The organism is Pseudomonas sp. NPDC087612 (assembly GCF_044743505.1).
In the GTDB taxonomy this organism is placed as follows: Bacteria; Pseudomonadota; Gammaproteobacteria; order Pseudomonadales; family Pseudomonadaceae; genus Aquipseudomonas.
Genome location: NZ_JBIUWO010000011.1, coordinates 8,167 through 64,057 on the forward strand (window position 1 = coordinate 8,167; position 55,891 = coordinate 64,057).

The 55,891-nt window shown below is 63.6% G+C and carries 52 protein-coding genes, 1 tRNA gene and 1 pseudogene (1 of these 54 cut by a window edge); 34 read left to right on the forward strand and 20 right to left on the reverse strand.

Annotation, left to right across the window (positions count from 1 at the left end; all coding sequences use genetic code 11):
- From ACIOVF_RS21770 to bfr, 4 genes and pseudogenes are all read left to right on the forward strand, one after another.
- Positions 1-545: pseudogene (locus ACIOVF_RS21770) on the forward strand (DNA-directed RNA polymerase subunit alpha C-terminal domain-containing protein); the annotation flags it as partial.
- A gap of 43 nt (positions 546-588) precedes the next feature.
- Positions 589-975 carry a 50S ribosomal protein L17 gene (gene rplQ / locus ACIOVF_RS21775; protein WP_002555463.1) on the forward strand — a complete coding sequence of 129 codons (387 nt, stop codon included), beginning with the start codon at positions 589-591 and terminating at the stop codon, positions 973-975.
- Positions 976-1,148: 173 nt separating this feature from the next.
- Positions 1,149-2,597 carry a catalase gene (locus ACIOVF_RS21780; protein ID WP_401292400.1) on the forward strand — a complete coding sequence of 483 codons (1,449 nt, stop codon included), beginning with the start codon at positions 1,149-1,151 and terminating at the stop codon, positions 2,595-2,597.
- 155 nt (positions 2,598-2,752) lie between these two features.
- Positions 2,753-3,217, forward strand: a complete 465-nt coding sequence (gene bfr, locus ACIOVF_RS21785; RefSeq protein ID WP_045200027.1) for a bacterioferritin — start codon at positions 2,753-2,755, stop codon at positions 3,215-3,217.
- A 60-nt stretch (positions 3,218-3,277) separates the two neighbouring features.
- Here the strand turns inward: bfr and uvrA are convergent, their stop codons facing one another.
- The gene (gene uvrA / locus ACIOVF_RS21790) at positions 3,278-6,112 is read right to left on the reverse strand and encodes an excinuclease ABC subunit UvrA (RefSeq protein ID WP_045200024.1); all 2,835 of its coding nucleotides are present in this window, start codon (positions 6,110-6,112) and stop codon (positions 3,278-3,280) included.
- 129 nt (positions 6,113-6,241) lie between these two features.
- Here uvrA and ACIOVF_RS21795 point away from each other — a divergent pair, with 129 nt between their 5' ends.
- The 9 genes from ACIOVF_RS21795 to ACIOVF_RS21835 all read left to right on the forward strand — a co-directional run bounded on the left by ACIOVF_RS21795 (position 6,242) and on the right by ACIOVF_RS21835 (position 17,458).
- Positions 6,242-7,636: an MFS transporter gene (locus ACIOVF_RS21795; RefSeq protein WP_045200021.1), complete on the forward strand. Its 1,395-nt coding sequence runs from the start codon at positions 6,242-6,244 to the stop codon at positions 7,634-7,636.
- A gap of 9 nt (positions 7,637-7,645) precedes the next feature.
- Positions 7,646-8,158, forward strand: a complete 513-nt coding sequence (locus ACIOVF_RS21800) for a single-stranded DNA-binding protein (RefSeq protein WP_045200019.1) — start codon at positions 7,646-7,648, stop codon at positions 8,156-8,158.
- 207 nt (positions 8,159-8,365) lie between these two features.
- Positions 8,366-11,431, forward strand: a complete 3,066-nt coding sequence (fdnG, locus tag ACIOVF_RS21805) for a formate dehydrogenase-N subunit alpha (protein WP_401292407.1) — start codon at positions 8,366-8,368, stop codon at positions 11,429-11,431.
- Entirely contained in the window at positions 11,431-12,381 is a 951-nt protein-coding gene (gene fdxH, locus ACIOVF_RS21810) for a formate dehydrogenase subunit beta (protein ID WP_401292410.1), read from the forward strand. The genes fdnG and fdxH overlap by 1 nt, the downstream gene beginning before the upstream one ends.
- On the forward strand, positions 12,378-13,031 hold the full coding sequence (locus tag ACIOVF_RS21815; RefSeq protein WP_045200010.1) for a formate dehydrogenase subunit gamma: 654 nt from the start codon (positions 12,378-12,380) through the stop codon (positions 13,029-13,031). Before fdxH ends, ACIOVF_RS21815 begins: the two co-directional genes overlap by 4 nt.
- A gap of 4 nt (positions 13,032-13,035) precedes the next feature.
- Entirely contained in the window at positions 13,036-13,959 is a 924-nt protein-coding gene (gene fdhE / locus ACIOVF_RS21820) for a formate dehydrogenase accessory protein FdhE (RefSeq protein WP_195885141.1), read from the forward strand.
- A gap of 62 nt (positions 13,960-14,021) precedes the next feature.
- The gene (gene selA, locus ACIOVF_RS21825) at positions 14,022-15,437 is read left to right on the forward strand and encodes an L-seryl-tRNA(Sec) selenium transferase (RefSeq protein ID WP_401292414.1); all 1,416 of its coding nucleotides are present in this window, start codon (positions 14,022-14,024) and stop codon (positions 15,435-15,437) included.
- Entirely contained in the window at positions 15,434-17,353 is a 1,920-nt protein-coding gene (gene selB / locus ACIOVF_RS21830; RefSeq protein WP_401292417.1) for a selenocysteine-specific translation elongation factor, read from the forward strand. Before selA ends, selB begins: the two co-directional genes overlap by 4 nt.
- A gap of 9 nt (positions 17,354-17,362) precedes the next feature.
- A tRNA-Sec gene (locus ACIOVF_RS21835) sits at positions 17,363-17,458 on the forward strand.
- Between the two features lie 3 nt (positions 17,459-17,461).
- Here ACIOVF_RS21835 and ACIOVF_RS21840 read toward each other — a convergent pair.
- Positions 17,462-18,454 (reverse strand): asparaginase, encoded by a 993-nt coding sequence (locus ACIOVF_RS21840; protein WP_401292421.1) that lies wholly within the window; start codon positions 18,452-18,454, stop codon positions 17,462-17,464.
- A gap of 1 nt (position 18,455) precedes the next feature.
- Positions 18,456-19,898 (reverse strand): sodium:alanine symporter family protein, encoded by a 1,443-nt coding sequence (locus ACIOVF_RS21845; RefSeq protein WP_045200000.1) that lies wholly within the window; start codon positions 19,896-19,898, stop codon positions 18,456-18,458.
- A 175-nt stretch (positions 19,899-20,073) separates the two neighbouring features.
- Between ACIOVF_RS21845 and ACIOVF_RS21850 the strand changes: the two genes are divergently transcribed.
- Positions 20,074-20,892 (forward strand): helix-turn-helix domain-containing protein, encoded by an 819-nt coding sequence (locus ACIOVF_RS21850; protein WP_401292424.1) that lies wholly within the window; start codon positions 20,074-20,076, stop codon positions 20,890-20,892.
- Between the two features lie 5 nt (positions 20,893-20,897).
- Here ACIOVF_RS21850 and ACIOVF_RS21855 read toward each other — a convergent pair whose 3' ends face one another.
- From ACIOVF_RS21855 to ACIOVF_RS21865, 3 genes are read right to left on the reverse strand one after another with little or no spacing between them, the layout of a single operon-like run.
- Positions 20,898-21,737, reverse strand: coding sequence for an alpha/beta hydrolase (locus ACIOVF_RS21855; RefSeq protein WP_045199997.1), 840 nt, complete (start codon positions 21,735-21,737; stop codon positions 20,898-20,900).
- Positions 21,738-21,746: 9 nt separating this feature from the next.
- Complete coding sequence (locus ACIOVF_RS21860; RefSeq protein WP_045199995.1) at positions 21,747-22,541, reverse strand: TSUP family transporter; 795 nt, start codon at positions 22,539-22,541, stop codon at positions 21,747-21,749.
- 16 nt (positions 22,542-22,557) lie between these two features.
- Entirely contained in the window at positions 22,558-23,601 is a 1,044-nt protein-coding gene (locus ACIOVF_RS21865; protein ID WP_045199993.1) for a TauD/TfdA family dioxygenase, read from the reverse strand.
- Positions 23,602-23,896: 295 nt separating this feature from the next.
- On the opposite strand from ACIOVF_RS21865, the gene ACIOVF_RS21870 reads away from it, so the two are divergent.
- Complete coding sequence (locus ACIOVF_RS21870; protein ID WP_045199991.1) at positions 23,897-24,781, forward strand: sugar nucleotide-binding protein; 885 nt, start codon at positions 23,897-23,899, stop codon at positions 24,779-24,781.
- Positions 24,774-25,703 carry an NAD-dependent epimerase/dehydratase family protein gene (locus ACIOVF_RS21875; protein WP_045199989.1) on the forward strand — a complete coding sequence of 310 codons (930 nt, stop codon included), beginning with the start codon at positions 24,774-24,776 and terminating at the stop codon, positions 25,701-25,703. The genes ACIOVF_RS21870 and ACIOVF_RS21875 overlap by 8 nt, the downstream gene beginning before the upstream one ends.
- A gap of 77 nt (positions 25,704-25,780) precedes the next feature.
- Here the strand turns inward: ACIOVF_RS21875 and ACIOVF_RS21880 are convergent, their stop codons facing one another.
- The 5 genes from ACIOVF_RS21880 to ACIOVF_RS21900 form a co-directional block, all read right to left on the reverse strand.
- Complete coding sequence (locus ACIOVF_RS21880) at positions 25,781-26,464, reverse strand: OmpW family protein (RefSeq protein ID WP_038998518.1); 684 nt, start codon at positions 26,462-26,464, stop codon at positions 25,781-25,783.
- Between the two features lie 110 nt (positions 26,465-26,574).
- Positions 26,575-27,090 (reverse strand): DUF3299 domain-containing protein, encoded by a 516-nt coding sequence (locus ACIOVF_RS21885; RefSeq protein ID WP_401292431.1) that lies wholly within the window; start codon positions 27,088-27,090, stop codon positions 26,575-26,577.
- Between the two features lie 8 nt (positions 27,091-27,098).
- Positions 27,099-28,364, reverse strand: coding sequence for an ABC transporter permease (locus ACIOVF_RS21890; RefSeq protein WP_213603136.1), 1,266 nt, complete (start codon positions 28,362-28,364; stop codon positions 27,099-27,101).
- Entirely contained in the window at positions 28,364-29,083 is a 720-nt protein-coding gene (locus ACIOVF_RS21895) for an ABC transporter ATP-binding protein (protein WP_045199985.1), read from the reverse strand. Before ACIOVF_RS21895 ends, ACIOVF_RS21890 begins: the two co-directional genes overlap by 1 nt.
- A gap of 46 nt (positions 29,084-29,129) precedes the next feature.
- On the reverse strand, positions 29,130-29,708 hold the full coding sequence (locus ACIOVF_RS21900) for a DUF2796 domain-containing protein (protein WP_045199983.1): 579 nt from the start codon (positions 29,706-29,708) through the stop codon (positions 29,130-29,132).
- Positions 29,709-29,840: 132 nt separating this feature from the next.
- Between ACIOVF_RS21900 and ACIOVF_RS21905 the strand changes: the two genes are divergently transcribed.
- A complete protein-coding gene (locus ACIOVF_RS21905; RefSeq protein ID WP_045199981.1) occupies positions 29,841-30,185 on the forward strand; it encodes a hypothetical protein in 345 nt (114 codons plus the stop codon).
- 66 nt (positions 30,186-30,251) lie between these two features.
- Here ACIOVF_RS21905 and trxA read toward each other — a convergent pair whose 3' ends face one another.
- From trxA to ACIOVF_RS21920, 3 genes are read right to left on the reverse strand one after another with little or no spacing between them, the layout of a single operon-like run.
- Entirely contained in the window at positions 30,252-31,124 is an 873-nt protein-coding gene (gene trxA / locus ACIOVF_RS21910) for a thioredoxin (protein WP_045199979.1), read from the reverse strand.
- Between the two features lie 31 nt (positions 31,125-31,155).
- Positions 31,156-31,815 carry a methyltransferase gene (locus tag ACIOVF_RS21915; RefSeq protein ID WP_045199977.1) on the reverse strand — a complete coding sequence of 220 codons (660 nt, stop codon included), beginning with the start codon at positions 31,813-31,815 and terminating at the stop codon, positions 31,156-31,158.
- Positions 31,815-32,261 (reverse strand): YbaY family lipoprotein, encoded by a 447-nt coding sequence (locus ACIOVF_RS21920; RefSeq protein WP_045199975.1) that lies wholly within the window; start codon positions 32,259-32,261, stop codon positions 31,815-31,817. The genes ACIOVF_RS21915 and ACIOVF_RS21920 overlap by 1 nt, the downstream gene beginning before the upstream one ends.
- 107 nt (positions 32,262-32,368) lie before the next feature.
- On the opposite strand from ACIOVF_RS21920, the gene nrdR reads away from it, so the two are divergent.
- The 12 genes from nrdR to ACIOVF_RS21980 all read left to right on the forward strand — a co-directional run bounded on the left by nrdR (position 32,369) and on the right by ACIOVF_RS21980 (position 41,057).
- On the forward strand, positions 32,369-32,833 hold the full coding sequence (gene nrdR / locus ACIOVF_RS21925; protein ID WP_010222838.1) for a transcriptional regulator NrdR: 465 nt from the start codon (positions 32,369-32,371) through the stop codon (positions 32,831-32,833).
- A 2-nt stretch (positions 32,834-32,835) separates the two neighbouring features.
- On the forward strand, positions 32,836-33,966 hold the full coding sequence (gene ribD, locus ACIOVF_RS21930; protein ID WP_045199973.1) for a bifunctional diaminohydroxyphosphoribosylaminopyrimidine deaminase/5-amino-6-(5-phosphoribosylamino)uracil reductase RibD: 1,131 nt from the start codon (positions 32,836-32,838) through the stop codon (positions 33,964-33,966).
- Positions 33,967-34,011: 45 nt separating this feature from the next.
- Positions 34,012-34,677 carry a riboflavin synthase gene (locus ACIOVF_RS21935; protein ID WP_010222840.1) on the forward strand — a complete coding sequence of 222 codons (666 nt, stop codon included), beginning with the start codon at positions 34,012-34,014 and terminating at the stop codon, positions 34,675-34,677.
- An 18-nt stretch (positions 34,678-34,695) separates the two neighbouring features.
- Positions 34,696-35,790 carry a bifunctional 3,4-dihydroxy-2-butanone-4-phosphate synthase/GTP cyclohydrolase II gene (gene ribBA / locus ACIOVF_RS21940; protein ID WP_038998529.1) on the forward strand — a complete coding sequence of 365 codons (1,095 nt, stop codon included), beginning with the start codon at positions 34,696-34,698 and terminating at the stop codon, positions 35,788-35,790.
- Between the two features lie 89 nt (positions 35,791-35,879).
- Positions 35,880-36,356 carry a 6,7-dimethyl-8-ribityllumazine synthase gene (gene ribE, locus ACIOVF_RS21945; protein ID WP_010222842.1) on the forward strand — a complete coding sequence of 159 codons (477 nt, stop codon included), beginning with the start codon at positions 35,880-35,882 and terminating at the stop codon, positions 36,354-36,356.
- Complete coding sequence (gene nusB, locus ACIOVF_RS21950) at positions 36,353-36,853, forward strand: transcription antitermination factor NusB (protein ID WP_093379052.1); 501 nt, start codon at positions 36,353-36,355, stop codon at positions 36,851-36,853. The genes ribE and nusB overlap by 4 nt, the downstream gene beginning before the upstream one ends.
- A gap of 18 nt (positions 36,854-36,871) precedes the next feature.
- Positions 36,872-37,837 carry a thiamine-phosphate kinase gene (gene thiL / locus ACIOVF_RS21955; protein ID WP_045199968.1) on the forward strand — a complete coding sequence of 322 codons (966 nt, stop codon included), beginning with the start codon at positions 36,872-36,874 and terminating at the stop codon, positions 37,835-37,837.
- Positions 37,834-38,337, forward strand: coding sequence for a phosphatidylglycerophosphatase A (locus tag ACIOVF_RS21960; RefSeq protein ID WP_045199966.1), 504 nt, complete (start codon positions 37,834-37,836; stop codon positions 38,335-38,337). Before thiL ends, ACIOVF_RS21960 begins: the two co-directional genes overlap by 4 nt.
- Before the next feature lie 11 nt (positions 38,338-38,348).
- Positions 38,349-39,101: an ABC transporter substrate-binding protein gene (locus ACIOVF_RS21965; protein ID WP_045199964.1), complete on the forward strand. Its 753-nt coding sequence runs from the start codon at positions 38,349-38,351 to the stop codon at positions 39,099-39,101.
- 113 nt (positions 39,102-39,214) lie between these two features.
- Positions 39,215-39,832: a GTP cyclohydrolase II gene (ribA, locus tag ACIOVF_RS21970; RefSeq protein WP_010222848.1), complete on the forward strand. Its 618-nt coding sequence runs from the start codon at positions 39,215-39,217 to the stop codon at positions 39,830-39,832.
- On the forward strand, positions 39,829-40,248 hold the full coding sequence (locus ACIOVF_RS21975) for a hypothetical protein (RefSeq protein WP_045199962.1): 420 nt from the start codon (positions 39,829-39,831) through the stop codon (positions 40,246-40,248). The genes ribA and ACIOVF_RS21975 overlap by 4 nt, the downstream gene beginning before the upstream one ends.
- Positions 40,248-41,057 (forward strand): cobalamin-binding protein, encoded by an 810-nt coding sequence (locus ACIOVF_RS21980; RefSeq protein ID WP_401292444.1) that lies wholly within the window; start codon positions 40,248-40,250, stop codon positions 41,055-41,057. Before ACIOVF_RS21975 ends, ACIOVF_RS21980 begins: the two co-directional genes overlap by 1 nt.
- Here the strand turns inward: ACIOVF_RS21980 and ACIOVF_RS21985 are convergent.
- The 4 genes from ACIOVF_RS21985 to ACIOVF_RS22000 all read right to left on the reverse strand — a co-directional run bounded on the left by ACIOVF_RS21985 (position 41,035) and on the right by ACIOVF_RS22000 (position 46,155).
- Positions 41,035-42,912, reverse strand: coding sequence for a TonB-dependent receptor domain-containing protein (locus tag ACIOVF_RS21985; protein ID WP_401292447.1), 1,878 nt, complete (start codon positions 42,910-42,912; stop codon positions 41,035-41,037). The genes ACIOVF_RS21980 and ACIOVF_RS21985 overlap by 23 nt on opposite strands.
- Positions 42,913-42,989: 77 nt before the next feature.
- On the reverse strand, positions 42,990-44,888 hold the full coding sequence (gene dxs, locus ACIOVF_RS21990) for a 1-deoxy-D-xylulose-5-phosphate synthase (RefSeq protein WP_045199956.1): 1,899 nt from the start codon (positions 44,886-44,888) through the stop codon (positions 42,990-42,992).
- Positions 44,889-45,028: 140 nt separating this feature from the next.
- On the reverse strand, positions 45,029-45,916 hold the full coding sequence (ispA, locus tag ACIOVF_RS21995) for a (2E,6E)-farnesyl diphosphate synthase (RefSeq protein WP_045199955.1): 888 nt from the start codon (positions 45,914-45,916) through the stop codon (positions 45,029-45,031).
- A complete protein-coding gene (locus ACIOVF_RS22000) occupies positions 45,913-46,155 on the reverse strand; it encodes an exodeoxyribonuclease VII small subunit (protein ID WP_045199952.1) in 243 nt (80 codons plus the stop codon). The genes ispA and ACIOVF_RS22000 overlap by 4 nt, the downstream gene beginning before the upstream one ends.
- Before the next feature lie 243 nt (positions 46,156-46,398).
- Here ACIOVF_RS22000 and ACIOVF_RS22005 point away from each other — a divergent pair, with 243 nt between their 5' ends.
- The 3 genes from ACIOVF_RS22005 to ACIOVF_RS22015 are packed head-to-tail and all read left to right on the forward strand — an operon-like array spanning position 46,399 to position 50,127.
- Positions 46,399-47,802 carry an MBOAT family protein gene (locus ACIOVF_RS22005; RefSeq protein WP_045199950.1) on the forward strand — a complete coding sequence of 468 codons (1,404 nt, stop codon included), beginning with the start codon at positions 46,399-46,401 and terminating at the stop codon, positions 47,800-47,802.
- Positions 47,789-48,922: a DUF459 domain-containing protein gene (locus ACIOVF_RS22010; protein ID WP_401292451.1), complete on the forward strand. Its 1,134-nt coding sequence runs from the start codon at positions 47,789-47,791 to the stop codon at positions 48,920-48,922. Before ACIOVF_RS22005 ends, ACIOVF_RS22010 begins: the two co-directional genes overlap by 14 nt.
- Positions 48,922-50,127 carry an SGNH/GDSL hydrolase family protein gene (locus ACIOVF_RS22015; RefSeq protein ID WP_093379073.1) on the forward strand — a complete coding sequence of 402 codons (1,206 nt, stop codon included), beginning with the start codon at positions 48,922-48,924 and terminating at the stop codon, positions 50,125-50,127. Before ACIOVF_RS22010 ends, ACIOVF_RS22015 begins: the two co-directional genes overlap by 1 nt.
- A gap of 244 nt (positions 50,128-50,371) precedes the next feature.
- On the opposite strand, the gene ACIOVF_RS22020 is transcribed toward ACIOVF_RS22015, so the two are convergent.
- Positions 50,372-51,460 carry an alpha/beta hydrolase gene (locus ACIOVF_RS22020; RefSeq protein WP_093379076.1) on the reverse strand — a complete coding sequence of 363 codons (1,089 nt, stop codon included), beginning with the start codon at positions 51,458-51,460 and terminating at the stop codon, positions 50,372-50,374.
- Between the two features lie 70 nt (positions 51,461-51,530).
- Positions 51,531-53,123, reverse strand: a complete 1,593-nt coding sequence (gene rtcR / locus ACIOVF_RS22025; protein WP_258595046.1) for an RNA repair transcriptional activator RtcR — start codon at positions 53,121-53,123, stop codon at positions 51,531-51,533.
- Between the two features lie 596 nt (positions 53,124-53,719).
- Here rtcR and ACIOVF_RS22030 point away from each other — a divergent pair.
- Both ACIOVF_RS22030 and ACIOVF_RS22035 read left to right on the forward strand, forming a co-directional pair.
- Positions 53,720-54,865: a slipin family protein gene (locus tag ACIOVF_RS22030; RefSeq protein WP_401292456.1), complete on the forward strand. Its 1,146-nt coding sequence runs from the start codon at positions 53,720-53,722 to the stop codon at positions 54,863-54,865.
- 54 nt (positions 54,866-54,919) lie between these two features.
- Positions 54,920-55,891: the 5' portion of an RtcB family protein gene (locus ACIOVF_RS22035; protein WP_045199939.1), read on the forward strand. The gene runs 234 nt beyond the window's last position; only the first 972 of its 1,206 coding nucleotides appear in the window; it begins with the start codon at positions 54,920-54,922; its stop codon lies beyond the right edge, outside the window.

The window sequence follows — 55,891 nt, forward strand, 5'->3', positions numbered from 1 at the left end:
AATCATAATCCATACAAAAAGATTAACACTAAATCCACATCATACGTCTCATCAACCTCTAAACTTCGTTCAGCCCGGTTCGCCGTATCGCATACGTGGTGGAAAACGCCCGTGTCGAGCAGCGTACCAACCTGGACAAGCTGGTAATTGATCTGGAAACCAACGGTACCCTGGATCCTGAAGAGGCCATCCGTCGTGCCGCAACCATCCTGCAACAGCAGCTGGCTGCGTTCGTCGACCTCAAAGGTGACAGTGAACCAGTGGTAGTCGAACAGGAAGACGAGATCGATCCGATCCTGCTTCGTCCGGTTGACGATCTGGAATTGACCGTGCGTTCGGCCAACTGCCTTAAGGCGGAGAACATTTACTACATCGGCGACCTGATTCAGCGCACCGAAGTAGAACTGTTGAAGACTCCGAACCTGGGCAAGAAATCCTTGACCGAAATCAAGGACGTTCTGGCCTCCCGTGGTCTCTCCCTCGGCATGCGCCTCGACAACTGGCCGCCTGCAAGTCTTAAGAAGGACGACAAGGCGACTGCCTGATCGTCGTAATCACCGAACGTAGTGTTTGGTAAGGAATGAACCCATGCGTCATCGTAAAAGTGGACGTCACCTGAGCCGTACTAGCTCTCACCGTAAGGCCATGTTCCAAAACATGGCGGTGTCGCTGTTCGAGCACGAGCTGATCAAAACTACTCTGCCAAAAGCCAAGGAACTGCGCCGCGTTGCCGAGCCGCTGATCACCCTGGCCAAGGAAGACAGCGTTGCTAACCGTCGTCTGGCTTTCGACCGTACCCGTTCGAAAGAAATCGTCGGCAAGCTGTTCAACGATCTGGGCAAGCGCTATGCCACCCGTCAGGGCGGCTACCTGCGTATCCTCAAGTGCGGCTTCCGCGCTGGCGATAACGCACCTATGGCGTACGTCGAGCTGGTTGATCGTCCTGTTGGTGGCTCGGTTGAAGCTGCTGAGTAAGGCGAACAGTCTGTAACAAGAAACCGGGCCTAGTGCCCGGTTTTTTGTGTCTGTATGTATTGTAATAATCTATTGATCTGAGTCAGGCAATGAATTTGTTGTTGTCATAGTTGTGGTCGATACTCCTCCCAAGCCGATTAGCCGGCCGTTCAAGACCGATAGGGAGAGAGAGCATGAGCCAGAACAAAATACTGACCACCGCCAGCGGCGCCCCGGTAGCCGACAACCAGAATTCGCGTTCGGCAGGCCCACGCGGCCCGCTGTTGCTGGATGACTTCCATCTCATCGAGAAGCTCGCGCATTTCAACCGCGAGAACATCCCTGAACGCCGCGTACACGCCAAAGGCTCGGGTGCCTATGGCACCTTCACCGTTACCCGTGATATCACCCAGTACAGCTGCGCCAAGCTTTTCAGCAATGTTGGCAAGCAGACCGAGACCTTCCTGCGTTTCTCCACCGTCGGTGGCGAGCGGGGGTCGGCGGATACCGAGCGCGACCCGCGTGGTTTTGCCCTGAAGTTCTACACCGAGGAAGGCAACTGGGACATCGTTGGCAACAACACCCCGGTGTTCTTCATCCGTGACCCGCTGAAATTCCCCGACTTTATCCACACCCAGAAGCGCCTGCCGCAAAGCAACCTGAAGAGCGCGCAGATGATGTGGGACTTCTGGTCGCACTCGCCTGAAGCGCTGCACCAGGTCACCATCCTGTTCTCCGACCGCGGCATTCCGGACGGCTACCGGCACATGCATGGTTTTGGCAGCCATACCTACAGCCTGATCAACGCTCAGGGGCAGCGCACTTGGGTCAAATGGCACTTCAAGACCAAACAGGGCATCAAGAACCTGGCTCCTGCCGAGGCTGCTCGCCTTGCCGGTACCGATCCGGATTACGCCCAACGCGACCTGTTCGAAGCGATCGAGCGCGGTGACTTCCCGAAATGGGCCGTGTGCATCCAGGTCATGAGCGAAGAAGAAGCGGCCAGCCGCGACGAGAACCCGTTCGACGTGACCAAGACCTGGTCGCAGAAGGACTACCCGCTCATCGAGATCGGCGAACTGGAACTCAACCGCAACCCGCTGAACTACTTTGCCGAAGTCGAGCAAGCCGCGTTTGGCCCGAGCAACATGGTGCCGGGTGTCGGCCTGTCGCCAGACCGCATGCTGCAGGGACGCGTGTTCGCTTACGCAGACGCCCATCGCTACCGCGTCGGTACCAACCACCAGCAACTGCCGGTAAACGCCCCACGCAGCCCGGTAAACAGCTACCAGCGTGATGGTTCTATGGCGTTTGGCAGCAACGGTGGTGCGGCGCCTAACTATGAGCCGAACAGCTACGCCAATGCGCCCAAGCAAGCGCTGCAGTACGCTGAGCCGCCACTGGCGCTCAACGGTGTCGCCGATCGTTACGATCACCGCGAAGACACCGACTACTACAGCCATGCCGGTGCGCTGTTCCGCCTGATGAACCCGGAGCAGAAGGCGCTGCTGATCAGCAACATCGCCGGCGCCATGGGCGGAGTTTCTGAAGAGGTGGTCCAGCGTCAGTTGCAGCACTTCTTCAAGGCCGATCCGGCCTATGGCGAAGGGATTGCCAAGGCTTTGGGCATAAATCTCGCCTAAGTCGAAGTGATAAGAAGAACCGCCCTCATTTGGGCGGTTTTTCAATGAATATCACTACCGTTTACCCGCTTTTTTGCACTTTTTTGCCCAATTCTCAGTGACCTTCCGGTCATCCTGGTTCAAACTATGACTTTCACACAGGGAGAGGCAGGGCGATGCAAGGTCACCCGGACGTAATCGATTATCTCAACACGTTGCTGACGGGCGAACTGGCGGCACGTGACCAATATTTCATCCACTCGCGGATGTACGAGGACTGGGGCTTGAGCAAGCTCTACGAGCGTATCAACCACGAAATGGAAGAAGAGGCGCAACACGCCGATGCCCTGATGCGTCGTATCCTCATGCTCGAAGGCACCCCGCGCATGCGTCCTGATGACCTGGACGTCGGCACCACCGTGCCGGACATGATCGCCGCCGACCTGCGCCTGGAGTACAAGGTGCGCGCTGCACTGTGCAAAGGCATCGAGCTGTGCGAACTGCACAAGGATTACATCAGCCGCGACATCCTGCGCCTGCAGCTGGCCGATACCGAAGAAGATCACACCTACTGGCTGGAAAAACAGCAGGGCCTGATCAAGTCGATCGGTCTGGAGAACTACCTGCAATCGCAGATGTAATTTTCCGGAACAAAAAAAGCCCCGCCAGTGCGGGGCTTTTTTATTTGCGAGCGGGCCGAATCAGGCGCGGTCACGTTCCAGCAGCGGCTTGAGGTAGTAGCCGGTATACGACTGCTTCATCTCGGCCACTTGTTCCGGTGTACCGAAGCCGATGATCTGTCCGCCTTTGGAACCGCCCTCGGGGCCGAGGTCGACGATCCAGTCGGCAGTCTTGATCACGTCCAGGTTGTGCTCGATCACCACTACGGTGTTGCCGTGATCGCGCAGGCGGTGCAGCACATCGAGCAACTGCTGGATATCGGCAAAGTGCAGGCCGGTAGTCGGTTCGTCGAGGATGTACAGGGTTTTGCCGGTATCGCGCTTGGACAGCTCGCGTGACAGCTTGACCCGCTGCGCCTCGCCACCGGAGAGCGTGGTCGCCGACTGCCCGAGCTTGATGTAGGACAGACCGACATCCATCAGTGTCTGCAGCTTGCGCGCCAGCGCCGGTACCGCGTCGAAGAACTCGCGGGCTTCCTCGATGGTCATTTCCAGGACCTCGTGGATGTTCTTGCCCTTGTACTTGATCTCCAGGGTTTCGCGGTTGTAGCGCTTGCTCTTGCACACATCGCACGGCACGTAGATGTCCGGCAAGAAGTGCATCTCGACCTTGATCAGGCCGTCGCCCTGGCACGCTTCGCAGCGCCCGCCCTTGACGTTGAACGAGAAACGACCCGGGCCGTAGCCGCGCGAGCGCGACTCCGGCACGCCGGAGAACAGCTCGCGAATTGGTGTGAACAGCCCGGTGTAGGTCGCCGGGTTCGAGCGCGGGGTGCGGCCGATCGGGCTCTGGTCGATGTCGACCACCTTGTCCAGGTGCTGCAGGCCATCGCAGCTGTCGTGCGGCGCCGCTTCCAGGGTGCTGGCACCGTTGAGGGCGGTGGCGCTGAGCGGGAACAAGGTGTTGTTGATCAGGGTCGATTTGCCGGAGCCGGACACGCCAGTCACGCACGTCAGCAGGCCGATCGGAATTTCCAGGTCGACGTTCTGCAGGTTGTTGCCGCGCGCGCCCTTGAGCTTGATCGAGAGCTTCTTGTTACGCGGCGTACGCTTGGCCGGTACGGCAATCTTCACTCGGCCAGACAAGTACTTGCCGGTCAGCGAGTCCGGATGGGCCATGACCTCGGCCGGGGTGCCTTCGGCGACGATCTGGCCGCCATGCACGCCGGCGCCCGGGCCAATGTCGACGACGTAGTCGGCCAGGCGAATGGCGTCCTCGTCATGCTCGACCACGATCACCGTGTTGCCGATGTCGCGCAGGTGATTGAGGGTGCCGAGCAAGCGGTCGTTGTCGCGCTGGTGCAGGCCGATGGACGGCTCGTCGAGGATGTACATGACCCCGACCAGGCCGGCGCCGATCTGGCTGGCCAGGCGGATGCGCTGGGCTTCACCGCCGGAGAGGGTATCGGCGCTGCGATCGAGGGTCAGGTAGTCGAGACCGACGTTGACCAGAAACTGCAGGCGCTCGCAGATTTCCTTGAGGATCTTGTCGGCAATTTCGCCCCGGCGACCGGTCAGCTTGAGGCCACCGAAGTAACCGCTGGCATCGCCGATCGGCAGGCAAGTGACTGCCGGCAGGGTCTTCTCGCCGACCCACACGTGCCGCGCTTCACGGCGCAGGCGCGTGCCACGGCAATCCGGGCAGGGCTGGGTGCTGAGGAACTTGGCCAGCTCTTCGCGCACGGTCGCCGACTCGGTCTCGCGGTAGCGGCGTTCCAGGTTCGGCACGATGCCTTCGAACGGGTGCGAGCGCTTGACGATGTCGCCGCGGTCGTTGAGGTATTTGAAATCAACGTTCTGCTTGCCGCTGCCGTGGAGGATGACTTTCTGCTGCTCGGCCGGTAGTTCGCCGAAGGGGATCTCGAGGCTGAAGTCATAATGCGCGGCCAGCGAGCCGAGCATCTGGAAGTAATAGACGTTGCGCCGGTCCCAGCCGCGAATCGCACCTTCAGCCAGGGTCAGCTCGCTATTGACCAGGCGCTTGATGTCGAAGAACTGCTTGACCCCCAGGCCGTCGCAGGTCGGGCAGGCGCCGGCCGGGTTGTTGAAGGAGAACAGCTTGGGCTCCAGCTCGCTGATCGCATGGCCGCAGATCGGGCAGGCGAAGCGGGCGGAGAAGATCATTTCTTCGAACGGTTGGTCGTCCATCGAAGCGACCAGGGCGATGCCGTCGGCCAGTTTCAGCGCGGTTTCGAACGACTCGGCCAGGCGCTGCTGCAGGTCATCACGCACCTTGAAGCGGTCGACGACTACTTCGATGGTGTGTTTTTTCTGCTTGTCGAGCTTGGGCAGTTCATCGAGCTCGAACAGCTTGCCGTTGACCCGCGCGCGGACGAAGCCCTGGGCGCGCAGCTCTTCGAATACCGCCAGGTGTTCACCCTTGCGCTCGCGAATCACCGGCGCCAGCAGCATCAGCTTGCTGCCTTCGGGCTGGGCCAGGACCAGGTCGACCATCTGGCTGACGGTCTGCGCTTCCAGCGGGATGTCGTGGTCCGGGCAGCGCGGGGTACCGACGCGGGCGTAGAGCAGGCGCAGGTAGTCGTAGATTTCGGTGATGGTGCCGACGGTCGAACGCGGGTTGTGCGAGGTCGACTTTTGCTCGATGGAGATCGCTGGCGACAGGCCTTCGATGGTATCGACGTCGGGCTTTTCCATCATCGACAGGAACTGCCGGGCGTACGCCGACAGGGATTCGACATAACGGCGCTGGCCTTCGGCGTACAGGGTATCGAAGGCCAGGGACGACTTGCCGGAACCGGACAGGCCGGTGATGACGATCAACTTGTCCCGGGGCAGGGTCAGGTCGATGTTCTTCAGGTTGTGGGTACGTGCCCCACGAATCAGGATCTTGTCCACTGCGGCCTCGCTCGGCGGGCATAAACGGTTGAGTATACGGCTCCATGCCATTACGCGGCAAAGCGTCGCGTATATGCCGTTATGCGATGGGACTGGTAGAATCGCCGCCGGTTCACACGAGGTTTATCCATGCACGATCCCCACAGCGAACGCATGAGTGGCAGCGAGACCCGCGCCGCAGGCGGCCTGGCCCTGGTGTTCGCCTTCCGTATGCTGGGCATGTTCATGGTCCTGCCGGTACTGGCGACCTATGGCATGGACCTGGCCGGTGCCACCCCGGCACTGATCGGCCTGGCCATTGGTGCCTACGGCCTGACCCAGGCTTTCCTGCAGATCCCGTTCGGGGTGATTTCCGATCGCATCGGCCGTCGCCCGGTGATTTACCTGGGCCTGGTGATCTTTGCCCTGGGCAGCGTGCTGGCGGCCCAGGCCGACTCGATCTGGGGGGTGATTGCCGGACGCATCCTGCAAGGCGCCGGGGCGATTTCTGCCGCGGTCATGGCCTTGCTCTCGGACCTGACCCGCGAACAGCACCGCACCAAGGCCATGGCCATGATCGGCATGAGCATCGGCCTGTCGTTTGCCGTGGCCATGGTCGTCGGCCCGCTGGTCACCCGTGCCTTTGGCCTCTCGGGGTTGTTCCTGGCCACCGCGGCCATGGCCGTAGTCGGTATTGCGATCATTGCCTTTGTCGTGCCGCCGTCCCACGGCGCGTTGCAGCATCGTGAGTCCGGGGTCGCCAAGCAGGCGCTGATGCCGACCCTGCGCCACCCGGACCTGCTGCGCCTGGACGTGGGCATCTTCGTCTTGCATGCCATTCTGATGGCCAGTTTCATCGCTTTGCCGCTGGCTTTCGTCGAGCGTGGCGGTTTGCCCAAGGAAGAGCACTGGTGGGTGTACCTGACCGCCTTGCTGATTTCATTTTTTGCAATGATCCCGTTCATCATCTACGGCGAAAAAAAGCGCAAGATGAAACGTGTCCTGCTGGGCGCGGTCAGTGTGTTGATGCTCACCGAGCTATTCTTCTGGCTGTCAGCAGACAACTTGCACGAACTGGTGATCGGCACCGTGATATTCTTCACCGCCTTCAACCTGCTGGAGGCATCCTTGCCTTCACTGGTAAGCAAGGTGTCGCCCGCCGGCGGCAAGGGCACGGCCATGGGGGTATATTCCACCAGCCAGTTCCTTGGTGCCGCGTTGGGAGGAATTCTCGGTGGCTGGTTGTTCCAGCACGGTGGCCTGAGCACGGTGTTCCTTGGCTGCGCAGCGTTGTGTGCCCTGTGGTGGGTCGTGGCGCTGAGCATGCGTGAACCGCCGTACGTGACCAGCCTGCGCATGCCGTTATCGGCCGAGGCGGTACGGGAAGCGGGGCTGACCGAGCGGCTGATGGCCGTCCCGGGTGTGACCGACGCAGTGGTGGTGGCCGATGAAGCCGCCATCTATATCAAACTTGATACACAAATTTTGGATCGCACGACCCTGGAACGCCTGGTAAACCCGGCTTCCTCCGCGTGCGAAGCCTAGGAGAACGTTATGGCCCGTGGGGTTAACAAAGTCATTCTGGTCGGTACCTGCGGCCAGGATCCCGAAGTCCGCTACCTGCCCAACGGTAACGCCGTGACCAACCTGAGCCTGGCTACCAGCGAGCAGTGGACCGACAAGCAGACCGGCCAGAAGGTCGAGCGCACCGAATGGCACCGCGTATCGATGTTCGGCAAAGTTGCCGAAATCGCCGGTGAATACCTGCGCAAAGGCTCGCAAGTCTACATCGAAGGCAAGCTGCAGACCCGCGAGTGGGAAAAGGACGGCATCAAGCGTTACACCACCGAAATCGTCGTCGACATGCAGGGCACCATGCAACTGCTCGGTGGCCGCCCGCAGAACCAGGACGGCGCCCCGCAAGGCGGCAACAACTACAACCAGGCGCCACGCCAACAGGCTCCGCGTCCACAGCAGTCCGCGCCGCAACAGCGCCCGGCGCCTCAGCAGGCCGCACCGCAGCCGGCTCCGGACTTCGACAGCTTCGATGACGATATTCCGTTCTGATTCGCCACGCTGACCGCAATACCCTCAAAACGCCCGGTGCATCGCATCGGGCGTTTTGCTTTTTGTCGACCGACAATCCGTTTTCATCCCGCTCCCGGGAATCTTGACTAGAGTGACTGTTGGCAGCCATCAATCTGCCGCCACCGTGATCGTTTCAAGAGACGCCGGCAACGTCCCGCGCGTCCACCACCTGATCAGGAGTGCACGATGGATCTCAACCGTCGGCAGTTCTTCAAGGTCGCAGCAGTTGGCCTTGGAGGCTCGAGCCTGGCAGCGTTGGGCATGGCCCCGACACCTGCCTTCGCCGAGCAGGTGCGCCACTTCAAGCTGGCGCACACTAAGGAAACGCGCAACACCTGCCCCTATTGCTCGGTCGGCTGTGGCCTGATCCTGTACAGCCAGGGGGACGGCGGCAAGAACGTTGCGCAGAACATCATCCATATCGAAGGCGACGCCGACCATCCGGTGAACCGCGGTACGCTGTGCCCGAAAGGCGCCGGCCTGCTCGACTTTATCCACAGCCCCAGCCGCCTGCAGTACCCGCAAGTGCGCAAGCCCGGCAGCAGCGAGTGGACGCGGGTGTCCTGGGATGAGGCGCTGGACCGTATCGCCGATCTGGTCAAGACCGACCGCGACGCCAACTTCATCGAGAAGAACGCCCAGGGGCAGACGGTCAACCGTTGGCTGACCACGGGTTTTTTGGCGGCATCGGCGGCGTCCAGCGAAGCCGGTTACCTGACCCACAAGGTCATTCGCAGCCTGGGCATGCTGGGGTTCGATAACCAAGCGCGTGTCTGACATGGCCCGACGGTGGCAAGTCTTGCCCCGACGTACGGCCGTGGTGCCATGACCAACCACTGGACCGATATCGCCAACGCGAATCTGATCCTGGTGATGGGCGGCAACGCAGCAGAAGCGCACCCGTGCGGCTTCAAATGGGTGACCGAAGCCAAGGCCCATAACAAGGCCCGGCTGATCGTGGTCGACCCGCGGTTTACCCGTACCGCGTCGGTGGCCGATTACTACGCGCCGATTCGCACCGGTAGCGATATCGCCTTCATGGGGGGCCTGATCAATTACCTGCTGAGTAACGACAAGATCCAGCACGAGTACGTGCGCAACTACACCGACGTGTCGTTTATCGTCAAAGCCGGCTTTGGCTTCGAGGATGGCCTGTTCAGTGGCTATGACGCGGCCAAGCGCAGCTACACCGACAAGTCCGGCTGGGGTTACGAGCTGGGTGAGGACGGCTTTGCCAAGGTCGACCCGACCCTGCAGGACCCGCGCTGCGTCTACCAGCTGATGAAGCTGCACTACAGCCGCTACACCGCGGAACTGGCGAGCATGACCTGCGGCATGCCGCAAGACCGCATGCTGAAGATCTGGGAAGAGATCGCCACCTGCTCGCAACCGGGCAAGACCATGACGATTCTCTATGCCCTGGGCTGGACCCAGCACTCGATCGGTGCGCAGATCATCCGCAGTGCGGCGATGGTGCAACTGCTGCTGGGTAACGTCGGCATGCCCGGTGGCGGCGTTAATGCCCTGCGCGGGCACTCCAACATCCAGGGCCTGACCGACCTCGGCCTGCTGTCCAACTCGCTGCCGGGCTACCTGACCCTGCCGGGCGATGCCGAGCAGGATTACGACGCCTACATCGCCAAGCGGGCGCTCAAGCCGCTGCGGCCGGGGCAGCTGTCGTACTGGCAGAACTACGGCAAGTTCCACGTCAGCCTGATGAAGGCCTGGTATGGCGCCAATGCCAGCGCCGAGAACCATTGGGGCTACGACTGGCTGCCGAAGCTGGATATTCCCGGTTACGACGTGCTGAAGATGTTCGACCTGATGGGCCAGGGCAAGGTCAACGGCTACATGTGCCAGGGCTTCAACCCGATTGCCGCGTTGCCGGACAAAAACCGCGTGACTGCGGCCCTGAGCAAGCTCAAGTGGCTGGTGGTGATGGACCCGCTGGCCACCGAGACCTCGGAGTTCTGGCGCAACGTCGGGCCCTATAACGACGTGCAGAGCGAGGCTATCCAGACCGAAGTCATCCGCCTGCCCACCACCTGCTTTGCCGAAGAGGACGGCTCGCTGGTCAACAGCAGCCGCTGGTTGCAATGGCACTGGAAGGGCGCCGACGGCCCGGGGGAAACCCGCACCGACGTGCGCATCATGAGCGAGCTGTTCCTGCGCCTGCGCAAACGCTACCAGGCCGAAGGCGGCGCCTTTGCCGAGCCGCTGCTGAACCTCAGCTGGCCGTACAAGGTGGCCGATGAACCTTCGCCCGAAGAACTGGCCAGGGAACTCAACGGCAACGCCGTCAGCGACCTCACTGATGCCAATGGCGCCACCCTCAAGGCCGGCCAGCAGTTGTCCGGTTTTGCCCAGCTCAAGGATGACGGCAGTACTGCTTCTGGCTGCTGGATCTTCTGCGGCAGCTGGACCGAGCAGGGCAACCAGATGGCCCGGCGCGACAACAGCGACCCGTTCGGCATGAAGCAGAACCTCGGCTGGGCCTGGGCCTGGCCGGCCAACCGGCGGATCCTCTACAACCGCGCCTCGGCTGACCCGCAAGGCAAGCCGTGGGACCCGAACAAGCGCCTGGTGTGGTGGAACGGCAAAGCCTGGGGCGGCACCGATACCCCGGACTACAAGGCCGACGTGCCGCCAGAGGCCGGCATGAACCCGTTCATCATGAACCCTGAAGGGGTGGCACGCTTCTTTGCCGTCGACAAGATGAACGAAGGCCCGTTCCCCGAGCACTACGAGCCTTTCGAAACGCCGATCGGCATCAACCCGCTGCACCCGAACAACAAGCAGGCGACCAGCAACCCGGCCGGGCGCATCTTCGATTCGGTGTGGGACACCCTTGGCCAGGCCAAGGATTTCCCTTACGCGGCGACCAGTTACCGGCTGACCGAGCATTTCCACTTCTGGAGCAAGCACTGCAAGCTCAACGCCATTGCCCAGCCCGAGCAGTTTGTCGAGATCGGCGAAGTGCTGGCGCAAGAGAAGGGCATCGTCGCCGGCGACCGTGTGCGGGTCACTTGCAAGCGCGGGCATATCGAGGCGGTAGCGGTGGTCACCAAGCGCATCCGGCCGTTGCAGGTCAACAACCAGACCGTGCACCAGATCGGCATCCCGCTGCACTGGGGCTTCACCGGTAGTACCCGCCACGGCTACCTGACCAACACCCTGGTGCCGTTCCTCGGTGATGGTAATACGCAGACGCCGGAATCCAAGTCGTTCCTGGTCAACGTGGAGAAAATCTGATGGCTAGCCAAGACATCATCGCCCGTTCGGCCACCACCACGCCGCCCTCGTCGATCCGCCAGCTGGAGGAGGTGGCCAAGCTGATCGACACCACTAAGTGCATCGGTTGCAAGGCCTGCCAGGTGGCCTGTTCGGAGTGGAACGAGCTGCGAGACGAGGTCGGTCACAACCATGGCACCTACGACAACCCCCAGGACCTGAGCGCCGAAACCTGGACGCTGATGCGCTTTACCGAGCACGAAACCGGCGACGGCAACCTGGAGTGGCTGATCCGCAAGGACGGTTGCATGCACTGCGCCGATCCCGGTTGCCTGAAGGCCTGTCCGAGCCCGGGGGCAATCATCAAGCATGCCAACGGCATCGTCGATTTCAACCAGGACCACTGCATTGGCTGCGGCTACTGCATCACCGGCTGCCCGTTCAACATCCCGCGAATCTCGCAGAAGGACCACAAGGCCTACAAGTGCACCCTGTGTTCCGACCGGGTGTCGGTGGGGCTGGAGCCGGCCTGTGTGAAAACCTGTCCGACCGGCGCCATTGTCTTCGGCAGCAAGCAGGACATGAAGGAGCACGCCGCCGAGCGCATCGTCGACCTCAAGTCGCGGGGTTTCGACAACGCCGGCCTGTACGATCCCGATGGTGTCGGCGGTACCCACGTGATGTACGTGCTGCACCATGCCGATACCCCGCGTTTGTACGCGGGCCTGCCGGACCAGCCGATCATCAGCCCGCTGGTAGGCCTGTGGAAAGGCGTGACCAAGCCGCTGGCGCTGCTGGCCATGGGCGCGGCGGTGCTCGCCGGGTTCTTCCACTATGTGCGCGTCGGCCCGCAGCGGGTCGAAGAGGACGAGCACCCGAGCCCTGCGGCTACCAGTGTGCAGGTGGTCGACCCGGCGGTGCATGTCTATGACCCGAACCGGCCGGGCGGGCAAGGGGAGCAACGACCATGAACGACAAACCTATCCTGCGCTACAACGCCAACGAACGGACCAATCACTGGCTGGTGGCGATCCTGTTCATCATGGCCGGGTTGTCGGGGCTGGCACTGTTTCACCCGGCACTGTTCTGGCTCAGCCATCTGTTCGGCGGCGGGCCGTGGACACGGATTTTGCATCCGTTCATGGGCGTGTTGATGTTCGTGTTTTTTGTTGGCCTGGTGCTGCGTTTCTGGCGGGCGAACTACTTCATCGCCAACGACCGCCTATGGCTCAAGCGTATCGACCGGGTGATGCGCAACGAAGAGGAGGGCGTACCGCCAATCGGCAAGTACAACCCCGGGCAGAAGCTGCTGTTCTGGACCTTGCTGCTGTGCATGCTGGTGCTGTTGATCAGCGGCGTGGTGATCTGGCGGGCCTACTTCAGCAGTTATTTCGGTATCGGTTCGATTCGCCTGGCGACCCTGGCGCACGCCCTGGCGGCGTTCGTGCTGGTGCTGAGCATCATCGTCCATATTTACGCCGGGATCTGGATCAAGGGTTCGGTCAGCGCCATGCTGCATGGCTGGGTCAGCCGCGCCTGGGCGAAAAAACACCATGAGCTGTGGTATCGGGAAGTGACCGGCGACAAACAGCCGCCACCGCCGATCAATAAAAAAGGATGAGCGCTTGAGTACTCTTCTGGAACCCGGGCAGATCGAAGCGGCGGCCAGCACGCCGCCGTTTCTCTACCTGCCGCCGAAGAACCTGTTCGCCCTGCGTGCGCAGCGCCTGGAGCAACTGGCCGAGGGCAACCCGCTGGCGGATTACCTGCGTCTGCTGGCCGGCCTCTGCCATGTGCAACAGAGCCTGCTCGACCAGCCGCCTGCCGCAGCTCCTAGCGACAGCGAACGCCAGCGCCTGTGTGTCGAGCATGGCTTGCCGCCGCTGGCTGCCGACAGCCTGGTGCGCGACGGACACTGGCTGGCTTATCTACAGGCGTTGTTGCAGCGCTATCCGGCTTCGAGTGGCGCCGTGGCCGATGCCGTGTCTGTGCTGCAATGCGCCGCCGATGAGCAGCGCAAGCTGTGGGCCATCGCCTTGCTCACAGGTTCATACAGCCTGGTGCCGGCGGCGCTGGTGCCGTTCCTGGGCGCGGCGTTGCAGGCGGCCTGGAGCCATTGGCTGCTGAGCCTGCAGGGGGTCGAACTGAAAGCGGCGGACAGCCTCTGCCAATGCCCGGCCTGTGGCTCGCCGGCCATGGCCGGGGTCATCCGCCATCGCGGCAAGTACAACGGCCTACGTTACCTGGTGTGTTCGCTGTGTGCCTGCGAATGGCATGTGGTGCGGGTCAAATGCGTGTATTGCGAACAGAGCAAGGGCCTCAAGTACTTCAGCTTCGAGGATGACCGTTACGCCAGCGCCAAGGCGCCGCTGCAGGCCGAATGCTGTCCGGGCTGCAACACCTACCTCAAGCATATCTACCTGGAAAACGACGCCGATGCCGAAGCACTGTCGGCCGACCTTGCCAGCCTGGCGCTGGACCTGCGCCTGGATCAGGAAGGCTTCCAGCGCCTGGCGCCGAACCTTTTGCTGGCGCCGGGAGGGGAGTGAGATCGGGTCTACACTGAGGTTTTGCCCATGGCCAGCGCCCACTGAAGTTGAGAACCGTCTGAATGCCGTCCAACCTCGCCAAGCTCCCGATCCGCCTGCCCTCCATCGACACTCTGTTGCGTCACCCCGCCAGCCAGCCGCTGACCGAGCGCTATGGCCGCGACGCGCTGTTGGCGACCTTGCGCCAGTTGCTCGACGACCTGCGCGAGGACGCCCGGCTTGGTCTGCTGGACGCCGCCGAACTGGCCGCGCCGGTGCTGCTCGGCCGCGCTGGCGAGCGCCTGGTGGTTCGCCACCGCAGCCAGGTGCGGCGGGTCTTCAACCTCACCGGCACGGTGCTGCACACCAACCTGGGCCGGGCCTTGCTGCCCGAGGAAGCCATCGACGCCGTGCAACTGGCGGCCCGCTATCCGCTCAACCTCGAGTTCGACCTGGCCAGCGGCAAGCGCGGTGATCGCGATGACCTGATTGAAGGCTTGATCCGCGAGCTCACCGGCGCCGAAGCCGTCACCGTGGTCAACAACAACGCCGCGGCCGTGCTGCTGGCGCTCAACAGCCTCGGTGCGCGCAAAGAGGGGATCATCTCGCGCGGTGAGTTGATCGAGATTGGTGGCGCTTTTCGCATTCCCGACATCATGGCCCGCGCCGGGGTCAAGCTGCATGAGGTGGGCACCACCAATCGCACCCATGCCCGCGATTACGAGGCGGCCATCGGCCCGCGCAGCGGCCTGTTGATGCGCGTGCATTGCAGCAATTACAGCATTCAGGGCTTCACCACCCAGGTGCCGACCGCAGAACTGGCGCGCTTGGCTCATCGCCATGATTTGCCCCTGCTCGAAGACCTCGGCAGCGGCAGCCTGCTCGACTTGAGCCGCTGGGGCCTGCCGGCCGAGCCCACTGTGCGCCAGGCCCTGGCCGATAGCGCCGATCTTGTCACCTTCAGCGGCGACAAGCTGTTGGGCGGGCCACAGGCTGGCATCATTGTCGGGCGCAAGGACTTGATCGCGCGGATCAAAAAGAACCCGCTCAAGCGCGCCTTGCGGGTCGACAAGCTCACCCTCGCAGCGCTTGAGGCGGTGCTGGGCTTGTACCGTAATCCTGATCAACTGGCCGAGCGCCTGCCCAGCCTGCGCCTGCTGACCCGGCCGCAGGCCGAGATCCACCAGCAGGCCGAGCGCTTGCAGCCAGCGTTGGCGCAACAGCTGGGCGAGCAGTGGACGGTCAGCGCAGAGCTTGCATTGGGCATGATCGGCAGTGGCAGCCAGCCGGTGGCGCGCTTGCCCAGTGCGGCCTTGTGTGTGCGCCCGCAGGTGTCCAAGCGCCTGCGCGGTCGCGCCTTGCATGGCCTGGAACGCGCGCTGCGGGCCTTGCCGATTCCAGTGCTCGGGCGCATCGATGACGATGCGCTGTGGCTGGACCTGCGCCAGCTCGATGACGAAACCGCGTGGCTGGCGCAACTGGCGCAGGTGCAGGCGTGATTATCGGTACCGCCGGGCATATCGACCACGGCAAGACCGCTTTGCTCGAGGCCCTGACCGGCCAAGCGGGCGACCAGCGCCGGGAAGAGCGCGAGCGCGGCATGACCATCGACCTCGGCTATCGTTATGCCGCCCTCAGCCCTGGCGCAGCTCTAACCGGCTTTATCGACGTGCCCGGTCACGAGCGGTTTATCCACAACATGCTCGCTGGCGCCCAGGGCATCGACCTGGTGCTGCTGGTCGTGGCCGCCGATGACGGGGTGATGCCGCAGACCCGCGAGCACCTGGCGATCGTCGAGCTGCTGGGTATTCCCCAGGCCTTGGTGGTAATCAGCAAGTGCGACCGGGTCGAGCCGCAGCGGCTGCAGGAAGTGCAAGCCCAGGTCAGCGTGCTGCTGGCTGCCGGGCCGTACGCGGGGGCGGCGCAGTTCGTGGTTTCCAGCGTTACCGGCGAGGGCATCGAGGCGCTGCGTCAGGCCTTGCTGGCGGCTCAGGCTGAGGTTAGCCAGCGCAGCAGCCAGGGCGGTTTTCGCCTGGCCATCGACCGTGCGTTCGCGGTTGCCGGTGCCGGCATCGTGGTCACCGGCACGGCGCTGGACGGGCGTGTGCAACTGGGCGACAGCCTGCTGCTCGGCAAAGCCGGCAAGCCGGTGCGGGTGCGTGGCCTGCATGCGCAGAACCAGGCCGCCGTCGAGGCCCAAGCCGGGCAGCGGGTGGCCTTGAACATCAGTGCCGAACGCCTGGCCCTTGAGCAGATTCACCGTGGTGACTGGCTGCTTGCCGAGTGGCTGCATGCGCCGACCCAGCGCGTGGACATCGAGCTGCAACTGCTGGCCAGCGAACTGCGCGCCTTCGAGCACTTCAGCCCGGTGCATGTGCACCTGGGCACCCAGGATGTCACCGCCCGGGTAGCGTTGTTGCAGGGCGAGCATGTGCTACCGGGCAAGCGCATGTTCGCCCAACTGCTCACCAATGCACCGGTACAGGCGGTGCACGGTGATCGCCTGGTGCTGCGTGACCAGCGTGCGCAACGTACCCTCGGTGGCGGCCGGGTGCTCGATCCCTTTGCACCTGCGCGCCAGCGCCGCAGCGAGGCGCGCATTGCCCAGTTGCAGGCCCTGGCTGGCGCCGACAGCCTTGAGCAGGCCTTGCCGGCGCTGCTGGCCAGTGATGACCTGGGCCTCGACCCGCAACGCCTGGAGCGCCAGTTCAATCGCCTGCGCAGCCGCTGGCAACTGCCGGCCAATGTCCAGGTAATCGCCACTCGCCAAGGCCCGCTGCTGTTCACCGATGAGCATTGGCAAACATTGCAAACGGCGTTGCTGGAGGGGCTGGCGCGGTTTCATGAACAGGAGCCGGACCAGCTCGGTCCTGATCGTGATCGCTTGCGTCGCTTTGTTGGCCTGACCCTTGAGCGCCCGGCCTTCATCAGCCTGGTGGATGAACTACTCGCCAGCGGCAAGTTGGTCAGCAGCGGGCCCTGGCTGCACCTGCCCGAGCACCAGATACGCTTGAGCGATGCTGACTCGCAGCTGTGGAGCCAGGTGCAGCCATTGCTGGTCGAGGGGCTGTTCGACCCGCCCTGGGTACGCGACCTGGCCAGGTCACTACAAGTCGATGAAGCCGAGGTGCGCCTGTTGCTGCGCAAGCTTGGGCGTTTGGGCCAGGTGCACCAGGTGGTGCGCGATCTGTTCTATCCTGAGGCTACGATCCGGCAAATGGCGGCTATGCTCTTGCAGCTGGCCAGCGACGATCCGGTGGTGCAGGTGGCGGCGTTTCGCGATGTGCTGGGGATCGGGCGCAAGCGCAGTGTGCAGGTACTCGAGTACTTCGACCGTATCGGCCTGACCCGGCGTGTCGGTGACCGACGCCAGGTTCGCGCCGACAATGCCCTGGCCCAGGCGCCGGGGCAGTAACCCGTTCAAGGAAGGCAATCGCGCCCGGTGGCGCGGCCGGGCTTCAAACCCGGTTGGGGACGGCAGCCGTTCCCGGGCAGGTTCGACTCCTGCTGCCTTCCGCCATTTCTACTGGGCGCGCTCGCCGCACAGGTCCTGGGCGAACCAGTGTTCCGCCGCTTGCACATCGAGCCCGGCACCGAGCAAAGCGAACATCTTGCCCAGCGCCGCTTCGCGGGTCATGCCGCCGGCGCTGATCAGGCCGGTATCGCGCAGGCGGCTGCCGGCCGCATAGGTGTCGAAGTGCACCGCGCCTTCCGGACACTGGCTGATGGCCGCAATCAACACCCCGCCTTGGCGGGCGTCGTGCAGCGCATCGAGCAGGTCCTGATCGTCCGATGGCCCGGTGCCGCTGCCGTAGCACTCCAGCAGCAAGCCCTGCACGCCGCTAGAGAGCAGGCCGCGCAGATGGCCTACCTGCAGCCCGGGGAACACCGGCAGCACCATCAGGTTTACCGGTTGGCGTGGCTGGCGGTAATCCAGGCAGGCCGGGAGCGACTCGGCGCGTTGTCCATCGCGCTCACGCGGCAGCGCGGCGAAGGCATCGAAGGCTTCGCTGCGCAGCTTCGACGTGCGCGCGCCGTGCAGCAGCTGGCCGTGGAAATACAGCTGCACGCCATTGTCGATACCGGATGCCATCACCCGCAGGGCGCCGCAAAGGTTGTCCCAGGCGTCGCTGTCGGCGGTGCCGGCCGGCAACATCGAGCCGGTCAGCAGTACCGGTACTGGCAGGCCGAGCAGCAAAAACGACAGCGCCGCTGCGGTGTAGGCCAGGGTGTCGGTGCCGTGCAGCAGCAGGATACCGTCGTGGCCATCGCGCTCCACCGCTTCGACAATCGCCTCGCGCATGGCCAGCCAGTTGCTTTGCTGCATGTTGGCGCTGTCGATCAATGGCCGCAGTTCGCGCAGCCGCCAGCTCAACAGCGGTGCATCGGCCATTTGCTCCAGGTGCTCGCGCATACGCGCTTCAAAGCCGCCGGCAGGCGCCAGACCCTGCGGGGTTTGCAGCATGCCGATGGTGCCGCCGGTGTACAGCACCAGAAGGTTGTTGACGGCGCGCATGTCAGCTCTGCGTCTGTGCGTTGGCGACGTTGACGTCGGTCCGGGTCTCGACCTGCGGATTCACTGGCCAGGCGGCCGGGTCCAGGTCCAGGTCGGAAAACTTCGACGCGTCGAACACTGGCTGGGCGATACCGGCGCGGCGCTGTTCGTCGTAGTCGCGCATCACCCGCAGGCCGACCTTGAACAGCAGCGCCAGGGCCACCAGGTTGACGAACGCCAGGCAGGTCATGGTGATGTCGGCGAAAGCGAACACGGTCGACAGGTTCTGCACCGAACCCCAGAGAATCAGCAGCAGTACCAGGCCGCGGTAGCCCAGCAGCACCAGGCGGTTGCGGGTGAAGAACTGCAGGCTGGTTTCGCCCAGGTAGTAGTTGTAGAGGATGCAGGTGAAGACGAACAGCGACAGCGCGACGCTGACGAAAATCCGTCCCCAGTCACCGACTACCGCAGCCAGGGAGTTCTGGGTCAGGGCAATGCCGTCACCTTCAAAGCCTGGGGTGTAGAAGCCCGACAGCAGGATCAGCAGTGCGGTGCAGGTGCAGATCACGAAGGTGTCGAGGAACACGCTGAACGCCTGGACCACACCTTGGGCGGCCGGGTGTTTCACCGCGGCCACGGCGGCGACGTTCGGTGCACTGCCAAGGCCGGCTTCGTTGGCGAACACGCCACGTTTGACGCCCATGACGATAGCGCTGCCGAGCAGGCCGGCAAAGGCCGGATCAAGGCCGAAAGCGCTCTTGACGATGGTTTCGAGCATGGCCGGCACGTGTTCGATCTGGGTGAAAATCACGTACAGGGTCACGCCGATGTAGGCCAGGGTCTTGACCGGGACCAGCAGGTCGGACACCGAGGCGATACGCTTGATACCGCCGATGAACACCAGGCCGAGCAGGGCGGCGAGGGCGATACCGGTGTATTTCGGCTCGAAGCCGAAGGCGTTCTGCAGCGAGTGGGTCACGGTGTAGGACTGCAGGCCATTGAAGGTAAAGCCGTAGGTCACCAGCAGCAGAATCGCGAACACCATCGCCATCCAGCGCAGTTTCAGGCCGTGCTGGATGTAGTAGGCCGGGCCGCCACGGTACAGGCCGTCGCCGTCGCTACGCTTGTAGACCTGGGCCAGGGTGCACTCGAAAAAGCTGCTGGACATGCCCACCAGCGCGGTCACCCACATCCAGAACACCGCGCCCGGGCCGCCGAGGGTCACGGCGATGCCGACACCGGCGATGTTACCGGCACCGACGCGGCCGGCCAGGCTCAGCATCAGCGCCTGGAACGAGCTCAGCTGGCCTGCCTGGCCGCGCAGGGATTCCTTGAAGACGCTGAACATGTGGCCGAAATGGCGGAACTGGACGAAACGGGAGCGCAGGGTGAAGTAGCTGCCGAGTCCGACGATAAGCACGATGAGGAGTTTCCCCGAGAGGAAATCGTTGAGCGCTTCGAGCATGAAATGACCTCGATTCTTATTCTTCGCATGAAAGACGACAGGTCGGCGTCGATGCGCCGTATCCGTGGGGCGCATGGTTGGTCATGACAAGACTGGTTACAATTTCGCGGGTTGCTCTCAGTTGATGCGACTTGATGCTAAACTGGCGCCTGTCGCATCACCTGGAACAGCTCACATGAGCGAACATCTCGGCGCCAATCTCAAGCTCGCCTGCAGCCACTACCGCTCTATCTCGGAAGTTTGCCGGCAGCTGTCGATCAACCGCGCACAGTTCAACAAGTACCTGAGCGGGCAAAGCCAGCCGACGGCGTACAACCTCAAGCGCATCGGCGATTTCTTCGGTGTCGAGGATTACGAACTGGGTTTGCCGCCGGAGCAGTTCGCGCGCCTGATTGGTGCGCGCAGTACCGCCAACCAGGCGCTCAGCCACAACGATCCGCTGGCCGAGCTGCTGCGGCCGTTGCGCGAACACGCCGGCAACCTGTCGCGCTATTGCGGTTACTACTTCGAATACTCCAACTGCATCTCGGTACCCGGCTCCATCCTGCTGTCGCTGGTGCACCTGCGCGAAGAGCGCGGCAGTTTTCTGTTCGAGCGCCAGGAGCGTCAGGAGCGCTCCAGCAGTACCGATGTGCAGGCCGAAGACTGGGTGCGCTGCCGTTACCTGGGCGCGGCGTTCCAGTTGCAGGACCGCCTGTTTCTGCTCGATTACGAATCGCTGACGGTCAACGAGATGAGCCAGACCATCCTCATTCCCAGCTTCAAGAGCCGCATCACCCGCCTCAACGGTCTCAAGACCGGGGTTTCCAGCGGTGACCGGCGTACCCCGGCCTGCACCCGGGTGGTGTGGGAGTTCCTCGGCACCGAGATCAACCGCATCAGCGCCTACCGCCAGGTCAAGCTGTACCGCCCGGACGATCCACGGATCGACGACGACGTGCGTGAACGCCTGAGCGCCGGGCCGATCCGCAACGGCCTGTTCGAGATTGAATAACCCGCTTAGCCGAGAATGAACTCGGCCACCACCTGCGCCACCTGATTGGCCACCGCCGGCTTGTCGCGCAGGTGTGCGGCAATGCCGTGATCGCAGTCGGTCAGCAGCAGGCATTCCAGGTGCGGTGCCGGCACGGCGCGCAGCAGGGCCTGGGTGACTTCTTCAGGGATCGGGCTATAGCGCTGGGCGCCGGCCAGCCACAAGGTGCCCGCCGAGGTGCCTTCGGCTTGCCCGTAGGCTTTGGAGTTGAGCCCGTCGAATTCGCCGATCACCAGCAGTACCCGGCCCGCAAACGTGCGCAGAAACTCGTAGCTGTCGCAGTCGAGAAAGCCGTAGGGCTGGCGGATCGCTGCGCTGAAGGCCGGGCCGAACGGCGCCTGGTGGGCGGCGTCCGGGTAAACCGCCGGGCAGATCAGCACCAGTTTGTCGATGGCGGGCGTTTGCGCTGCCAGTTTCAGCGCGATGGCGCCACCCAGGCTGTGGCCGAGCAGGGTCTGGCAGCGCTCGGCGATATGCCGGTGAAAGCGCTGCGCTTCTTCCAGGTTGGTGGTCAGCGACGGCTGCGGCGCGCCGGGCTCGGCGGCCAGGCTGTGGCCGGAGAGGTTGCCGGTCAGTGAGCCGATCCCCTGCTGCTGCAGGCGATACAGCAGCGGGTTGAGGCGGGTGAAGTCCGAGCGCGCGCCACCGATCACGAACATCGGCGCAGCGCGCTCCTGGTCAGGTATAAGCAGCCGCGCCTGTTGCTGGAAACCGTCGAAGGTTTCGCTGATGAAGCGCTCGGTAGCCGGCGCGGGTTCGTCGTACTGCCAGGTGGAGCGTTGAGTCGAAATTGCTTCCAGGTGCATGGACACCGCCTATAAAAACTGATGTTGCAGCCATTCGCCAAGGGGGTTGCCGGCGCTGAGCAGCAGCTTGAGGGCCATGATGCAGCACACGCAGACCAGCAGCGGCTTGATCAGTTTAGGACCGAAATGCACCGCGCAGCGAGCCCCCAGTTGCGCGCCGACGAAGGCCGCGCAAGCCATCGCCAGGGCCAGCGGCCAGACGATCGCGCCGCTCAGGGAAAACACCGACAGCGCCCCGAGGTTGCAGGCGGCGTTGAGCAGTTTGCTGTTGCACACCGCGCGCAGCATCGGCTGGCCGAGCAGAACCACGCACGCCACCATGTAGAACGAGCCAACGCCGGGGCCGAACACCCCGTCGTAGAAGCCGATCACCGGCGCCACTGCCAGGCAGAAAAGGCTGATCGAGATCCTCGCTTTGCGCTGCTGCTCGTCCGGCTTGGGGCTGAAGGCAAAGTAGGCGGCCACCAGGATCAGCAGCACCGGTACGCAGGCCTGGAGGAAACTCTTGGGCACCAGGCTCACCGACAGCGCCCCGAGGGCGCCACCGGCAAAAGCCATGGCCGCCATGGGCAGGCCGCGCTTCCAGTCGATCATGCCCTTGCGGGCAAAGGCAAAGGTGGCCGAGACCGTCGCCGAGGCGGCCTGGAACTTGTTGGTGGCGATCGCTGCCAGCGGGTCGATGCCGGCAACGAACAGCACCGGCAGGGTGATCAGCCCGCCGCCGCCGGCGATGGCATCGAAAAATCCGGCCATCAGCGCTACCGACGCCAGGGTCAGCAGCAGGGTGATATCAATTTCCATCATCGGGGGGTTCCCTTGTTCAGCCACGTACCAGCAGCGGGTCATCGTTGAGGACTATCGGGCGCGCGAATCGCGAGTAGCCGAACAGGCGCACCAGCAGGCGCCGGTTGTCCTGGAGAATGTCGCGCCCATGCAGGGCGCGGCAGTTATTGATCAGCAAGGCGCTATCGGGTTGGAGCACGAACGGCAAGGGCTGGGCGTCCCGGACCAGCGCCTGGAAGGCGTCGAAGGCACGGGCTGCGGCGTCGCTGGCGTGATCGTTCAACGAGAAACGATACGAGTTGTAGCGCAGGCTGAAACCGCCGTCGGGATCGAACTGCAGCATCGACGTGGCCTGGCCGGCCTCGCCTTGACCGGCGACAAAGCACTCGCTGCGGGTGAAGTCGAAGGAGGCCGAGGTCAACGCCAGCGCATGCAGGCTGCCCAGTTGCTCGATGATGGCGCGCAGCGGGATGATCCGGGTCGGTTCGCCCGCCGGGTTCCAGCGCGCGGAAAGGATCAGCGCTGACGGCGCAGGTGAGCGGCCCTCGCTGGCGGCAACCGAACAGTTGTAGGGCGCTTCGGTATGCGGGCCCAGGCGCAACCCGGCGTGAGAGCTGAGTTCGACTTCGGTGTGCTGGTGTTCGTCGGGGCGGGGCACGCTGCCGCCGCCTTTGAAGTTGCCGACCAGCCGCATGATCTGGCCTTCGTTGTCGATATCGAAGGCAAAGGCCCGGTAGTTCACCAGCTCCAGCAGCAACTGGTTGCGCGAGGCCAGGTACAGGCAGCGCTCGCTCTGAGCCAGGGTGGCCAGCTCAGGCAGATGCTCGGACAGCGGATCGCTGCCGGGGCAGGCCATCTGCGAGCACATCAGGGCGGACAACTGGCCATCGGCAAAGCGTTGCAACACGGCCTTCTGGCTGGCGTCGAGGGTAGGGTGCAGGCGTTGTGCCCACTGGCGCGCCTGGTTGGCGACTCCGCGGGCCTGAGGGCCGCCGAGTTCGGCGAGGTGCTGGCTGGCAGCTGCCAGCGTACGGGCCTGGTCCTGGTCGAAACTCAGGTACGCGACTTCCGAATCCTGCATGGGAAACATTCCTTTGTTATTGGTTTTATCTGGCAATCCGTGCCGACCAGGGTGCAGAAAGTGCTGCTGCGCCCCGGCGAACGAATAAGCTAACTATTCTCCTGGTTAATCCATTCAGGCGAGTCAGCTCATTCCGGGCGCAGTATAGGCAGTTTCCGGATTTGTGTAAGCACAGGAAAAACCTTGCCCTCAGCGCCGCGCCGGGCGGGACGGGCGCCCCTGTGTTGGACTTCCCCTGCCGGAAACCGCAAAATGAAGGCTTTCTTCCAATAATCTGATCGGACCTGCTGACTCTATGCGAATGCGCCTGATGCTGTTGGGTGGTGGAAGTGCCCTCGGGCAAGCGCTGATTCGACTCGGGGCCGAGGAAGATATCGGCTTTCTGGCACCGCGCCCGCCGGACAGCGGCTGGGATCCGGCGAGCCTGACCCAGTTGCTCGACGACACCCGCCCTGATGCGCTGATCAACCTGGCTTACTACTTCGACTGGTTCCAGGCCGAAGCGGTCAGCGAGCAGCGCCTGGCCCAGCAGGAGCGCGCCGTCGAGCGCCTGGCCGAGCTGTGTCAGCACCACAACATCATTCTTGTCCAGCCGTCCAGCTACCGGGTCTTCGATGGCTCGCGGGCGACCGCCTACAGCGAAAAGGACGAGCCAGTGCCGCTGGGCCTGCGTGGCCAGGCCCTGTGGCGCATCGAGCAGAGCGTGCGCGCCACCTGCCCGCAGCATGTGTTGCTGCGCTTTGGCTGGGTGCTTGACGAGAGTATCGATGGCGTCCTCGGCCGCTTCCTGACCCGCGCCGAGCAACCGCAGGAACTGCTGCTGGCCGATGACCGGCGCGGCAACCCGACGCCGGTGGACGACGCTGCGCGGGTAATCCTCTCGGTGCTCAAGCAGCTCGATTGCGCCGCGCCCCTGTGGGGCACCTATCACTATGCCGGGAACGAGGCGACCACGCCGCTGGCGCTGGGGCAGGCTATCCTCACGGAAGCGGCCCAGTTGCATAAGCTGGCGGTACAGGCCCCGACCGCGCAGGCCCACGCCGCGCGCCCGGACGCCAGCGAAGAACCGCAGCATGCGGTGCTGGCCTGCAAGAAAATCCTCCACACCTTCGGCATCAAGCCCCGCGCCTGGCGCGCCGGTTTGCCGCCCTTACTGGATCGCTTCTATCGTCATGGCTGATGCCCCTATTCTGATCACCGGTGGCGCCGGCTTCATCGGTTCCCACCTCAGCGATGCGTTGCTGGAAAAAGGCTATAGCGTGCGTATCCTCGACGACCTGTCGACGGGCAAGCGCAGCAACCTGCAGATCGACAACCCCCGGCTGCAACTGGTCGAAGGTGATGTCGCCGACGCCGAACTGGTCAAGCGCGCCGCGGCCGGTTGCCAGGCGGTGGTGCACCTGGCCGCGGTCGCCTCGGTACAGGCCTCGGTGGACGACCCGGTGAAAACCCACCAGAGCAACTTCATCGGCACCCTCAACGTGTGCGAGGCCATGCGCCTGAACGGCATCAAGCGCGTGCTGTTTGCCTCCAGCGCGGCGGTGTACGGCAACAATGGCGAAGGCCAGTCGATTGTCGAAGACACGCCCAAGGCGCCGTTGACGCCTTACGCGGTGGATAAACTGGCCAGCGAGCAGTACCTGGACTTCTACCGCCGCCAGCATGGCCTGGAGCCGGTGGTGTTCCGCTTTTTCAATATCTTCGGCCCGCGCCAGGATCCTTCCTCGCCGTATTCCGGGGTTATCAGCATCTTCTGCGAGCGCGCCCTGAACGGCACGCCGATCACCCTGTTTGGCGACGGTGAGCAGACCCGCGATTTTCTCTATGTTGGCGATCTGGTCACGGTAATGGTCCAGGCGCTGGAGTTGGCACAGGTCGAGGAGGGCGCGGTGAACATCGGCCTGAACCAGGCCACTTCGCTGAACCAGTTGCTGGCGGCATTGAAGTCGGTGGTTGGCGATTTGCCGGCGATCAGCCATGGGCCGGCGCGCTCGGGCGATATCCGCCATTCGCGGGCGAACAACCAGCGCTTGCTGGCACGTTTTGATTTCCCTGAGCCGACGCCGCTGGTAGTGGGGCTGGCGCGACTTTTAGGACGCTGAAAAGCAGCGCGGGGCAAGCCCGCTCCTACATCACGCTGTAGGAGCGGGCTTGCCCCGCGATGTGCGTTTGAAGACGCTTAGAACTTGTAACCCACGCCAACCATGTAGACCCATGGATCGACATCGACGTCGACCTTGGTCTTGCCAACGCCCAGGGCGCTCGGGCCGTCGATGGTGGCCTTGGTGTCGATGTCGACGTACCAGACCGCGGCGTTGATCAGGAAGTTGTCGTTGATCATGTAGTCCATGCCCAACTGACCGGCCAGGCCGACCGAGTCTTTCAACTTCATGTTGCTGAAGCCTTGAGCCTTGCGGTTGCTGCTCAGGTCTTCGTCAAAGAACATGGTGTAGTTCAGACCGATACCGGCGTAAGGCTGGAACTTCGACGAAGCTTCCATCGGGTAGTACTGCAGCGACAGGGTCGGTGGCAGTTGCTTGATGTCGCCCAGCTTGCCATCCAGGCCAGCGCCCAGGCCCTTGACGCCCACGGTGTGCTGGAACGGAGTGGCGGCCAGCAGCTCGAGGCCGATGTGGTCGGTCAGCATGTAGGCAAACGCCAGGCCCAGCTGGGTGTCGCTGTCCAGAGTAGCCTTGGTGCCGGACATCTTGGTGCCGTCGAGCTTGATGTCGCCGCTGTTCTCGTTGGGAGCGGTAGTGATCGCACCGGCACGCAGGATGAAGTCGCCAGCCTGGTGGGCGTGGGCAACAGGGGCTGCAAGCGCCAGAGCAACGAGCGAGGCGCCAAGCAAGGACTTGTTCATGGAAGCTCCCAAAGGACGTTTAGAATTTAATGAGTCCAATGGTAAGGAGCTGACGGACGGCGACTTTTGACGCAGCTCAATGAAATCGTCAAAGGCTGACAAGCGGCCTTTCATTCTAGCTCGTATGCGTAGATTTTCTCGGCTTCCATCTGATATCCGGCATCGGCCAGCTCGCTGCTGGAGGCTTTGACCTGCATCTGGCCTTCAATCCAGTACGGTTGGTAGAGGTCTTCGACCTTGACGCCGATCTCGCTGAAGATGTGAACGATCTGGTTCGACGGCGGTGGCGGTACATGAATGCAGGCGCCGTAGTAAGGCACCAGCAGGAACTCGGTGGTGCGGCCTTCTTCGCTGACCTCCAGCGGCACGATATACCCCGGCAGTTTGACCTGCTGGCCATCCAGGGCCTTGACCACCGGGGCATTGGGTGCGGTTTGCCGCGCAGCGGGTGCCGATTCGGCAGCCAGGGCGTCGCTCAGTTGCGAAAGGTCGTGCAGCGGCGCCAGTTGTGGCTGGATCACCGGCGTCCCGGCCGGGATCAGTTGCTGCCACTCCAGGGTGCGCGGTTCAGCGGCCCACAGGGGCGAGGCAATCAACAGCAGCAACAGCAGCAAGGCGCGGTTCATCGAGTTACTCACAGGTGAATGGACAGGCCGTCGGCCAGTGACTGTCGATAGGCGCGCCAGGCCGGCACGCTGCCCATCAGCAAGGCGGCGCCAAGGATGATGCCCAGCAGGGTCCATTCATGGGCGCTGGGCCAGGCCAGCGGTAGCAACAGGCCGTAGTTGGCCTGCACGTAACCCTGGGCCAGGGCGATGCCGGCGTACAACAAAGCCACCCCGGCGATGATGCCGGCCACCGCCAGGGCCAGTGCTTCGAGCACCAGCAGCCCGGCAATGTGCCAGGGACGCGCGCCGACCGAGCGCAGGATGGCCATTTCCCGGCGCCGTTCGTTGAGGCTGGTGAGGATCGCCGTGAGCATGCCAATCAGGCCGGTCAGCACCACGAACAGCGAGACCACGAACAGCGCCTGCTCGGCCGTGCCCATCAGGCTCCAGAGCTCTTGCAGGGCCACGCCCGGAAGGATCGCCAGCAGCGGCTCGTTGCGGTACTCGTTGATCTCCCGTTGCAGGCTGAAGGTGGCCACCTTGTTGTTCAGGCCGAGCATGAAGGCGGTGATGGCGGCGGGCTTGAGGTCCATGTTGCGCGCCTGATCGGCGCTGATACGCCCGGCGCCGCGGGCCGGCATACCGTTGTGCCAGTCGATGTGGATGGCTTCCATACCGCCCAGGCTGATGTGCAGGGTGCGGTCGACCGGGGTGCCGGTGCGTTGCAGCACGCCGACCACGGTGAACGGTTTGTCATCGTGTTTGACCAGGCTGATGGCCGCCACGCCATGGGCCAGCACCAGCTTGTCGCCCAGCTTGTAGTGCAGGGCATCGGCCACCTCGGCACCAAGCACCACCTCGAACGGGTCGCTGGCAAAGGCGCGGCCCTCGGCCAGTTGCAGGTTCTGCTTGCGGCCGTACTGGTAGTGCTCGAAATAGCGCGCGTCGGTGCCCATCACCCGGTAGCCGCGATGGGAATCGCCCAGGGAGATGGGAATGGCCCATTTCACCCGTTTGTCGCTGGCGTAGTGTTCGAAGCTCTCCCAGCGGATGTTGTTGGTGGCGTTGCCGATGCGAAACACCGAGTACAGCAGCAGGTTCACCGAGCCCGAGCGGGCGCCGACGATCAGGTCGGTGCCGCTGATGGTGCTGGCAAAGCTGGCGCGGGCTTCGGTGCGCACCCGCTCGACCGCCAGCAGCAGGCACACCGACAGGGCGATGGCGAAGGCGGTCAAAAATGCAGTAAAGCGGCGGTTGGCCAGGCTGGCCAGGGCAAGGCGGAGCAGGTACATCAGGCCTCCAGGTCGTTGGCCGGGCGGGCCGCGCGGTTGAGTTCGGCAAGGGACAGCTGGCGGTCGAACAACGGTGCCAGGCTCTGGTCGTGGCTGACGAACAGCAGGCTCGAGCCGGCCGCACGGCATTCGGCGAACAACAGGCGGATGAAGGCTTCGCGGGTGTCGGCGTCGAGGGCTGATGTTGGCTCGTCGGCGATTACCAGCTCCGGCTGGCCGATCAAGGCCCGGGCGGCGGCAACGCGCTGTTGCTGGCCGATCGACAGGCTGCCCGCGCGGCGGGCAAGCAACGCCGGGTCTTTCAGGCCCAGGTGGGCGAGCAGGCTGGCGGCGGCCTGGTCGATGCTGCCATGGCGCTCGGCGGCGCGTTGTGCGCGGCTGCGCGAGAAGCGGCAGGGCAGTTCGACGTTCTCCCGTACCGAGAGAAACGGCAGCAGGTTGAACTGCTGGAAGATGTAGCCGGTGTGATCGACGCGAAAACGGTCGCGGGCGGCCAGCTTCAGTTCGCTCAAGTCCTGGCCGAGCAGGCGGATGCTGCCGCGATCGGGCTTTTGCACACCGCCCAAAAGGCCCAGCAGGGTGGTCTTGCCGCTGCCGCTGGGGCCTTTGAGAAACAACGATTCGCCGGCTTCCAGGCGCAGGGTGGGAATCTCCAGCAGGGGGGCTTGGCCCGGCCAGGCGAAGCCCAGGTCGGTCAGTTCAATCAGTGCCTGGCTCATAAATGAACGCCCGGGTTACCCCGGGCGTTTCGCTGCAAAAGGGCTATCAGAAGTTGATCGTGGCCTTGGCCGGGGTCGCTTCGACACCTTGCTGGCCGTTGGGCCCGATCAGTTGCAGGGTAATTTTCTGGGTGGCGGGGAAGGCCTTGAACAACGGAGTCAGGTCGAGGCTCTTGAGTTCAGCGGGCTTGTCGCAGGTCAGCCGGTAATGGGCATGGACCTCACTGTGCTCATGGCCTTCGTGCTCGTCGCCGTCATCATCGACTGCCGGCTTGTCGCCGAACAGCGGGCTTTCCAGCTCCTGGTCACTTTCGCTGCAGTTGGCCGCCTTGGCCAGGCCGAACAGCGCCAATGGTTTTTCCAATTGTGAACGCACGGCAGCAACCTTGGCTTTGTCGGCGGCGCTGGTGGCCGGGTGTTCGAAGCCGACCAGGTTCATCGCCGGGCTGTCCAGTTCCAGTTCCAGGGACTTGTCGTCGAGCACCACATTCAAGCGCGCGACGCCGTGTTCATGGGCGCCGAGGCTGCCATGGGCGTGGTCATGATCGTGGTCGTGGCCTTCATGGGCGTGGGCGACGGCCAGGGGCAACAAGGCAAACGGCAAGGCGAGCAACAGACGACGCATGGGCTGACTCCGCGGAGGCACTGGAATGATTTGGTAATGTTATAACAACTTGTTCGGCGTGCGCCAGTGTGCTTGGCGATGAAGCGTTGGCGTGGGAGCATGGGCCCATTGACTGCGCACAAGGACACCCCCATGCGAATTCGCGGACACATCGGCGACTGGCCGGTAGACCTGACCCTGGAACTGGACCCGGCGGAATGGGCGCAACTGGGCGGCCAGCTGGCCGCTGTGACGCCAGCGCCTGCAGCAGCGGCGAGTGCGGTTGCGGCGGTGCGACCGGATGATGCGCTCTGGCAGGCGGCGCGCGAGGTACTGCGCAAGGCCGGGCAGCTCAACGGGCCGGAGTTGCTTGAACACTTGGAAGGGCTGGCGGGCAATACCGCGGCGGGCAAGCGACTGCTGGTGCGCCTGCGCCACAGTGCCGAGGTGAAGGTGCAAAGCGGGGCGGATGCGCCGGTTTATCACTGGGTGGGGTAATGAGGGTGTCGCGGGGCAAGCCCGCTCCTACAGGATCAGTAGGAGCGGGCTTGCCCCGCGATCAATTCAATACAAGGCAGCAAACAACTTGCGACGGTAGCTGCCAACCAGCGGGTGGTCGTTGCCCAGCAGGTCAAACACCTGCAGCAAGGTCTTGTGTGCCACCCCGCCGTCATAGCCGCGATTGCGCTTGAACAGCTTGAGCAAGCCTTCCAGCGCCGCTTCGTACTGCTGACGCGACAACTGCTGGATGCACAGCTGGTACGCGGCCTCGTCATCTTCAGCATTCTGCGCCAGGCGCGCTTTAAGGTCGGCGACTTCCGGCAGGCTGGCGGCCAGGCCGAGAAAGGTCAGCTGCGCCTTGGCACCGGCCAGGGCAGCCTTGTGCTCGTCGCTCTTGACCGCGTCGAGCACGGTCTGGGCTTCACCCAGTTCGCCGCGCTCAGCCAGGCAGCGGGCGTAGAGGATCAGCGCGCCGGCATTGCTGTTGTCTTCGCTGAGCAGCGCCTTGAGGGTGCTTTCGGCTTCGCTGAAACGGCCTTCGGCAAACAGCGCCTGGGCTTGCTCCAGCGGGTCGGCGGCAGCCGGGGGCGGCAGTTGTACATGGGGTTCGAGCAGGGCGCGAATCGCCGACTCGGGTTGGGCACCGGCAAAGCCGTCGACCGGCTGGCCATCCTTGAACAGCACTACGGTGGGCAGGCTGCGGATGCCGAAGCGGGCGACGATGTCCTGCTCGATATCGCAGTTGACCTTGGCCAGCAGCAGTTCGCCCTGGTAGCTCTCGGTGATCTGCGCCAGCAGCGGCATCAGTGCCTTGCACGGCGCGCACCACTCGGCCCAGAAGTCGACCAGTACCGGTTTATGGAAAGAGTTCTGGATCACCAACTGATCGAAGTCGGCGCCAGTGGCATCGAAAATGTACGGGGTAGCAGGGTTCATCGCGACTCTCGAAAATCCGTGAATGGCATCACTATAAAGGCTGGCGGCTGGCGTGGTACAGGCTGACCCGGCGGAATTCGTGGGGCTCGGCCAGGTCCGGCAGGGTCAGGGCATCGAGCACGCCCAGCGACCGGTACAGCGGGTGGCGGAAATCCCGTACCCGCGAATCGGCGACCAGGGCCTGCTGGCCACGGCTGAGAAACTCGTCCAGCAACGGTAGGTTGGCGCGGTCGTAGAGCACGTCGGCGACCAGGATCAGGTCGAAACGGTCGGCCTCCTGGAAAAAATCGCTGGAATAACTCAGTTCCACCTCATTGAGCTCGGCATTCGCCCGGCAGGCCTGCAGCGCCAGCGGGTCAAGGTCGCAAGCCACCACTTCCAGCGCGCCGGCCTTGGCTGCCGCGATACCGGCAATCCCGGAGCCTGCGCCAAAGTCCAGCACGCGCTTGCCTTCGACCCAATGCCGATGCTCATCCAGGTAGCGGGCCATGGCCAGGCCGCTGGCCCAGCAGAAGCTCCAGTACGGCGGCTCGTGAAGGATGCGCCGGGTTTCTTCGGAGCTGAAGGCGCGGTCCATGTTCTGCGCATCGATCAGCCACAACTTGAGCGCGCACTCGGGCAGGTCGCTGACCACCAGTTGCGCATCCCCAAGCAACTCGCTCAAGGCCTGTTGCAGTGGAGCGGGCGCCATCATGGCGCCTTTTCGAAGCGCAGCGGGCCGGTGGCCTGGGTTTGCGCCTGGGCGATGCGCAGGGGCGGCAGGTGCAGGATCAGCTGGCCGGACTTGCTCGCGCGACCGCGCAGCTCGACCCGCGCCCCGGCGGGAAAGGCCTCGGGGTTGAAGCGCAGGCGAAACGGCAGGTCCAGGCCATTGCCGCTGAACGTGCTGCTGGCCAGCAAGCCTTGCGGGCGGCCGCGCTCATCGATCACCAGCAGGGCCAGTTCGACTTCGGCGCCGGCCGGAATGTTCTGCAAGGTGCCGCTCAATTCGCGCTGATAGGCCGGCAGTGGCCCGAGCTCCCTGGCCGGTTTGCTGGCTACCGGGGCTTTGGGGGCCGGTACAGGCTGGGGTTTATCGCTGCTGCACGCGCTCAGCACGGCAGCAAAACTGAGCACGACAAGCGCTCTTGATGGCATGGGGAATTCCTTCGCGGCATATTTCCTCACTGGATGGTAACCCCTTTGGCTTGTCTTGCCAGTGGGATGCGCTACCATGGCCCTCCCTTTTTTTGTTGCCTGCCACCATGCACTGTCCCTTCTGCGGTGCCAACGACACCAAGGTCATCGACTCGCGACTGGTTGCCGAGGGCGAGCAAGTGCGCCGTCGGCGCGAATGCGTAGCCTGCGGTGAGCGCTTCACCACCTTCGAAACCGCCGAACTGGTTCTGCCCCGGCTGATCAAGCAGGACGGCAGCCGCCAGCCTTTCGACGAAGAAAAACTGCGTGCCGGTATGCAGCGCGCCCTGGAAAAACGCCCGGTCAGCGTCGAGCGCCTGGAAGCGGCGCTGGCGCATATCAAGCACAAGCTGCGGGCTACCGGTGAGCGCGAGATCAAGTCGCTGGTGGTCGGCGAGCTGGTGATGGCCGAGCTGCAAAAGCTCGATGAAGTCGCCTATATCCGCTTCGCCTCGGTGTACCGGCGTTTCCAGGACCTCAACGAGTTCCGTGAAGAAATCGACCGCCTGGCCCGTGTGCCGGCTAAAGAGTGAGCATGTCCAGCGAACGCGCGGTGCTTGATGCGCACTACATGGCCCGGGCCATCGAGCTGGCCCGCAAGGGCTTGTACTCCACCCACCCGAACCCGCGCGTGGGTTGCGTGATCGTCCGCGACGGCCAGGTGGTCGGCGAAGGCTGGCACGTGCGCGCCGGCGAGCCGCATGCCGAGGTGCATGCCTTGCGCCAGGCCGGCGAGCTGGCCCGCGGCGCTTGCGCCTACGTCACCCTTGAGCCGTGCAGCCACCATGGGCGCACGCCGCCGTGTGCCGAGGCGCTGCTCAAGGCTGGTGTGGCGCGGGTGGTCGCGGCCATGCAGGACCCCAATCCGCAAGTCGCCGGCAACGGCCTCAAGCGCCTGGCCGATGCGGGTATCGAGGTTGCCAGCGGTGTGTTGGAGGCCGAGGCCCGCGCCCTGAACCCGGGCTTTCTCAAGCGTATGGAACACGGCCTGCCGTTCGTCCGGGCCAAGCTGGCGATGAGCCTGGACGGCCGCACGGCCATGGCCAGCGGCGAGAGCCAGTGGATTACCGGCCCGGCGGCGCGCTCGGCAGTGCAGCGTTTGCGCGCCCGCTCCAGCGTGGTGCTGACCAGCGCCGAAAGCGTATTGGCCGACAACGCGCGGATGACCGTGCGCGCCGAAGAACTGGGCCTGGACCCGGCAACCACCGCGCTGGCCCTGGCGCGTCCGCCTTTGCGGGTGTTGATCGATGGTCGCTTGCGTGTGCCGCTCGATGCGCCGTTCTTTACCGCCGGCCCGGCCCTGGTGGTCACCGCCGCTGAAGCCGACGCACGTTATGCCCAGGCCGGTCTTGAGCTGCTGAGCCTGCCCGGCAATGCTGGCCGCGTCGACCTGCCGGCGCTGATGCTTGAGCTGGCCGCGCGTGGCGTCAACGAAGTGCTGGTCGAAGCCGGTGCCGGCCTGGTCGGCGCCTTTGCCCGGCAGGGACTGATCGACGAGTACCAGATTTTTGTCGCCGGACGCATCCTTGGCTCCAGTGCCCGGCCGTTGCTCGACTGGCCCCTGGATAAAATGAGCCAGGCGCCCCATTTGCAGATCACCGAAATGCGCGCAGTAGGCGATGACTGGCGAGTCACTGCAGTACCCAAGCCTGCGCCCGGCGTATAATTTGCGGCTAGCGCCATGCGCAGCCCTGTTCTCGAGGAGGACTTCATGTTCACCGGCATCATCGAATCGATTGGCAGCATCCGTTCCCTGACCCCAAAAGGCGGTGACGTGCGGGTGTATGTCGAAACCGGCAAGCTCGACCTGGGCGACGTCAAGCTGGGCGACAGCATCGCCGTCAACGGCGTGTGCCTGACCGCGGTCGAGCTGCCTGGCGATGGCTTCTGGGCCGACGTCAGCCGCGAAACCCTCGACTGCACCGCCTTCAACGAGCTCAAAAGCGGCAGCCGGGTCAACCTCGAAAAAGCCCTGACGCCGACCACCCGCCTGGGCGGTCACCTGGTCAGCGGCCATGTCGACGGCGTCGGCGAAGTGGTCTCGCGCAGCGATAACGCCCGCGCCATCCAGTTCCGCATCCGTGCACCCAAGGAGCTTGCCAAGTACATTGCCCACAAGGGCTCGATCACCGTCGACGGCACCAGCCTGACGGTGAACGTCGTCGATGGCGCCGAGTTCGAGCTGACCATCGTCCCGCACACCCTGGCCGAAACCATCATGGCCGACTACCGTCCAGGTCGTCGGGTGAACCTTGAGGTCGACCTGCTGGCACGTTACCTGGAGCGTCTGCTGCTGGGTGACAAGGCCGCCGAGCCAAGCAAAGGCAGCGGCATCACCGAAAGTTTCCTGGCCGCCAACGGCTACCTGAAATCCTGATTTGAAAGGGGGTGCCGAGTGGCGCTCAACAGCATCGAAGAACTGGTCGAAGACATCCGCCAAGGCAAAATGGTCATCCTCATGGATGACGAAGACCGCGAGAACGAAGGCGACCTGATCATGGCCGCCGAGTGCTGCAAGGCCGAGCACATCAACTTCATGGCCAAGCACGCCCGCGGCCTGATCTGCATGCCGATGTCGCGCGAGCGCTGCGAAACGCTCAAGCTGCCGCTGATGGCGCCACGCAATGGCTCGGGTTTCGGCACCAAGTTCACCGTGTCGATCGAAGCCGCCACCGGCGTCACCACCGGCATTTCCGCCGCCGACCGCGCGCGCACCGTGCAGGCTGCCGCCGCCCGTGATGCCAAGGCCGAAGACATTGTCAGCCCCGGTCACATTTTCCCGCTGATGGCCCAGCCTGGCGGTACCCTGGCCCGTGCCGGCCACACCGAAGCTGCCTGCGACCTGGCGCGCATGGCCGGTTTCGAGCCGAGCGGGGTGATTTGCGAGGTGATGAACGACGACGGCACCATGTCGCGTCGCGCCGAACTCGAGACTTTTGCCGCCGAACACAACATCAAGATCGGCACCATTGCCGACCTGATCCACTACCGGATGATCCACGAACGTACCGTTCAGCGGGTTTCCGAGCAGCCGCTGGACAGCGAGCTGGGCCATTTCAACCTGGTCACCTACCGTGATTCGGTCGAAGGCGATGTGCACATGGCGCTGACCCTGGGCAACATTTGCGCCGAAGAACCGACCCTGGTGCGGGTGCACAACATGGACCCGCTGCGCGACCTGCTGATGGTCAAGCAACCGGGCCGTTGGAGCCTGCGCGCGGCCATGAGCGCCGTTGCAGACGCCGGCAGCGGCGTGGTGCTGCTGCTCGGCCACCCGCTCGATGGCGACGTGCTGCTGGCGCACATTCGCGAAAGCGCCGACGCTGGCGCCCAGGCGAAAACCCCGACCACCTACAGCACCGTCGGTGCCGGTTCGCAGATCCTGCGCGACCTGGGCGTGCGCAAAATGCGCCTGATGAGTTCGCCAATGAAGTTCAATGCGATATCCGGATTCGATCTGGAAGTTGTAGAATACGTGCCCTCCGAATAAAGCAGGCGGTTTTTCGCGCTGCCATTCGTGTCCCAAACACCCACAGGCCGCCCGTTTGCGGCCTGGCTCTTTAAGATGAGAACTCCGCAATGACCCTGAAGACCATCGAAGGTACCTTCATTGCCCCCAAAGGTCGCTATGCTTTGGTGGTTGGCCGCTTCAACAGCTTCGTCGTCGAAAGCCTGGTGAGCGGTGCCGTTGATGCCCTGGTTCGCCACGGTGTGAACGAAAGCGACATCACCATCATCCGTGCCCCGGGTGCCTTCGAAATCCCGCTGGTGGCACAGAAAGTCGCCCAGCAAAGCGAATATGCCGCGATCATCGCCCTGGGCGCCGTGATCCGTGGCGGTACCCCGCACTTCGAATACGTTGCGGGCGAATGCACCAAGGGCCTGGCCCAGGTGTCCATGGAGTTCGGCGTGCCGGTCTCCTTCGGTGTCCTGACCGTCGATTCGATCGAACAGGCCATTGAGCGTTCCGGCACCAAGGCCGGCAACAAGGGCGCCGAAGCTGCCCTGTCCGCTCTGGAAATGGTCAGCCTGCTGGCGCAGTTGGAGGCCAAGTGATTAGCGACGAAAGCGATCGTTTCAACCCGCGCGATCCAAAACCTGCGGATGCTGGCAAGCCATCGAAAAGCGCCAAGCGTCGCGAAGCCCGTCAGCTCGCGACCCAGGCCCTGTACCAATGGCATATGGCCAAGCAGTCGCTGAACGAGATCGAAGCGCAGTTCCGGGTCGATAACGATTTCACCGATGTCGACGGTGCCTACTTCCGCGAAATCCTTCATGGGGTTCCGGCGAAGAAAGTCGAAATCGACGAAGCACTCAAGCCGTGCCTTGACCTGACTATTGAAGAGCTCGATCCGGTTGAACTGGCGGTGCTGCGCCTGTCCACCTGGGAGTTCATGATGCGCGTTGATGTTCCGTACCGCGTTGTGATCAACGAAGGTATCGAACTGGCCAAGGTGTTCGGTTCGACCGACGGCCACAAGTTCGTCAACGGCGTGCTCGACAAGCTGGCACCACGCCTGCGTGAAGCCGAAGTCAAGGCGTTCAAGCGCTGATTCCGGCGCTCTGTGCCAATGGGTGAGTTCGAGCTGATCCGTCATTACTTCGCCGCCGCGTCCTGTGCGCAAGGCGGCGAAGGTGTGGCCCTGGGCATTGGCGATGATTGCGCCTTGCTCAGCGTGCCAGCCGGCGAACAGCTGGCGATCTCCACCGATACGCTGGTGGCCGGGGTGCATTTCCCGGCTGTCTGCGACCCTTTTCTGCTCGGTCAGCGTTCGCTGGCCGTCGCTGCCAGTGACCTGGCTGCCATGGGCGCCACGCCCATCGGCTTTACCCTTGCCCTGACCCTGCCCGAGGTTCGCGCCGACTGGCTGCAGGCTTATGCCCGCGGTTTGAACCAGATGGCCGAAAGCTGCCAGCTGAGCCTGATCGGCGGCGACACCACACGTGGCCCGCTGAGCCTGACCATGACCGTGTTCGGCCGCGTACCCGGCGGCCAGGCCCTGACCCGCAGCGGTGCCCGCGCCGGCGACCTGCTGTGCGTCGGCGGCGAACTGGGCAATGCCGCCGGCGCCTTGCCGCTGGTGCTCGGCGAGCGCGTGGCCGAGGCGGCCCAGGCCGAACCGCTGCTGGCCCATTACTGGTCGCCGCAACCGCAACTGGCGCTGGGCCAGGTGCTGCGCGGCAAGGCAACCTCGGCGCTGGATATCTCCGACGGCCTGCTCGCCGATTGCGGACATATCGCCAAGGCGTCGCAGGTGGCATTGCAGGTCGAGCTGGAGCGGCTACCGTTGTCGGCGGCGCTGCTGGCCTTTTTCGGTCGCGCAGGCGCGCAACAGGCGGCATTGGCCGGCGGCGACGATTACGTCCTGGCCTTCACCTTGCCCGAAGCTGAGCTTGCACCGTTGCTGGCGGCCGGCTGGCCGGTCCATGTGGTCGGGCGGGTGAGTGCCGGCAGCGGCGTGCGCCTGCTTGATGGCAGTGGCCAGGACATCACCCCACACACCCGGGGCTATCAACATTTTAAGGAGACACCGTGACCGATCACCCCAAACAGGTGCCTGCGGAGTTCGTTCCGCCGTCGGTCTGGCGCAATCCCTGGCATTTCCTGGCATTCGGCTTTGGCTCCGGAACCCTGCCCAAGGCGCCGGGAACCTGGGGCTCGCTGGTGGCTCTACCGTTTATCCCGTTGTGGCAGATGCTGCCCGATTGGGGCTACTGGCTGATGCTCGGGTTGACCATGCTGTTCGGCTTCTGGCTGTGCGGCAAGGTCGCGGATGACCTCAAGGTCCACGACCATGAGGGCATCGTCTGGGACGAAATGGTCGGCATGTGGATAACCCTGTGGCTAGTGCCGGAGGGCTGGATGTGGCTGCTGGCGGGCTTTTTGATGTTCCGTTTCTTCGACATCCTCAAGCCCTGGCCGATCCGCTGGATTGATCGTCATGTGCATGGCGGGGTCGGGATCATGCTCGACGATGTTTTGGCCGGGGTGTTTGCCTGGCTGGGCATGCAGGTTCTGGTATGGAGTTTCACCTAAGGAGCGGGGCGATGACGGGATGGCGGCTGTTGCTGGTGTTGCTGGTCCTGGCGGCAGGTGTGGTCAAGGCGGCGGACGCGCCGTCGGCGACACCTGGCCAGGTTCGTCTGGTCAGTGAAGAGTGGCTCGACTACACCAACGCCGACGGCAGCGGCCTGGCCTGGGACGTGCTGCGCAAGGTGTTCGAGCCGGCCGGCGTCAAGGTTCGCACCCAGAGTGCGCCGTACAGCCGCGCGGTAGGCCTGGTCAAACGCGGTGAGGCCGATGCCTGGGTCGGTTCCTATCACGAAGAGAACGCCGACAACCTCTATCCGCGCTGGCATTTCGATATGGACCATATCTATGCCCTGGGCCTGGCCACCAGCCCTGTGCCGACCCAGCAGACCCTCGGCCAGTATCGCCTGGCCTGGGTGCGCGGCTACGACTACAAGAGCTATCTGCCCAATGTCGGACACTTTCGCGAAATCCAGCGCCGCGAGGGGATCTTGCCGATGCTTGAACATGATCGCGTCGACTACTACATCGATGCCCTGACCGAAGTCGACTATGTGCTCGGCCAGGCCCCCGATCCCAAGCTGTTTCGCCGCAGCCACCTGGCGGAGCTGCCGCTGTACCTGGCCTTTGGCCGCACCGCCGAGGGCAAGGCGTTGCGCGCGCTGTTCGACCAGCGCATGGACAAGCTGGTGGCCAGTGGCGAGTTGCGGGCGATCTTCGAGCACTGGAAGCAGCCCTATCCGTTCGACGGCGAGGGCAAGCGGCCGTAGCTGATATCGAACTTGTCGATCTGTTTGCCCAATAATTCAGCCTAAGCAGCGGCGCCACGCTGCTGATACAATCGGCCCACGTCAATTTTCAAGTTACTGATCAGGAGCACAACGTGCCCGTCGTTTTTGTTGCCGCTTCCAAGCTGCCTACCCCGTTTGCGACCTTCACCATGCATGGTTTTCTCGATGAAGCCACCGGCCGCGAGCACGTCGTGCTCAGCCTGGGTGATGTGGCCGATGGGCAGCCGGTGCTGGGGCGCCTGCATTCCGAATGCCTGACCGGCGACGCCTTGTTCAGCCAGCGCTGCGACTGCGGTTCGCAACTCGAAGCGGCCCTGCAGGCGATCGCCCGCGAAGGCCGCGGCGTGCTGCTGTACCTGCGTCAGGAAGGCCGTGGCATTGGCCTGTTGAACAAGATCCGCGCCTACGAGCTGCAAGATGGCGGCGCCGACACCGTCGAAGCCAACGAGCGCCTGGGCTTTGCCGCCGACCAGCGTGACTACGGCATGTGCCAGCCGATGCTCGAGCACCTGGGTGTCAAGTCGCTGCGGCTGATGACCAACAATCCGCGCAAGGTCAAGGCACTGACCGGCATGGGCATTCCGGTTGCCGAGCGGGTGCCGCTGCACACCGGCCACAACCCGCATAACAAACACTACCTGGCGACCAAAGCCGGCAAGCTCGGCCACATGATGGGCAACGAGCACCAGGGCGAGGCCGGTCGGGCGTGACCCGCGCCCAGGTTCGCCGTCGCCTGGAGCTGGCCTGGTGGCAGTACCTGGCGGTGGCGCTGGCGCCGTTGCTGGTGTTTGCCTGGGCCTTCGGTGGCGTGCAGGCGTTGATTCCGATCCTGGCCATGCCGATGTTCATCGCCGGCGTGGCCTCGATGTTCCTCAGCCTGCCGCGCTTTGGCGCCTACAAGCATGGGCTGATCGCCACCCAGAAAGCCCTGAACAGCGACGATGAACCTGCGGCCTGGATCGAGCTGGCACGTATCCGCCGCTTGGGCATGTTGTTCGCCTGCCTGCCGGCCTGGGTCGCCGCGTTGTCGGTATTCGTTGGCCTTGAGGCGGTGCCGCAGATCCTCCTGGCAATCTCCAGCGTGGTCCTGCTCTACCTCTATCGCATTCCTCGCCAGCTCGGCTGATGCGTCGCTACCTGTGGCTGTTGCTGCTGGCCTTCGGCATGCCGCTGGCAGCGGCGCCGCGGGTGGTTAGCCTGGCGCCCTCGATCACTGAAATCATCCTCGAGCTGCAAGCCGGCGACCTGCTGGTGGGCATGGCCGAGTGGCACGAACGGCCGACGCAGTTAAGCGCCGTACCGCTGGTGGGGCGCTACGGCCAGCTGGACATGGAGCGCCTGCTCAGCGTGCGCCCGGACCTGGTGCTGTACTGGCCGGGCAGCGTGCCGGCGGCCCAGCGCGACCAGCTCGAACGCCTGGGTATCGCGCTATACAGCGTCGATGTGCACGAGCTGGATGACCTGGTGTCGCAGGTGGACGAGATTGGCCTGCGGATCGGGCGCAAGGCGCAGGGCGGGCAGTTATCCACAGCCTTGCGCCAGCGCCTTGCCGCGTTGCGCCAGCAGTACCATCGCGAGCAGGCGCTGACAGTGTTCTATCAGGTCTGGGACAAGCCGCTGTACACGGTTGGCGGTTACCAGATCATCTCCGATGCGCTGAGTGTCTGCGGCGCGCGCAATGTGTTTGCCGACCTCCCCCAGCCGGCGCCGCAGGTTAACCTGGAGACCGTGCTGGCGCGCAACCCGCAGGTGATCCTTGCCCCCGATCAGCTCCAGCTCGAGGCCTGGAAGGCCTGGCCGCACGTCGCTGCCGTGCGTGATGGCCTGTTGCTGCAGGTGCCGGACAAAGGCCTGGAGCGCCCCAGCGGGCAGATGATCGAAGCGACGGCCAAGCTGTGCGAACTGCTGCAGGCTAAAGCGCCGGTGTCCAGGTGACGCCCAATAGCCAGGTGCGGCCTTCTTCGCGGTAGCCGTAGCTTGCACCCTCGTAGTTGTACAGGGCGCGTGAGTAGGCCTTGTCGAAGAGGTTATCCAGCTTGAAGTCCAGCTTGATCTCGCGGTTTAACGCCCAACTGCCACGCAGTCCGAGCAGGCCGTAGCCGCCGAGCTTGCTGCTGTTGGCTTCATCGTCGTAACTGCTGCTCACTGCTTGCCAGCTGGCGCCCACGCCCCATTTATCGAATTGCCGGTCAAGGTCCAGACTCAGTGTTCTGCGGGCTCGTCGTGCCAGGGTGTGACCGCTGTCGCGGTCACGGGGGTCGATCAACGCCAGGCCCAGATTGCTTTGCCAGCCAAACCATTGCTGATGCAGTGCAGCCTCGAAGCCGGTCACTCGCGCGGAGGCGACGTTTCTTGGGATCGAACCTTCACCGAAAATGATCGCATCGCGCAGCTCTGTACGATAAATCGACGTTTCCAGTCGGCTGTCTTTACTCAGCTGGCTGCGCCATTGTAATTCGTAGCTTTTCGAGCGCTCAGGCTTTAGGTTCGGGTTGCTGTACTGGGGGTAGTACAGGTCATTGAACGTGGGTGCACGAAAGCCTTCGCTGTAGGAGAGCAGCAGGTCATTGTTGGCGTTGACCGGCAAGGTCAGGCTGCCACTCCAGGTATTATTCCCGCCGAATTGCTGGTTCTGATCGCGGCGCAAGCCGATTTCGGTGGCGAACCATTGGCCTTTGAAGCGGTGCTGAACGAAGGCTGCGCGATTCCAGCGGCTATCTTCGTCGAAGTTGGTACTGCCATGTACGCGGTCCTGGTACCAGTCGGCGCCCAGCATCACGCTGTTCTGGTCATCGAAAGCCAGGTCGTTCTGCCAGCTGGCGGAGTCGCGATAGGTATTGAACTCGCTGGCGTCTGCGCTGAGTTTGTCTCGTTTCTTGTCGCGGTTTTCGCTATGGCCGAGTTCCAGGCGCGAGTACCAGCGATCATTGAGCTGGGCGCCTAAATACGTCCCTAGGCTGCTGACGTTGAAATCGGTGTAAGGGGCCTGGCCGAAGCTCTGGAAAGTGTCCATGTCGAAGCGCCCGTACGGGTTGTCGTACTCGCTGCGGCCATGGCTGTCGAGCAGGTTCAGACCGGCCTCGATGTTGTCGTTGAAACTATGGCTCAGGCTCAGGTTGAACGACTTGTTACGGTAGGCGTCGTGGTCGCCATCGCTGGGGTAGGAGGTGTGGGTCCAATTGATACCGGCGCTTTCATCGAGGCTGGCGCCAAGATTGAAGCGGGTATTCTGATCACCGCCTGAAACACCGAGGCTGCGCTGCCAGGTCTGTTCACTGCCGGCGGCCAGGCGCAGGCGTGGTTGCAGGCCCTGTTGTGCACTGCGGCGAGTGAAGATCTGAATGACGCCACCAATGGCGTCGCTGCCATAGACCGCCGAGCGTGAACCGCGCAGTACCTCGACACGTTCGATCTGGTCAATACTGAGAAACTGCAAGCCACTGTCACCGGAGGTGGCATTGGCAATGCGCACACCGTCCACCAGTACCAGGCTTTGTGCTGTCTTGCTGCCACGGATGTAAATGCCCGGAACGCTGCCGCGTCCGCCTGTAAGTGCCACCTGAACCCCCGGCACCCGAGTCAGCAGATCAGTAACACTGGAAGGCTGCAGGCGGTCGATGTCGTCGCGGGTGAACACCGTATTGGCGGCGCTGGTTTGCGTGCGGTCTTCGACTTGGCGGTTGGCGCTGATCAGCGTGTTGGGCAGCTTCAGGGCGCTTTCGCGGTCGATCGGGTCGGCCAGCAGGGTGGTTGGCAATAGCAGGAGGGGGGCAAGGCGCAGGGGTTTCATGGGCAGTTCCATTGCTATCGCGGGTCAAGCCCGCTCCCACAAAACCTGTAGGAGCGGGCTTGACCCGCGATGCGGTCTCAAAGACCGAGCAGTTGCATCCGCTGACGCACCGAAGCCTCGATGCCGGCGGCATCCAGGCCGCACTCGGCGAGCATCTGCGCAGGCTTGGCATGCTCGACATACACATCCGGCAGGCCCAGGTGCAGCACTGGCTTGAGCACCGCTTCGCGGGCAAGGAACTCGCTCACTGCCGCACCGGCGCCGCCCATGATGGCGTTTTCTTCGATGGTCACCAGCAGTTCGTGGCTACCGGCAATCTCGCGCACCAGAGCTTCATCCAGCGGTTTGACGAAACGCATGTCGACCACGGTGGCATCGATCTGCTCGGCAACCTTGAGGGCTTCGCTCAGCTGCACGCCGAATACCAGCAAGGCGACCTTGCTGCCCTGGCGGCGGACGATGCCCTTGCCGATTTCCAGTGGCTCAAGGTTGTTCTCGATGGTTGCGTTCGGGCCGCTGCCACGTGGATAGCGCACGGCGGCCGGGCCGTTGTACAGGTGGCCGGTGCTGAGCATCTTGCGCAGTTCGTTCTCGTCGCTCGGGGTCATCACCAGCATGCCGGGGATGCAGCGCAGGAACGACAGGTCGAAGCTGCCCGCGTGGGTCGGGCCGTCTTCGCCGACCAGGCCGGCGCGGTCGATGGCGAACAGCACGTCGAGATTCTGCACCGCGACATCATGGATCAGCTGGTCGTAGGCGCGCTGGAGGAAGGTCGAATAGATCGCCACCACCGGCTTGGCGCCTTCGCAGGCCATGCCCGCGGCCAGGGTGACCGCGTGCTGCTCGGCAATCGCGACGTCGAAGTAGCGATCCGGATAGCGCTCGCTGAAGGCCACCAGGTCGGAGCCTTCCTTCATGGCCGGGGTAATGCCGACCAGGCGCTGGTCGGCAGCTGCCATGTCACACAGCCATTGGCCGAACACCGCGGAGTACTTCGGCCCGGCAGCCTGTTTCGGCGCGGCGGCGGGTTTGTCCACAGGCTCAAGCTTGGTGATCGCGTGGTAGCCGATCGGGTCGACTTCGGCCGGGGCGAAACCCTTGCCCTTTTTGGTGACCACGTGCAGGAACTGCGGGCCCTTGAGGTCACGCATGTTGCGCAGGGTGGTGACCAGGGTCGGCAGGTCGTGGCCATCGATCGGGCCGATGTAGTTCCAGCCCAGCTCTTCGAACAGGGTGCCGGGTACCAGCATGCCCTTGGCGTACTCTTCGGTGCGGCGGGCGATTTCCCAGGCGCCGGGCAGGCGCGAGAGGACCTTCTTGCTGCCCTCGCGCATGCTCGAGTAGGTGCGGCTGGAAAGAATCTTGGCCAGGTAGTTGGACAGGCCACCGACATTGCGCGAAATCGACATGTCGTTGTCGTTGAGGATCACCAGCATGTCGGCGTCGACTTCCTGGGCGTGGTTCAACGCCTCGAAGGCCATGCCGGCAGTCAGCGCGCCGTCACCGATCACGGCAATCGACTTGCGCGGATCGTTCTGCAGACGGGCGGCGATGGCCATGCCCAGGGCCGCACTGATCGAGGTGCTGGAGTGACCGACGCCAAAGGTGTCGTACTCGCTCTCGGCGCGGCGCGGGAAGGCGGCCAGGCCGTCCTTCTGGCGCAGGGTGTGCATGCGCTGGCGGCGACCGGTGAGGATCTTGTGCGGATAGGCCTGATGACCGACGTCCCACACCAGACGGTCGTCCGGGGTGTCGAAGACGTAGTGCAGGGCGATCGTCAGCTCGATGACGCCCAGGCCGGCACCGAAATGCCCGCCGGTCTGACCAACGGTATAGAGCAATTCCTGGCGCAACTCGTCGGCCAGGTTCTCCAGGTCGGCTTCAGCCAGGCGGCGCAGGCCGGCAGGCGTATCGGCACGGTCAAGCAGCGGCGTGACCGGGCGTTCGCGGGGGATCTCTTGAAACGTCGTGGGCATCAGGCGAATCGTTATAGATATGAAGTGGCGGCAGTTTACCTTATTGCGGTGTTGGCTGCCCATTTGAGCTAATCGCGGGGCAAGCCCGCTCCTACAGTGATCGCTGTGGGAGCGGGCTTGCCCCGCGATACCCGCGCTGCTTAGTTACGGCGCTCGACGATGTACCGCGCAAGTTCGCGCAGCGGCTCGGCTGCCGCGTCAAACGGACGCAGGGCATGCAGGGCCTGGTCGCGCAGTTCCAGGGCGTAGGCCTTGGCTGCCTCGAGGCCGAGCAGGGCCGGATAGGTCGGCTTGTCGCGGGCGATGTCGGCGCCCTGGCGCTTGCCCAGGGTGGCGGTGTCGCTCTCGACGTCGAGGATATCGTCCTGAACCTGGAAGGCCAGGCCGATGGCCTGTGCATAGGTTTGCAGGGCCTTGAGCTGGGTCTGGTCGGCGCGGGCGCTGGCCAGGGCGCCGAGCCTGACGCTGGCTTCGATCAGCGCGCCGGTCTTGTGCCGGTGCATGAACTCCAGCGCCGTCTGGTCGAGCTTGAGGCCCACCGAGCCCAGGTCGATGGCCTGGCCGCCGACCATGCCGGCAGGCCCTGCAGCCAGCGCCAGGGTCTGGACCATGGCCAGGCGGATGCTGTCTTGCTGCGGGCTCAATTGCGGGTCGAGCAGGGCGCTGAAGGCCAGGCTCTGCAAACCGTCGCCAGCGAGGATCGCGCAGGCTTCATCGAAAGCCTTGTGAGTGGTCGGCTGGCCGCGGCGCAGGTCGTCATCGTCCATCGCCGGCAGGTCGTCGTGCACCAGCGAGTAGGCGTGAATCAGCTCGACTGCGCAGGCCGCGCCGTTGGCCTGCTCCGGTGCAGCACCGAGGGCCTGGCAGGCGGCATAAGCGAGCAGCGGGCGTACCCGTTTGCCGCCATTCATGACGCTGTAGCGCATGGCCTCATAGAGGCGGCTGAGCTCAACCGAGGGGGCGATGAACAGGTGTTCGAGGGCGGCGTCGACCCGCGCCTGGCAACTGGCCTGGTAGGCGGCGATCATTCCGGCTGTTCCGCATCGAAAGGCTCGGCCGCCAGTTCGCCATCGCGCTCGAGCAGTACCTGGACCTTCTGTTCGGCCTGGGCCAGCGCGCTCTGGCAGTCGCGGGTCAGGCTGATGCCTTGCTCGAAGGCGGTCAGCGAGTCTTCCAGCGACAGCTCGCCGTTCTCCAGGCGCTCGACCAGGACCTGCAGGTCGGCGAGGGATTGCTCGAAATCAATGGAGGCTTTTTTTCGGGCCATGGCGGCTGTCTCGGTGGCAGTATAAACGGCGCGACACTAGCAGAGCGGGGCGGGGGGAGCAAATCGATAGGGTCGATCTTTCGTCGCATTCTGTTGCACAAAGGCCGACGGTGAAGTCTTGATTTTTCTACAGGGCTCGCATTGTGAGGGCTTGTGGCTCTCTGCCATAATCGCGCCCGCTTTGCCCCGCGGCTCTGCGGCGGTAACGCCTCCTATTTCTGTTGTCACGTAATGGACTACGTTGTGAGCTTCCTTTCGATCGAGTTCGGCCTCTGCTTCACACTGTTTTTCATCGTTTACTGGAGCCTGTGCTGGAGCGTTCGCTTGCAGAACGTCCTGCTGCTGGCCGCCAGTTACGGCCTAGTGGCCAGTTTCAGCTTCAACTCCCTGTACATCCTGCTGGGCTACAGCGCCCTGGTGTATCTGCTCGGCCTGGTCGGTGAGCGTTATCCCGGGCGGCGCTTCAGCTATTTGTTGGTGTTGCTGCTGGTGCTGGGCTGTTTCTACCTGTTCAAGTACCAGGAGTTCTTTGTCGGCGGCGTGCAGGGCGCCTTGGCCAGTGCCGGGCTGGACGTGTCGCTGCCGGTGCTGGAAGTTCTGGTGCCGATCGGCCTGTCGTTCTACGCCTTTCACTCGGTCAGCTACCTGGTGTCGATCAACCGCCGCGAGATGCCCTCGGCTTCGCCGTTCGACCTGGCCCTGTACCTGGCGTTCTTCCCCAGCCTGATCGCCGGCCCGGTCAACCGCGCCAGCCATATGCTGCCGCAGATTCGCACGAGTACTATCCGTGAAGTGCTGGAGCCGCAACGGGCCCTGGGGTTGATTGCCCTGGCGGTGGTCAAGCTGTTCTTCTGCAGTGCCTGGCTGGCCAGTGAGTGGGTTGACCCGGTGTTCGAGACGCCGGGCAGCTATTCGCCCGAGCAGATACTGCTGAGCGTGTATGGCTACAGCTTTCTGATTTATTTCAACTTCAGCGGTTACACCAACCTGGTCACCGGCATTGCCTTGCTGCTGGGCTTTCGCCTGCCCGACAACTTCAATGCGCCTTATGCCGCGCACAACCTCAAGGAGTTCTGGGGCCGCTGGCACATCAGCCTGTCGCTGTTCATTCGCGACTATGTCTACATTCCGCTGGGCGGCAACCGCCAGGGGGTGTGGCGCGGCAACCTGAACATGCTGCTGGCGATGCTGATCTCCGGCCTGTGGCACGGGGCGAGCATCAACTTCATCATCTGGGGGGCGCTGCACGGCATCGGCCTGGCGCTGTACAAGGCTTCGACCTACATCCTGCCGCAGCCGATGCGCTGGCCGGGCGCCGGCCTGGCGGCGCGCCTGCTGACCTTCCACTACGTGGCCTTCGCCTGGATCTTCTTCCGTAGCGCCAGCCTTGATGAAGCCATGGACATGCTCGCCGGTATCGGTGGCTTGAGCCTGGATGGATTGTTCTCCAGTACCGGCCTGCTGTTGCTGGCGAGCGTGTTGTATGTCGCCGTCTACCCGCAGTTGCTGGTGCTGCTGCGCCAGTTCTTTGCTACCACCACGCGCTTGCCCTGGCAGCTGTATCCAATACCGCTGGGGTTGTTCATTTCCTTGGTCATTTTTGCTTCGCAATCGGGCGTGCCGGGGTTCATCTATGCAAGCTTCTAATGCCGGTCGTTTGCTGTCGTCGCAACTGGGCGCGGCCAAGGCCTTCTACGCCGTTGTCATCACCACGCTGTTGCTGTTCTGGCTGAACCAGGATTCGATCAGCCTGTATTGCCAGCAGAAGTATCACCAGAGCTGCGAGCTGCCAGTACTTGGCCAGAGCCCGGCCTGGCGCATGGGCGGTAACCTGACCCATGCCCTGGGCGATGCGCGCGACAGCTTCATCGACAGCCTGGAAAAACGTAGCGAGCAGGTGCTGGTGGCCAAGGTTGAGAGCAGCGACACCGTGGAGCTGCCAGCGCCGATTCCTGTGGTCCCGGTGCACCTGGACAAGCCGCCGGTTGCGGCTCACCCGGTGCCAGTCAAGGTTGCGACAACGGCTGCGCCTGTGCCGGCAACAGTGGCTACGCCAGTGCCGCAACCCGCAGCGCAAGTTGCCCAGGCACCTTTGCAAGCCGGCACCGTGGTGTCCCTGGCGGCGGGTGACGAAGTCTTCCTGGTCGGCGACTCACTGATGCAGGGCGTCGCTCCACACCTGGCCAACAGCCTGCGCAAGCGTTACCAGATCAAGAGCGTCAACCTCAGCAAGCAGAGCACCGGCCTTGCTTATCCCGGTTTCTTCAACTGGCCGCAGACCGTGGCCAAGACCCTGGAAAGCGAGCCGAACATCCGCCTGATGGTGATCTTCCTCGGCCCCAACGACCCCTGGGACATGCCCCAGGGCAAGGGCAAGCCGTTTTTGCGCTTCAAGTCGCCGGAGTGGGAAGTCACCTATCGCCAGCGTATCGACTCGATCCTCGACCAGGCCCGTGAGCACAATGTGCAGGTGATCTGGGTTGGGCCGCCAAACATGCAAAAGCCCAAGCTGTCTACGGCCATGGCTTACCTGAGCGGGCTGTACGAGCAACAGACCGGCCTGTATCAGCAGCATTACCTCTCGGCCAACCCGGTCCTGGGTTACAACGACGACAGTTTCTCCTATACCTTGCAGAACGCTCAGGGCAAACGGATCAAGACCCGGGTCGATGACGGCATCCATTTCACTACCACCGGACAGAAGCTGATCTCGGAACGGATTCTCTCGTTGATCGCCTTTCCCGGCCTCACTGTAACGGGACACTGATGCCTCGACTGCACAACATTCTGGGGTTGGCCCTGCTGATCTGCGCGTTGCCGGGCTGTAGCCCGGTAGCGGCGGTCAACACCTCGGCCAAGCCTGCCAATACGGCGGCCAAGGCCCCGGCCAGCCGCGTCGATGGCAACCTGGCGGTACTGGCGGGCAAGTTCAAGAACGCCAACCGCGCGCCGGTCAACATCATCCAGTTCGGCGATTCGCACACCGCTGCCGACCTGTTCAGCGGCGAGATGCGCCGCCTGCTGCAGGCGCGTTATGGCGATGGCGGTATCGGCCTGATTGCCGCCACGCCGGTGCCCGGCACCCGCTACGACCAGGTGATCCTGAAAACCGCCAAGCGCCAGTGGGAGCTGGTGTCGGCGCGCAACCAGCAGAGCACGCAATTCCCGCTTGGCGGTTACCTGTCGGTGCCGATGGCGGCCAACCCCAGCGTGCGCATCGAAGCCCGCGAGCCTACGGCGCAACGCTATCGGGTGCAGGCGCTGTACCAGGCGCGGGAAAACAGCACCCTGGTGCTGCGCGATGGCCGTGGGCGCAACCAGCGCCTGCTGGCGGCCACCGGCGGGCAGTGGCGCTTCGGCCCGCAAGTCAGCAACCTGGCTCTGCCGCTGGACCTGAGCGTCAGCAATCGCCCGGGCACGCTGCTGGGTGGCTGGTATATCCAGGGCCAGAAGAATGCCGGGGTGATCTACTCGGCGCTGGGCATCAATGGCGCGCGCCTGGAAGTGCAGGACAAATGGCAGGCCGGCTGGCAGGACAACCTCAAGACCCTGCGCCCGGACCTGGTGATTCTCGCCTACGGCACCAACGAAGCCTTCGATGACACCCTCGATCTTGGCCTGTACCAGACGCAACTGCGCAACACCCTCAAGCGCCTGCGCCAGGATCTGCCGCGCGCGGTGATATTGCTGGTCGGCCCGCCGGACTCGATCAAGCAGCGCAAGGCTCGTAGCTGCAGTGCGCGCCAGCCGCAGCAACTGGCCCAGGTGATCCGCATCCAGCGCCAGGCGGCCAAGCAGGCCAATGCGCTGTTCTGGGACTGGCAGGCGTACATGGGCGGGCAGTGCTCGATTGTCGGCTGGCAGGCGTCGGGCCTGGCCCGTGGTGATCTGGTGCACCTGACGGCTGATGGCTACAAGAAAAGCGCGGCCGGCCTGCACGAGTTTTTGCGCAACCAGCTGGGCTTGAAGTAGGGCAGAAAAAAGTAGAGGCGGGGACGACTCAGGGTTGGCTTGCGGCGCCCCATGAAGTCGTCTTCCCGCCCCTTAACAGAGGCAAACCCGGGGGCGTGCAACCGCCCCCGCTCAGCACGATGCGACTGCCTTGAATCAGTCGCGGTTCATTCCTCTGCATTCACCTTAGTAGCTGTCTGCAGGGCTGTAAATTTTCTCGAACAGATTATTTCTCAGGTGCTTTCCGGGGCTGCCTGGCGCGCACTCAAAGGCCCAGGGCGTAGTCCAGGTAGCCTGGGTAGGCCTTGCGCCAGTCGTCCTGGAAGGTGTGGCCTTCAGGGTGTTCGTGGCTCTGCACCTTGTTGTTGCTGGCGAAAGCTTTTTCGGTGGTGGCGGTCAGTTGCAGGTTGCTTTCATGCTCCTGAGCGCCGTGGACCACGACCAGGCGCTTGTCCTTGGCCTTCTGCACGGTGAACGGGATCTTGAAGCCGCCCGGCGACAGCAGCACCGCACCGCTGTAGTTCTGCGGGTACTGGGCGATCAGGTGGGCGGCGTGTTCAGCACCCTGGGAGAAGCCGATCAGGGCGACTTTCGAGCGGTCGATGCGGGTGTCTTTTTCCAGCTTCTTCAGCGCTGCGGCCACCGCTTGTTCGGTCGGCTCGACCGACTGTTGCTGCCACATGAACTGATGCTCGTCGCGCTTGAGGGTACCGTTCAGGGCCACCAGCACGGCCTTGTCGCCGACCAGGTCGGCGCGCATGTTGGTGCCCTTGACGCCTTCGGTGCCAAAGCCTGCCAGCCACACCACCACCGGCCAGCCGCCAGCCGGGGCCTTGCCTTCAGGGATGCTGAAGGCGGCGAGGCCGGCGTCCTTGGCCTGGGTCGGGTAGTTCTTCTCGGCCGCTTGCAGCAGCTTCTGGTAGGCCGGGTCGTTTTTCATCGGCTCCAGTTCGTCGTCTTCCTTGAGGATCACCGCTTGCCAGAAGCCGCGCTCGCGGGCCTCGTCGAGGTATTGCGCGGCCAGTTCCGGGCTGTCCATGGACGACAGCGCGGCAGCGGCCTGGTACGCGGCGAAGGCGTTCTTCGGGTCGAGGCGGGCGGCGGTCAGGTAGAAGGCCAGGGCGCCGGCATAGTTGTCGTGCTCGCTCTTCTCTTTGTCACCGGCATCCATGAACTCGGCCGGGGTGGCGTTGTTGAGGTACAGGTTGGCCATGGCGGCCATGCCTTGCCAGCGGCCTTTGTGCAGGGCCTGGTCGGTGGCCTCGTCGGCGAAAGCAGTGGTTGCGGTGAGGCTGAGGCCGGCCAGCAGGCCGAAGGAGCAGAGGTGCAGGCGGGTCGCTGTCAGCAATGACATGGCCGAGAGTCCTTTTTCGGTAGTGCTCGGCCAGGTGCGGCCGAAGAGGGCGCGGATTCTAGCACCCTGTTCAGCCCTTGAGTTGATTCCAGTCCAGGCCAAAGCGTGCCAGGTATTTGCGCAAACGGTCGGCGTCATTGGGCTTTTCTTTTTCCAGGCGCGAGACATCGAACAACTGGCGCCCGGCCTCGGACAGTGTGCGGGCGTTGCCGCACACCTTGAGTACCGCCTGCAGTTGCAGACGGTCGAACTGGTCAAGGGCCTGGTCGCCGAGCAAGGCGTCGAGTGGGTCGGCACCTTGCTCCAGGCCCCAGGCGTGTTGCAGGCGCTCGATTTCTTCCAGTACCAGCGGCTCGTCGATACGGCCGCTGTCGGCGAGGGTGGCCATGCGCGTGATCGACGCCGACAGCTCGCGAAAGTTACCGGTCCAGCGCGCTTGCGGCGAGTTGGCAAAGGCCAGGTAGCGGCGCTTGGCTTCGAGGTTGAAGCGCACCTGGCGGTTCTGTTCGCGGGCATGGCGCTGCAGTTCGAAATCGATGTTCGGCTCGATGTCTTCGCGGCGCCCTGCCAGGCCTGGCAGGGCGAAGGTCCAGAGGTTGATGCGCGCGTACAGGTCTTCGCGAAACAGCCCTTCGGCGACCCGGCTGCGCAGGTCGCGGTGGGTGCCGGCGATCAGCTGGAAGTCGCTCTCTACCTCACGGTCCGAGCCCAGCGGGAAGAAGCGTTTTTCTTCGATGGCCTTGAGCAGCATGGCTTGTTCATCAGCGCCCAGCTCGCCGATCTCATCAAGGAACAACATGCCGCCATCGGCGGCGCGCAGTAGACCTTCGCGGGCGTTCTGGGCGCCGGTGAAGGCGCCTTTGCTATGGCCAAACAGTGTCGACATGGCGCCGTCGCCGCGCAGGGTGGCGCAGTTCACTTCAACGAAGCGTCCCTCCAGCTGATGGCGGCCGCGCTTGAGCTCATAGATGCGCCGAGCCAGGAACGACTTGCCAGCGCCGGTCGGGCCGACCAGCAGCATCGGTGCCCGTGAGCGCAGCGCCACCCGCTCGATCTGCTCGATGGAGCGGTTGAAGGCGGCGTTGCGGGTAGCGATGCCGGCCTTGAGAAAATTCAGGCTGTCGGCCTGTTCGCGCTGAAAGCGCGATGCGATGTGGTCATAGCGCGACAGGTCGAGGTCAATCAGCGTGCTGGTGCCGGCCGGGTCGGCGATGTCTTCCTTGCCGCGCGCTGGCGAGGTCTGGATCAGCCGCGCCGGCAGGTAGCGCGCCTCGGTCAGCAGGAACCAGCAGATCTGCGCCACGTGGGTACCGGTGGTGATATGCACCAGGTAGTCCTCGTGCTCGGTATCGAAGGGGTAGGCGCTGGCAAAGTCGTGCAGCGCGCCATAGACCTCCTCGAAGTCCCAAGGGTTACGCAGAACCATCGGCTGCAAACGCACCTCGGTGTGCGGCGAGATGCTCTGGATATCTTCGCGAATGCGCTCGGCCAGGCCCAGGTCGCGAGCGCTGGTGCCGTGGATCAGCTCCAGGCGGTCGATGGGGGTTTGTGCCTGCTGGCACAGGCTGATGGTCGGCCGCCAGCGCTGCCAGCGCGCCGCGCCTTTGCCGTTGCGATCCAGGGTGGTGCCGAGAAAGCCGATGGCGACGCTGCGCTTGCTCATTGCTGTTTAGCTCAAGAGATAAATGTGTATCCCATAATATATAAAAATCTTGTCTGGTGTGGGCTGAGAAAACTCATGGTTTTTTGTTTGTAAAAATAAAAACCTTATAAATCAATATGATAAGAGTTAATTTTGGACCTTATTCAAAACCTGGCACGCCCCTCGCAATATCTTCCCCGACCGCATCGCCAAGCTGGCCAACGGGACGGGGTTTATGTCCCCGCCGGTGCACGAGCCCACCCCTGGTGTAGGTGTCGTGCATGCCGCCGCCGCAACGTGCAGTCGATAGCGTGGCTCCTCACGGAGACGCTGGTCTCGAGGCCTGACTCGAACCTTACATACCCTCCAAGGTATTCAAATGTTGTACCCGCCGGTGGGGCGTAGCCAGGCAAGGCTGCAAGGTGCGCACGGAGCGCACACGCCCACCGCCGATTTGCCCGGCTTGTTGGCCGGGCCCGGAGCAAGGCAGTTGCCGCACCGCAGGATGCGGTCAGTGGACAGGAAGTCCCGGCAACTGCCTCCTCCGGGCCACGCCCGCAACGCTCGGCGCTTTGGCAACACCGGCACCAAGGACTTAATTGCACAGGATGATCAAGATGAAACTGTTGAAACGCTTTATCGTGAAAAAGAACGAACGCGGCCTGCTGTTCTGCGAAGGCGACTTTGTGTCGATCCTCGAACCTGGCGTGCACAAGCGTTTCGACCTGCACAACCGGCTGACGGTAGAAACCTTCAGCCTCAATACTTCGCTGTTCGAACATCGCCTGGCGGGCTACCTGCGTCAGAGCGAGCCGGCCTTGGTCGAGCAGTATTTCGAGCGCATGGACCTGGCGGAAAACGAAGCCGGCCTGCGTTTTGAGGACGGTGCCCTGGTCGAATTGCTGGCCCCGGGCAGCCGCCAGCTGTACTGGAAGGGCCAGAGCGCGCAGACCCTGCAGCGCATCGACCTGAGCCAGACCTATCGCCTGGATGCCGCCCTGGTAGCCCAGCTCAACCAGCCTAAACTGCGCGGTCGCAGCCTGGCCGGGCTGGATGCGGTGTTGCTGGCGGCGGTGCCGGCGTTCCATGTCGGTGTGTTGAAGGTCGATGGTGTGGTGGAAGAGTTGCTGGGTGCCGGGCAGTACGGTTTCTGGCGCTTCAACCGTCAGGTGAGTGTCGAGTTGGTCGACATGCGGATCCAGGCCATGGAAATCAGCGGGCAGGAAATTCTCACCCGCGACAAGGTCAGCCTGCGCCTGAATCTTGCGGCCAACTGGCGCTACAGCGATGTGCTCGGTGCGTTCGCGCAGTTGAGCAAACCGCTGGAGCATCTGTACCGCGAGGTGCAGTTCGGCCTGCGGGCGGCGGTGGGTACCCGCACCCTCGATGAGCTGTTGGAAAACAAGCAGTTGATCGACGATTCGGTCAGCCAGTACCTGCAGGAAAAACTCGCTGGCAGCGGCATCGAAGTCAGCGGCCTGGGGGTGCGCGACATCATCCTCCCAGGCGAGATGAAAACCCTGCTGGCGCAGGTGGTGGAGGCAGAGAAAGCGGCGCAAGCCAACGTCATCCGCCGCCGTGAAGAGACCTCGGCGACCCGATCGCTGCTCAACACCGCCAAAGTCATGGAAGACAACCCGACGGCCCTGCGCCTGAAGGAGCTGGAGACCCTGGAGCGGGTGGCCGAGCGCATCGACCGGATTTCGGTGTTCGGCGGCCTGGATCAGGTGTTGAATGGACTGGTCAGCATCAAGGCCGGATGAGCGTTGCCGGGCTCAAGCAGCCCGGCAGCAACAGATAAAAATGGAAGTACCGACATGAACATACTCGAAGTGGCCGGCGGCAAGCCGATCAAGCTCTGGACCGACGGCGTCCCGGTGGACGAGGGCGCCCGTGAGCAACTGCTGAACACCGCGAAGATGCCGTTCATCTTCAAGCACCTGGCGGTGATGCCCGATGTGCACCTGGGCAAGGGCTCGACCATCGGCAGCGTGATCCCGACCCTGGGCGCGATCATCCCGGCGGCGGTTGGCGTCGACATCGGCTGCGGCATGATTGCCGCGCGCACCTCGCTGACCGCCAGCGACCTGCCGGACAACCTGCACGGCCTGCGCTCGGCGATCGAAAAGGCTGTGCCCCACGGCAAGACCTTCGGCCGCCGCGACCAGGGCGCCTGGGACAGCGTGCCGGCCATGGCCGACCGTGCCTGGCACGACCTGGCGGCGCGCTTCAAGGCGATCACCGACAAGTACCCGAAGCTTGAGAAAACCAACAACCGCCAGCACCTGGGCACCCTCGGCGGCGGCAATCATTTCATCGAGGTTTGCCTGGATGAAGCCAACCGCGTCTGGTTCATGTTGCACAGCGGTTCACGCGGGGTCGGCAATGCCATCGGCAACCTGTTCATTGAACTGGCCCAGGCCGACATGCGCCAGCACATCGCCAACCTGCCGGACCGCAACCTGGCCTATTTCGAAGAAGGCAGCCGGCACTTTGCCGACTACGTCGAGGCGGTGGAGTGGGCTCAGGATTTCGCCCGGCAGAACCGTGCGCTGATGATGCACGCGGTGATCGGCGCTACACGCAAGGTGCTCGGCAAACCCTTTGAGGCCAACCTCGAAGCGGTCAACTGCCACCACAACTATGTGCAGCGCGAGCATCACTTTGGCCACGACGTGCTGGTCACCCGCAAGGGCGCAGTGTCGGCGCAAAAGGGCGAGCTGGGGATTATTCCCGGCTCCATGGGCGCCAAGAGTTTCATCGTTCGTGGTCTGGGCAACGAAGAGGCG

Bases quoted from the DNA above. Each gene is read 5' to 3' on its own strand.
- fdxH (WP_401292410.1), top strand. From the start codon at position 11,431: ATGGCTAGCCAAGACATCATCGCCCGTTCGGCCACCACCACGCCGCCC.
- ribE (WP_010222842.1), top strand. From the start codon at position 35,880: ATGACCCTGAAGACCATCGAAGGTACCTTCATTGCCCCCAAAGGTCGC.
- trxA (WP_045199979.1), bottom strand. From the start codon at position 31,124: ATGAACCCTGCTACCCCGTACATTTTCGATGCCACTGGCGCCGACTTC.
- ACIOVF_RS21795 (WP_045200021.1), top strand. From the start codon at position 6,242: ATGCACGATCCCCACAGCGAACGCATGAGTGGCAGCGAGACCCGCGCC.
- ACIOVF_RS21885 (WP_401292431.1), bottom strand. From the start codon at position 27,090: ATGAACCGCGCCTTGCTGCTGTTGCTGCTGTTGATTGCCTCGCCCCTG.
- ACIOVF_RS21855 (WP_045199997.1), bottom strand. From the start codon at position 21,737: ATGCACCTGGAAGCAATTTCGACTCAACGCTCCACCTGGCAGTACGAC.
- ACIOVF_RS21880 (WP_038998518.1), bottom strand. From the start codon at position 26,464: ATGAACAAGTCCTTGCTTGGCGCCTCGCTCGTTGCTCTGGCGCTTGCA.
- ACIOVF_RS21870 (WP_045199991.1), top strand. From the start codon at position 23,897: ATGCGAATGCGCCTGATGCTGTTGGGTGGTGGAAGTGCCCTCGGGCAA.
- ACIOVF_RS21920 (WP_045199975.1), bottom strand. From the start codon at position 32,261: ATGCCATCAAGAGCGCTTGTCGTGCTCAGTTTTGCTGCCGTGCTGAGC.
- ACIOVF_RS21980 (WP_401292444.1), top strand. From the start codon at position 40,248: ATGCGTCGCTACCTGTGGCTGTTGCTGCTGGCCTTCGGCATGCCGCTG.
- ACIOVF_RS21985 (WP_401292447.1), bottom strand. From the start codon at position 42,912: ATGAAACCCCTGCGCCTTGCCCCCCTCCTGCTATTGCCAACCACCCTG.
- ribD (WP_045199973.1), top strand. From the start codon at position 32,836: ATGTCCAGCGAACGCGCGGTGCTTGATGCGCACTACATGGCCCGGGCC.
- ACIOVF_RS21965 (WP_045199964.1), top strand. From the start codon at position 38,349: ATGACGGGATGGCGGCTGTTGCTGGTGTTGCTGGTCCTGGCGGCAGGT.
- ACIOVF_RS22010 (WP_401292451.1), top strand. From the start codon at position 47,789: ATGCAAGCTTCTAATGCCGGTCGTTTGCTGTCGTCGCAACTGGGCGCG.
- ACIOVF_RS21815 (WP_045200010.1), top strand. From the start codon at position 12,378: ATGAACGACAAACCTATCCTGCGCTACAACGCCAACGAACGGACCAAT.
- ACIOVF_RS21780 (WP_401292400.1), top strand. From the start codon at position 1,149: ATGAGCCAGAACAAAATACTGACCACCGCCAGCGGCGCCCCGGTAGCC.
- ACIOVF_RS21800 (WP_045200019.1), top strand. From the start codon at position 7,646: ATGGCCCGTGGGGTTAACAAAGTCATTCTGGTCGGTACCTGCGGCCAG.
- ACIOVF_RS21850 (WP_401292424.1), top strand. From the start codon at position 20,074: ATGAGCGAACATCTCGGCGCCAATCTCAAGCTCGCCTGCAGCCACTAC.
- ispA (WP_045199955.1), bottom strand. From the start codon at position 45,916: ATGATCGCCGCCTACCAGGCCAGTTGCCAGGCGCGGGTCGACGCCGCC.
- ACIOVF_RS21860 (WP_045199995.1), bottom strand. From the start codon at position 22,541: ATGATGGAAATTGATATCACCCTGCTGCTGACCCTGGCGTCGGTAGCG.
- ACIOVF_RS22015 (WP_093379073.1), top strand. From the start codon at position 48,922: ATGCCTCGACTGCACAACATTCTGGGGTTGGCCCTGCTGATCTGCGCG.
- ACIOVF_RS21935 (WP_010222840.1), top strand. From the start codon at position 34,012: ATGTTCACCGGCATCATCGAATCGATTGGCAGCATCCGTTCCCTGACC.
- thiL (WP_045199968.1), top strand. From the start codon at position 36,872: ATGGGTGAGTTCGAGCTGATCCGTCATTACTTCGCCGCCGCGTCCTGT.
- ACIOVF_RS22020 (WP_093379076.1), bottom strand. From the start codon at position 51,460: ATGTCATTGCTGACAGCGACCCGCCTGCACCTCTGCTCCTTCGGCCTG.
- ACIOVF_RS22030 (WP_401292456.1), top strand. From the start codon at position 53,720: ATGAAACTGTTGAAACGCTTTATCGTGAAAAAGAACGAACGCGGCCTG.
- dxs (WP_045199956.1), bottom strand. From the start codon at position 44,888: ATGCCCACGACGTTTCAAGAGATCCCCCGCGAACGCCCGGTCACGCCG.
- ACIOVF_RS21895 (WP_045199985.1), bottom strand. From the start codon at position 29,083: ATGAGCCAGGCACTGATTGAACTGACCGACCTGGGCTTCGCCTGGCCG.
- ACIOVF_RS21890 (WP_213603136.1), bottom strand. From the start codon at position 28,364: ATGTACCTGCTCCGCCTTGCCCTGGCCAGCCTGGCCAACCGCCGCTTT.
- rtcR (WP_258595046.1), bottom strand. From the start codon at position 53,123: ATGAGCAAGCGCAGCGTCGCCATCGGCTTTCTCGGCACCACCCTGGAT.
- ACIOVF_RS21845 (WP_045200000.1), bottom strand. From the start codon at position 19,898: ATGCTCGAAGCGCTCAACGATTTCCTCTCGGGGAAACTCCTCATCGTG.
- ACIOVF_RS22000 (WP_045199952.1), bottom strand. From the start codon at position 46,155: ATGGCCCGAAAAAAAGCCTCCATTGATTTCGAGCAATCCCTCGCCGAC.
- ACIOVF_RS21865 (WP_045199993.1), bottom strand. From the start codon at position 23,601: ATGCAGGATTCGGAAGTCGCGTACCTGAGTTTCGACCAGGACCAGGCC.
- bfr (WP_045200027.1), top strand. From the start codon at position 2,753: ATGCAAGGTCACCCGGACGTAATCGATTATCTCAACACGTTGCTGACG.
- ACIOVF_RS21840 (WP_401292421.1), bottom strand. From the start codon at position 18,454: ATGCGCGCCGTCAACAACCTTCTGGTGCTGTACACCGGCGGCACCATC.
- ACIOVF_RS21915 (WP_045199977.1), bottom strand. From the start codon at position 31,815: ATGGCGCCCGCTCCACTGCAACAGGCCTTGAGCGAGTTGCTTGGGGAT.
- ACIOVF_RS21900 (WP_045199983.1), bottom strand. From the start codon at position 29,708: ATGCGTCGTCTGTTGCTCGCCTTGCCGTTTGCCTTGTTGCCCCTGGCC.
- ACIOVF_RS21905 (WP_045199981.1), top strand. From the start codon at position 29,841: ATGCGAATTCGCGGACACATCGGCGACTGGCCGGTAGACCTGACCCTG.
- rplQ (WP_002555463.1), top strand. From the start codon at position 589: ATGCGTCATCGTAAAAGTGGACGTCACCTGAGCCGTACTAGCTCTCAC.
- selA (WP_401292414.1), top strand. From the start codon at position 14,022: ATGCCGTCCAACCTCGCCAAGCTCCCGATCCGCCTGCCCTCCATCGAC.
- ACIOVF_RS21875 (WP_045199989.1), top strand. From the start codon at position 24,774: ATGGCTGATGCCCCTATTCTGATCACCGGTGGCGCCGGCTTCATCGGT.
- nrdR (WP_010222838.1), top strand. From the start codon at position 32,369: ATGCACTGTCCCTTCTGCGGTGCCAACGACACCAAGGTCATCGACTCG.